General features: G+C 47.2%; 59 protein-coding genes (2 of these 59 only partly in view). 31 read left to right on the forward strand and 28 right to left on the reverse strand.

Annotated elements, in window-relative coordinates; translation table 11 throughout:
• The 4 genes from AD710_RS12580 to AD710_RS12595 form a co-directional block, all read left to right on the forward strand.
• On the forward strand, window positions 1-1,054 hold the 3' portion of the coding sequence (locus AD710_RS12580; RefSeq protein WP_049628178.1) for a phospho-sugar mutase. 689 nt of this gene lie to the left of the window's left edge; the window shows 1,054 of its 1,743 coding nt (coding positions 690-1,743); its start codon lies off the left edge, out of view; it ends in the stop codon at window positions 1,052-1,054.
• 142 nt (window positions 1,055-1,196) lie between these two features.
• Entirely contained in the window at window positions 1,197-2,354 is a 1,158-nt protein-coding gene (locus AD710_RS12585; protein WP_049628179.1) for a GAF domain-containing sensor histidine kinase, read from the forward strand.
• Entirely contained in the window at window positions 2,335-2,979 is a 645-nt protein-coding gene (locus tag AD710_RS12590; RefSeq protein ID WP_049628180.1) for a response regulator, read from the forward strand. Before AD710_RS12585 ends, AD710_RS12590 begins: the two co-directional genes overlap by 20 nt.
• Complete coding sequence (locus AD710_RS12595) at window positions 2,980-3,504, forward strand: NADPH-dependent FMN reductase (RefSeq protein WP_045927071.1); 525 nt, start codon at window positions 2,980-2,982, stop codon at window positions 3,502-3,504.
• A 13-nt stretch (window positions 3,505-3,517) separates the two neighbouring features.
• Here AD710_RS12595 and AD710_RS12600 read toward each other — a convergent pair whose 3' ends face one another.
• Entirely contained in the window at window positions 3,518-3,760 is a 243-nt protein-coding gene (locus AD710_RS12600) for a YhdB family protein (RefSeq protein ID WP_016938402.1), read from the reverse strand.
• 190 nt (window positions 3,761-3,950) lie between these two features.
• Here AD710_RS12600 and AD710_RS12605 point away from each other — a divergent pair, with 190 nt between their 5' ends.
• On the forward strand, window positions 3,951-4,274 hold the full coding sequence (locus tag AD710_RS12605; RefSeq protein ID WP_016938401.1) for a DUF3889 domain-containing protein: 324 nt from the start codon (window positions 3,951-3,953) through the stop codon (window positions 4,272-4,274).
• Between the two features lie 41 nt (window positions 4,275-4,315).
• Here the strand turns inward: AD710_RS12605 and AD710_RS12610 are convergent, their stop codons facing one another.
• The 3 genes from AD710_RS12610 to AD710_RS12620 all read right to left on the reverse strand — a co-directional run bounded on the left by AD710_RS12610 (window position 4,316) and on the right by AD710_RS12620 (window position 8,040).
• Window positions 4,316-5,779 carry a peptidoglycan endopeptidase LytF gene (locus tag AD710_RS12610; RefSeq protein WP_049628181.1) on the reverse strand — a complete coding sequence of 488 codons (1,464 nt, stop codon included), beginning with the start codon at window positions 5,777-5,779 and terminating at the stop codon, window positions 4,316-4,318.
• Between the two features lie 178 nt (window positions 5,780-5,957).
• On the reverse strand, window positions 5,958-6,392 hold the full coding sequence (gene nsrR / locus AD710_RS12615) for a nitric oxide-sensing transcriptional repressor NsrR (RefSeq protein WP_016938399.1): 435 nt from the start codon (window positions 6,390-6,392) through the stop codon (window positions 5,958-5,960).
• A 133-nt stretch (window positions 6,393-6,525) separates the two neighbouring features.
• A complete protein-coding gene (locus AD710_RS12620) occupies window positions 6,526-8,040 on the reverse strand; it encodes a mechanosensitive ion channel (RefSeq protein WP_049628182.1) in 1,515 nt (504 codons plus the stop codon).
• Between the two features lie 174 nt (window positions 8,041-8,214).
• On the opposite strand from AD710_RS12620, the gene AD710_RS12625 reads away from it, so the two are divergent.
• Window positions 8,215-9,621, forward strand: a complete 1,407-nt coding sequence (locus tag AD710_RS12625; RefSeq protein ID WP_049628183.1) for a SpoVR family protein — start codon at window positions 8,215-8,217, stop codon at window positions 9,619-9,621.
• A gap of 36 nt (window positions 9,622-9,657) precedes the next feature.
• Here the strand turns inward: AD710_RS12625 and AD710_RS12630 are convergent, their stop codons facing one another.
• Window positions 9,658-11,037 carry an alkaline phosphatase PhoA gene (locus tag AD710_RS12630; RefSeq protein ID WP_049628184.1) on the reverse strand — a complete coding sequence of 460 codons (1,380 nt, stop codon included), beginning with the start codon at window positions 11,035-11,037 and terminating at the stop codon, window positions 9,658-9,660.
• Window positions 11,038-11,497: 460 nt separating this feature from the next.
• On the opposite strand from AD710_RS12630, the gene AD710_RS12635 reads away from it, so the two are divergent.
• A complete protein-coding gene (locus tag AD710_RS12635) occupies window positions 11,498-12,322 on the forward strand; it encodes a C40 family peptidase (protein WP_049628185.1) in 825 nt (274 codons plus the stop codon).
• A 68-nt stretch (window positions 12,323-12,390) separates the two neighbouring features.
• Here the strand turns inward: AD710_RS12635 and AD710_RS12640 are convergent, their stop codons facing one another.
• The gene (locus tag AD710_RS12640) at window positions 12,391-13,266 is read right to left on the reverse strand and encodes a transcriptional regulator CitR (protein WP_045927075.1); all 876 of its coding nucleotides are present in this window, start codon (window positions 13,264-13,266) and stop codon (window positions 12,391-12,393) included.
• A gap of 109 nt (window positions 13,267-13,375) precedes the next feature.
• Between AD710_RS12640 and AD710_RS12645 the strand changes: the two genes are divergently transcribed.
• From AD710_RS12645 to AD710_RS12660, 4 genes are all read left to right on the forward strand, one after another.
• A complete protein-coding gene (locus tag AD710_RS12645) occupies window positions 13,376-14,479 on the forward strand; it encodes a citrate synthase/methylcitrate synthase (RefSeq protein WP_049628186.1) in 1,104 nt (367 codons plus the stop codon).
• Between the two features lie 79 nt (window positions 14,480-14,558).
• Window positions 14,559-15,428: an SDR family oxidoreductase gene (locus AD710_RS12650; protein ID WP_047476656.1), complete on the forward strand. Its 870-nt coding sequence runs from the start codon at window positions 14,559-14,561 to the stop codon at window positions 15,426-15,428.
• Between the two features lie 354 nt (window positions 15,429-15,782).
• On the forward strand, window positions 15,783-17,180 hold the full coding sequence (locus AD710_RS12655; protein ID WP_049628187.1) for a branched-chain amino acid transporter BcaP: 1,398 nt from the start codon (window positions 15,783-15,785) through the stop codon (window positions 17,178-17,180).
• 124 nt (window positions 17,181-17,304) lie between these two features.
• Window positions 17,305-18,660: a sodium-dependent transporter gene (locus tag AD710_RS12660; RefSeq protein WP_049628811.1), complete on the forward strand. Its 1,356-nt coding sequence runs from the start codon at window positions 17,305-17,307 to the stop codon at window positions 18,658-18,660.
• A 41-nt stretch (window positions 18,661-18,701) separates the two neighbouring features.
• Here the strand turns inward: AD710_RS12660 and AD710_RS12665 are convergent, their stop codons facing one another.
• From AD710_RS12665 to sigM, 3 genes are read right to left on the reverse strand one after another with little or no spacing between them, the layout of a single operon-like run.
• A complete protein-coding gene (locus AD710_RS12665; protein WP_003155315.1) occupies window positions 18,702-18,992 on the reverse strand; it encodes an anti-sigma-M factor in 291 nt (96 codons plus the stop codon).
• Entirely contained in the window at window positions 18,980-20,053 is a 1,074-nt protein-coding gene (locus AD710_RS12670; protein WP_049628188.1) for an anti-sigma factor, read from the reverse strand. Before AD710_RS12670 ends, AD710_RS12665 begins: the two co-directional genes overlap by 13 nt.
• Complete coding sequence (sigM, locus tag AD710_RS12675; protein ID WP_003155312.1) at window positions 20,046-20,537, reverse strand: RNA polymerase sigma factor SigM; 492 nt, start codon at window positions 20,535-20,537, stop codon at window positions 20,046-20,048. Before sigM ends, AD710_RS12670 begins: the two co-directional genes overlap by 8 nt.
• A 238-nt stretch (window positions 20,538-20,775) precedes the next feature.
• Here sigM and AD710_RS12680 point away from each other — a divergent pair, with 238 nt between their 5' ends.
• Window positions 20,776-21,375: a lysophospholipid acyltransferase family protein gene (locus AD710_RS12680; RefSeq protein ID WP_045927079.1), complete on the forward strand. Its 600-nt coding sequence runs from the start codon at window positions 20,776-20,778 to the stop codon at window positions 21,373-21,375.
• Window positions 21,376-21,420: 45 nt separating this feature from the next.
• On the opposite strand, the gene AD710_RS12685 is transcribed toward AD710_RS12680, so the two are convergent.
• Window positions 21,421-22,755, reverse strand: coding sequence for a hemolysin family protein (locus AD710_RS12685; protein ID WP_047476662.1), 1,335 nt, complete (start codon window positions 22,753-22,755; stop codon window positions 21,421-21,423).
• A gap of 61 nt (window positions 22,756-22,816) precedes the next feature.
• Entirely contained in the window at window positions 22,817-23,242 is a 426-nt protein-coding gene (locus AD710_RS12690; protein ID WP_016938386.1) for a Cu(I)-responsive transcriptional regulator, read from the reverse strand.
• Between the two features lie 178 nt (window positions 23,243-23,420).
• Here AD710_RS12690 and AD710_RS12695 point away from each other — a divergent pair, with 178 nt between their 5' ends.
• From AD710_RS12695 to AD710_RS12705, 3 genes are all read left to right on the forward strand, one after another.
• The gene (locus tag AD710_RS12695; RefSeq protein WP_049628812.1) at window positions 23,421-24,605 is read left to right on the forward strand and encodes a pyridoxal phosphate-dependent aminotransferase; all 1,185 of its coding nucleotides are present in this window, start codon (window positions 23,421-23,423) and stop codon (window positions 24,603-24,605) included.
• Window positions 24,606-24,637: 32 nt separating this feature from the next.
• The gene (locus tag AD710_RS12700; protein ID WP_049628189.1) at window positions 24,638-25,882 is read left to right on the forward strand and encodes a beta-ketoacyl synthase N-terminal-like domain-containing protein; all 1,245 of its coding nucleotides are present in this window, start codon (window positions 24,638-24,640) and stop codon (window positions 25,880-25,882) included.
• Window positions 25,883-26,113: 231 nt separating this feature from the next.
• Complete coding sequence (locus AD710_RS12705; protein WP_045927081.1) at window positions 26,114-27,502, forward strand: hemolysin family protein; 1,389 nt, start codon at window positions 26,114-26,116, stop codon at window positions 27,500-27,502.
• 13 nt (window positions 27,503-27,515) lie between these two features.
• On the opposite strand, the gene crcB is transcribed toward AD710_RS12705, so the two are convergent.
• From crcB to AD710_RS12720, 3 genes are read right to left on the reverse strand one after another with little or no spacing between them, the layout of a single operon-like run.
• Complete coding sequence (gene crcB, locus AD710_RS12710; RefSeq protein ID WP_045927082.1) at window positions 27,516-27,875, reverse strand: fluoride efflux transporter CrcB; 360 nt, start codon at window positions 27,873-27,875, stop codon at window positions 27,516-27,518.
• On the reverse strand, window positions 27,872-28,267 hold the full coding sequence (locus AD710_RS12715; RefSeq protein WP_049628190.1) for a fluoride efflux transporter FluC: 396 nt from the start codon (window positions 28,265-28,267) through the stop codon (window positions 27,872-27,874). The genes crcB and AD710_RS12715 overlap by 4 nt, the downstream gene beginning before the upstream one ends.
• A 1-nt stretch (window position 28,268) precedes the next feature.
• Complete coding sequence (locus tag AD710_RS12720) at window positions 28,269-28,985, reverse strand: glycerophosphodiester phosphodiesterase (RefSeq protein ID WP_049628191.1); 717 nt, start codon at window positions 28,983-28,985, stop codon at window positions 28,269-28,271.
• Between the two features lie 169 nt (window positions 28,986-29,154).
• On the opposite strand from AD710_RS12720, the gene AD710_RS19600 reads away from it, so the two are divergent.
• The 3 genes from AD710_RS19600 to AD710_RS12730 all read left to right on the forward strand — a co-directional run bounded on the left by AD710_RS19600 (window position 29,155) and on the right by AD710_RS12730 (window position 31,334).
• A complete protein-coding gene (locus AD710_RS19600) occupies window positions 29,155-29,259 on the forward strand; it encodes a YhdX family protein (RefSeq protein WP_016938379.1) in 105 nt (34 codons plus the stop codon).
• Window positions 29,260-29,423: 164 nt separating this feature from the next.
• Window positions 29,424-30,539 (forward strand): mechanosensitive ion channel family protein, encoded by a 1,116-nt coding sequence (locus AD710_RS12725; RefSeq protein WP_049628192.1) that lies wholly within the window; start codon window positions 29,424-29,426, stop codon window positions 30,537-30,539.
• Window positions 30,540-30,602: 63 nt separating this feature from the next.
• Window positions 30,603-31,334 (forward strand): NAD-dependent protein deacylase, encoded by a 732-nt coding sequence (locus AD710_RS12730; RefSeq protein WP_395941028.1) that lies wholly within the window; start codon window positions 30,603-30,605, stop codon window positions 31,332-31,334.
• Window positions 31,335-31,368: 34 nt separating this feature from the next.
• Here AD710_RS12730 and AD710_RS12735 read toward each other — a convergent pair whose 3' ends face one another.
• Complete coding sequence (locus AD710_RS12735; RefSeq protein WP_049628193.1) at window positions 31,369-32,217, reverse strand: polysaccharide deacetylase family protein; 849 nt, start codon at window positions 32,215-32,217, stop codon at window positions 31,369-31,371.
• 256 nt (window positions 32,218-32,473) lie between these two features.
• Between AD710_RS12735 and dat the strand changes: the two genes are divergently transcribed.
• On the forward strand, window positions 32,474-33,325 hold the full coding sequence (gene dat, locus AD710_RS12740) for a D-amino-acid transaminase (RefSeq protein WP_049628194.1): 852 nt from the start codon (window positions 32,474-32,476) through the stop codon (window positions 33,323-33,325).
• A gap of 41 nt (window positions 33,326-33,366) precedes the next feature.
• Here dat and AD710_RS12745 read toward each other — a convergent pair whose 3' ends face one another.
• Complete coding sequence (locus AD710_RS12745; RefSeq protein WP_045927088.1) at window positions 33,367-33,951, reverse strand: TetR/AcrR family transcriptional regulator; 585 nt, start codon at window positions 33,949-33,951, stop codon at window positions 33,367-33,369.
• A gap of 108 nt (window positions 33,952-34,059) precedes the next feature.
• Between AD710_RS12745 and AD710_RS12750 the strand changes: the two genes are divergently transcribed.
• The gene (locus AD710_RS12750) at window positions 34,060-34,611 is read left to right on the forward strand and encodes a hypothetical protein (protein WP_049628195.1); all 552 of its coding nucleotides are present in this window, start codon (window positions 34,060-34,062) and stop codon (window positions 34,609-34,611) included.
• 38 nt (window positions 34,612-34,649) lie between these two features.
• Here AD710_RS12750 and AD710_RS12755 read toward each other — a convergent pair whose 3' ends face one another.
• Window positions 34,650-35,150 (reverse strand): universal stress protein, encoded by a 501-nt coding sequence (locus AD710_RS12755; protein WP_045927089.1) that lies wholly within the window; start codon window positions 35,148-35,150, stop codon window positions 34,650-34,652.
• Window positions 35,151-35,571: 421 nt separating this feature from the next.
• Between AD710_RS12755 and AD710_RS12760 the strand changes: the two genes are divergently transcribed.
• Together AD710_RS12760 and AD710_RS12765 are read left to right on the forward strand one after the other, a co-directional pair.
• Entirely contained in the window at window positions 35,572-37,329 is a 1,758-nt protein-coding gene (locus AD710_RS12760) for a multidrug ABC transporter ATP-binding protein BmrC (protein WP_049628196.1), read from the forward strand.
• Complete coding sequence (locus AD710_RS12765) at window positions 37,326-39,347, forward strand: multidrug resistance ABC transporter ATP-binding protein/permease BmrD (RefSeq protein ID WP_049628197.1); 2,022 nt, start codon at window positions 37,326-37,328, stop codon at window positions 39,345-39,347. Before AD710_RS12760 ends, AD710_RS12765 begins: the two co-directional genes overlap by 4 nt.
• Window positions 39,348-39,385: 38 nt before the next feature.
• On the opposite strand, the gene AD710_RS12770 is transcribed toward AD710_RS12765, so the two are convergent.
• The 6 genes from AD710_RS12770 to AD710_RS12790 all read right to left on the reverse strand — a co-directional run bounded on the left by AD710_RS12770 (window position 39,386) and on the right by AD710_RS12790 (window position 43,432).
• Window positions 39,386-40,006, reverse strand: coding sequence for an NAD(P)-dependent oxidoreductase (locus AD710_RS12770; RefSeq protein WP_049628198.1), 621 nt, complete (start codon window positions 40,004-40,006; stop codon window positions 39,386-39,388).
• Window positions 40,007-40,034: 28 nt separating this feature from the next.
• Window positions 40,035-40,160 (reverse strand): hypothetical protein, encoded by a 126-nt coding sequence (locus AD710_RS20080; protein ID WP_016938366.1) that lies wholly within the window; start codon window positions 40,158-40,160, stop codon window positions 40,035-40,037.
• Between the two features lie 102 nt (window positions 40,161-40,262).
• Window positions 40,263-40,469, reverse strand: a complete 207-nt coding sequence (locus tag AD710_RS12775; protein WP_016938365.1) for an alpha/beta-type small acid-soluble spore protein — start codon at window positions 40,467-40,469, stop codon at window positions 40,263-40,265.
• Between the two features lie 224 nt (window positions 40,470-40,693).
• Window positions 40,694-40,909 (reverse strand): YheE family protein, encoded by a 216-nt coding sequence (locus AD710_RS12780; protein WP_012117190.1) that lies wholly within the window; start codon window positions 40,907-40,909, stop codon window positions 40,694-40,696.
• A gap of 83 nt (window positions 40,910-40,992) precedes the next feature.
• Window positions 40,993-42,351 (reverse strand): YheC/YheD family endospore coat-associated protein, encoded by a 1,359-nt coding sequence (locus tag AD710_RS12785; RefSeq protein WP_049628199.1) that lies wholly within the window; start codon window positions 42,349-42,351, stop codon window positions 40,993-40,995.
• Window positions 42,341-43,432, reverse strand: coding sequence for a YheC/YheD family endospore coat-associated protein (locus AD710_RS12790; RefSeq protein WP_016938363.1), 1,092 nt, complete (start codon window positions 43,430-43,432; stop codon window positions 42,341-42,343). Before AD710_RS12790 ends, AD710_RS12785 begins: the two co-directional genes overlap by 11 nt.
• Before the next feature lie 237 nt (window positions 43,433-43,669).
• Here AD710_RS12790 and AD710_RS12795 point away from each other — a divergent pair, with 237 nt between their 5' ends.
• Window positions 43,670-44,803 carry a DUF445 domain-containing protein gene (locus tag AD710_RS12795; RefSeq protein WP_049628200.1) on the forward strand — a complete coding sequence of 378 codons (1,134 nt, stop codon included), beginning with the start codon at window positions 43,670-43,672 and terminating at the stop codon, window positions 44,801-44,803.
• Window positions 44,804-44,888: 85 nt separating this feature from the next.
• Complete coding sequence (locus tag AD710_RS12800; protein ID WP_016938361.1) at window positions 44,889-45,239, forward strand: YlbF/YmcA family competence regulator; 351 nt, start codon at window positions 44,889-44,891, stop codon at window positions 45,237-45,239.
• 37 nt (window positions 45,240-45,276) lie between these two features.
• On the opposite strand, the gene AD710_RS12805 is transcribed toward AD710_RS12800, so the two are convergent.
• Window positions 45,277-46,416: a DNA alkylation repair protein gene (locus AD710_RS12805; RefSeq protein ID WP_080752449.1), complete on the reverse strand. Its 1,140-nt coding sequence runs from the start codon at window positions 46,414-46,416 to the stop codon at window positions 45,277-45,279.
• 370 nt (window positions 46,417-46,786) lie between these two features.
• On the opposite strand from AD710_RS12805, the gene AD710_RS12810 reads away from it, so the two are divergent.
• The 3 genes from AD710_RS12810 (at window position 46,787) to AD710_RS12820 (ending at window position 50,659) form a co-directional block, all read left to right on the forward strand.
• Window positions 46,787-47,653 carry a Cof-type HAD-IIB family hydrolase gene (locus AD710_RS12810; protein WP_016938359.1) on the forward strand — a complete coding sequence of 289 codons (867 nt, stop codon included), beginning with the start codon at window positions 46,787-46,789 and terminating at the stop codon, window positions 47,651-47,653.
• Window positions 47,654-47,765: 112 nt separating this feature from the next.
• Window positions 47,766-49,268, forward strand: a complete 1,503-nt coding sequence (locus tag AD710_RS12815) for a coproporphyrinogen III oxidase (protein WP_049628201.1) — start codon at window positions 47,766-47,768, stop codon at window positions 49,266-49,268.
• A gap of 101 nt (window positions 49,269-49,369) precedes the next feature.
• Complete coding sequence (locus tag AD710_RS12820; RefSeq protein WP_049628202.1) at window positions 49,370-50,659, forward strand: lysine N(6)-hydroxylase/L-ornithine N(5)-oxygenase family protein; 1,290 nt, start codon at window positions 49,370-49,372, stop codon at window positions 50,657-50,659.
• Window positions 50,660-50,684: 25 nt separating this feature from the next.
• On the opposite strand, the gene AD710_RS12825 is transcribed toward AD710_RS12820, so the two are convergent.
• The 3 genes from AD710_RS12825 to AD710_RS12835 are packed head-to-tail and all read right to left on the reverse strand — an operon-like array spanning window position 50,685 to window position 52,785.
• A complete protein-coding gene (locus AD710_RS12825) occupies window positions 50,685-51,899 on the reverse strand; it encodes a cation:proton antiporter (protein WP_049628203.1) in 1,215 nt (404 codons plus the stop codon).
• Window positions 51,900-51,906: 7 nt separating this feature from the next.
• The gene (locus AD710_RS12830; protein ID WP_014469990.1) at window positions 51,907-52,404 is read right to left on the reverse strand and encodes a cation:proton antiporter regulatory subunit; all 498 of its coding nucleotides are present in this window, start codon (window positions 52,402-52,404) and stop codon (window positions 51,907-51,909) included.
• Window positions 52,405-52,431: 27 nt separating this feature from the next.
• The gene (locus AD710_RS12835) at window positions 52,432-52,785 is read right to left on the reverse strand and encodes a hypothetical protein (protein WP_016938355.1); all 354 of its coding nucleotides are present in this window, start codon (window positions 52,783-52,785) and stop codon (window positions 52,432-52,434) included.
• 185 nt (window positions 52,786-52,970) lie between these two features.
• Here AD710_RS12835 and AD710_RS12840 point away from each other — a divergent pair, with 185 nt between their 5' ends.
• Window positions 52,971-53,738: an enoyl-CoA hydratase gene (locus AD710_RS12840; RefSeq protein ID WP_016938354.1), complete on the forward strand. Its 768-nt coding sequence runs from the start codon at window positions 52,971-52,973 to the stop codon at window positions 53,736-53,738.
• A gap of 24 nt (window positions 53,739-53,762) precedes the next feature.
• On the opposite strand, the gene AD710_RS12845 is transcribed toward AD710_RS12840, so the two are convergent.
• On the reverse strand, window positions 53,763-53,948 hold the full coding sequence (locus AD710_RS12845) for a YhzD family protein (RefSeq protein ID WP_049628204.1): 186 nt from the start codon (window positions 53,946-53,948) through the stop codon (window positions 53,763-53,765).
• Between the two features lie 105 nt (window positions 53,949-54,053).
• On the opposite strand from AD710_RS12845, the gene AD710_RS12850 reads away from it, so the two are divergent.
• The 3 genes from AD710_RS12850 to AD710_RS12860 form a co-directional block, all read left to right on the forward strand.
• Entirely contained in the window at window positions 54,054-54,950 is an 897-nt protein-coding gene (locus tag AD710_RS12850) for an ABC transporter ATP-binding protein (protein WP_016938352.1), read from the forward strand.
• Window positions 54,943-56,202: an ABC transporter permease gene (locus tag AD710_RS12855; protein WP_049628205.1), complete on the forward strand. Its 1,260-nt coding sequence runs from the start codon at window positions 54,943-54,945 to the stop codon at window positions 56,200-56,202. Before AD710_RS12850 ends, AD710_RS12855 begins: the two co-directional genes overlap by 8 nt.
• A 109-nt stretch (window positions 56,203-56,311) precedes the next feature.
• A protein-coding gene (locus tag AD710_RS12860) for a metallophosphoesterase family protein (protein ID WP_049628206.1) crosses the window boundary here: on the forward strand, window positions 56,312-57,058 show its 5' portion. Its footprint extends 477 nt past the window's final position; 747 of the gene's 1,224 nt are visible here — the first part of the coding sequence; its start codon is at window positions 56,312-56,314; its stop codon lies beyond the right edge, outside the window.

Raw genomic sequence — 57,058 nt, forward strand, 5'->3', positions numbered from 1 at the left:
GAGCGTCGTGTTCACTCCGCTGCACGGCACGGCGAATAAACCGGTACGCCGCGGTCTCGAAGCGCTCGGTTACAAAAACGTCACTGTCGTAAAGGAACAGGAGCTTCCGGATCCGGATTTTTCAACCGTCAAATCGCCAAACCCTGAAGAGCACGCGGCATTTGAATATGCCATTAAGCTGGGAGAAGAACAAAACGCCGATATTCTCGTCGCTACGGACCCGGATGCCGACCGTCTCGGCATTGCCGCAAAAAACAGTGAAGGCAAGTATACGGTGCTGACGGGGAACCAGACAGGCGCGCTTTTATTGCACTACCTGCTTTCTGAAAAGAAAAAACAAGGCGTCCTTCCTGAGAACGGCGTCGTCATGAAAACGATTGTTACGAGTGAATTGGGCCGCGCCGTCGCTTCATCATTCGGTTTAGACACGGTTGATACGCTGACGGGCTTCAAATTTATCGGTGAAAAGATCAAAGAATATGAAAAAACCGGACAATACACGTTCCAGTTCGGGTATGAAGAAAGCTACGGCTACTTAATCGGCGATTTTGCGCGTGACAAAGATGCGATCCAGGCTGCGCTGTTAGCCGTCGAAGTATGCGCCTTTTATAAAAAGCAGGGCATGTCGCTTTATGACGCGCTGCTGTCCATTTTTAAAGAATACGGTTATTACCGTGAAGGCTTGAAGTCACTGACGTTAAAAGGAAAACAGGGAGCAGAGCAGATTTCCGCTATCCTGACGTCATTCCGAAACGATCCGCCGAAGCAGATGGCCGGAAAACAAATCACGCAGGCTGAAGACTATTCAACGGGAAAACGGACTGTATTTGCCGATCATCGTGAAGAAGATATTGATCTGCCGAAGTCAAATGTCCTGAAATATTTCCTTGAAGACGGCTCTTGGTTCTGCCTCCGCCCATCCGGAACGGAGCCGAAAGTCAAGTTCTATTTCGCAGTGAAGGGAACTTCTTTACAAGACAGTGAACAGCGTCTTGCCGCATTATCTGAAGCCGTCATGAAAACGGTGGATGCCATAGTGGAAAAAACGAAATAAACAAAAAACCGCCGGAAGCGATATCCGGCGGTTTTTTTACGCCTCATCCGAAAGTATGAGGTAAAATCATGCTGAAGCAAAGGCAAATACAGATTAGAATTGATATAATATGGATAATTCTGAATGGCCGGAGTGAGGGAGTTTGACGAAAACGACGGTAGAAACCTTAAAAACCTTAAAAGCGATTGCGGAAACCTTAAACCAAAGCCACGATATGAAGGAAGCGCTTGATAAAGTCCTGCGCGAGCTGCTCAGCTTGACCGGGCTGCAGACAGGGTGGATTTTTCTGATTGATCCGGACGGGTCCTATACGCTTGCCGCATCCGCTTATTTACCGCCGGCTCTCGGTCAGCGGGAAAACGCATTAATGTGCAGCGGGGACTGCTATTGTCTGACCAAATTCAGCAATGGCGGATTGACCAAGGCTGTAAACATTATGAATTGTAAACGGATTGAATTTGCGGAACAGACGACGGACTGCAGCGACACCGAAGGCATTACCCATCATGCGACCGTTCCGCTTGAAGACGGCGGCCGGAAATTCGGTTTATTAAACGTCGCTGCAGGCGAAAAGACGTTTTTCAGCGAAGAAGAACTGCATCTTCTTGAAGGGGTTGCCTTTCAAATCGGAACGGCGATCCAGCGGATGAAACTGGCCGAATTTGCACAGCAGAACGCCCTGCTGATGGAACGGAGCAGACTGGCGCAAGAGCTGCATGATTCCGTCAATCAGATGCTGTTTTCCGTCAGCTTAACGGCAAAAGCCGCTAAAAGCTTTACAGATGATGAACGGCTCCGGCAGATGATTACGTTCATCCAAGAGCTGTCGCAGGATGCGTTGACAGAAATGAGGACGCTTATTTGGCAGCTGAGACCGGAAAGTTTAACGAAAGGGCTGTATGCGTCGATCAAAAGCTATGCCGCTCTCATCGGTCTGGAAGCCGTCTGTGACATGGAAGATGAACTGAAGCTTACGGATGAACAGGAACACGCGCTTTGGCGGATCGCTCAAGAAGCCTTGAATAACTGCAAAAAGCATGCAGGAACGGACCGGGTTATCATTTCTGCCGTTAAAAAGCCGGATCATGCTGAGCTTCGCATTATCGACCATGGAGCGGGCTTCAGCGCTGATGCGCATGCGGGGCTGCCGTCGCTTGGCATTGCGGGTATGAAAGCGCGCGCCGAAGCAATCGGAGGCCGGTTTCTATTGCAATCTGAGCTTGGCGCCGGTACGATTGTCTCCGTTCGGCTTCCATTTTACGGGATAGGAGGTCTGATTGATGAAAATTGTGATCGCTGATGATCATCACGTTGTCCGCAAAGGATTGCGCTTTTTCTTCGCCACTCAGGAAGATATTGAAGTAGTAGGTGAGGCGTCTACCGGTGCTGAAGCGCTTCAGCAAGCTGAACTAACGAAGCCTGATATCGTGTTAATGGATTTATCAATGCCTGATATGGATGGCATTGAAGCGGCAAAAATCGCGGCTGAACGATTTCCGGACATCAGTATCGTCGTTTTGACGAGCTATTCCGACCCGCAGCATGTCATTCCCGCCCTTAAAGCCGGAGCCAAAGCGTATCAGCTGAAAGACGCCCAGCCCGATGATTTAGTGAAAACACTCCGGGAAGTGTATTCCGGACGGTACCGGCTCTCAGCGGATATTGTGCCTCACGTGCTGACACATATGGTTCAGGAGGATCAGGATAAGGAAAAATATTATCAGCTGACTCCCCGTGAAAAAGATGTTCTTCAAGAAATAGCCAAAGGGAAAAGCAATAAGGAAATTGCCGCAGCTCTGTTTATTTCTGAAAAAACAGTGAAGACCCATGTGTCCAATCTGCTGTCAAAGCTGAATCTTTCAGACCGGACACAAGCGGCATTGTATGCCGTAAAATACAATGTTTCCGGAAAGGCGGTAAACTAAATGAGCATATTAGTGATCAGCGGCACGCCGAGAAAAAACGGGCGGACAAGAATTGCCGCTTCGTATATCAGAGACCGGTTTCAAACCGATTTTATTGATTTAAGCAAAAGTGAACTGCCGCTTTATAACGGTGAAGAAGAACAGAACGATCTGCCCTCAGTGCAAGAGTTAAGGCGGCAGGTGAAAAAGTCGTCTGCCGTCGTCTTATTATCTCCCGAGTATCACAGCGGCATGAGCGGCGCTTTAAAAAACGCCATTGATTTTTTAAGCAGTGATTGCTGGAGATACAAACCGGTGGCCATCATTGCAGCGGCGGGCGGAGGAAAAGGCGGCATGAACGCGCTGGCGAATATGCGGACTGTGATGAGGGGCGTCTATGCAAATGTCATCCCGAAACAGCTGGTCTTAGACCCGATTCACATCGACATGGAGCGCCGGACCGTATCTGAGGATATGGCGGTCAGCCTGAAAGACATGATGGAAGAGCTGAATATGTTTACAAACACAGGAAATCCCGGCGCCTGACGCCGGGATTGTTTTATGTCAGCATGGCTAATTGATCTTCATACGCGAGCTCTGCCGCATGATCAATATACCTGAGAAGGGAATACAGCTCTTTTTCAAGCACCGCATAATCAAGTTCAAAATGATATGCATGCAAAAAGTGCTCAATACGCTTTGATAACAAATCATCTTTCGTACGCACCATCAAAATTAATAAATTGTCCCATTGAGACCTGTGTGTGTAATATAAGGCTTTATCATAATCGGCATGATCCATCTTACGCTTCCCCTTTCAATGAGAAGTTCTCCGTTAGTTTATGCCGCCGAAGCCCGGATGCAACGGGGGAAAAGTTGGTGTCCGTATAAATTGGGCATAGCAATATGAGGGAGACATAAAATAAAAACGCATATCCGTCTCTTCTTTGGACACGCTAAGATTGACAAAAACGACTCAGGAGAACATAAAGATGAAATTTCTTCCATTTGCGCTCGCCCTCTTGTTTTGCGGCATTCTCATTGCCTCAATCGCTGAAAAAGGGCATACAGAACACCTCGATCCATCAGTCGGAAAATGGGAGCAGCTCGCATGGAACCAGCTGGAACGTGAATACAAGGGGGCCGAGCTTACCGATTATTCGTACATGGGCCGTACGAAAGTAAACCGGGAACAGACGAAAGACGTGTTTCGCGTAACGGTGCAAACAAAAAAAGAGACGTTTTCCTCCCGTGCTGAAGTGTATTTTCACCCCGTGACTAAACATGTGATCAGCATTAATATTTTCAGGCTGTAAAAAAAGCTGCACAGCCTTTTCGGCTGTGCAGCTTGTCTGTATCAGAAGAATCGTTTCGCTCCGAGGTAGCGCTGTTTCCAATAGGAATTGTTCATGCTGGAAATGACGACACCCGAATCGTTGGCATTAATAAACTGTCCGTTTCCGAGATAAATGCCGACGTGAGAAGGTCCGGCTTTATAAGTTGAGAAAAAGACAAAGTCACCGACCGCCGGCTGGCTGACTGATGTCATCGTATTCCAGTAGCCTGCGGCTGAAAGTCTGGATACGGAAGTGACCTTATTAAGAACGTAATAAATAAAACCGCTGCAGTCAAAGCCTCTCGGCGTTGTCCCGCCCCATACATACGGTACACCCAGCTGAGCTTTTGCGGCATCGATCATTACATTAATCTTCGCGCTAGTTGAACCTGTGCCGCCTGTGCTGCCGGACTGATTTGGTGTCGTGTTTGACTGCTGTCCTGCAATCGTCAGCTTCTGTCCGATTTGAAGCACATCTGTTTTCAGATTGTTTTTCTCTCGGATCTGCTGGGCGGTTACATTGAATTTTTGGGCGATAACCCATAAGGAATCCCCGCTTTTGACGGTATATGTAGTGGTTTTCCCTGTATTTCCGGACTGGTTCGGAGCTGACGGTGAAGACGAAGAGCCGGAAGACGGCGTTTTTGTCAGCTTCAGCACTTGTCCGACCCGCAGCATGTCTGACGTCAGTTTATTGATGCTTCTGATTTGCTGAACCGTCATATTGTATGCGTTTGCGATCTTCCAGAGCGAGTCTCCGCTTTTTACTGTATAAGATGATGTTTGCGTCTGGTTTTGATTTTTGTTTGAATTGTCTTTTGACGGCTTGTTTCCCGAAGGAGACGTTCCTTTTATTTTCAGAACCTGGTTTACGTAGATCGTATCCGTTTTTAAGTTGTTTAATACTTTAAGTTCCGCAATGGACATATGAACGCTGTTTGCGATCTTCCAGAGCGAATCGCCGAGTTTGACTTTATATGTCCCGGAAGATGAAGATGAAGATGACTGCTTTTTACTGCTGTTTGAGCTGCTGCCCGGAACGGTTTTTGTCTTGTCGGTGCTTGAGGACACTTTCCCCTTCACTTGCAGCTTCTGTCCTGCGCGGATTAAGTCGCTTGTCAGACCGTTCAGTTTTTTCAGTTCCTGTACGGACATTTTAAAATCAGACGCGATCAGCCACAGCGAGTCTCCGCTTTTCACCGTATACACACTTGTCGTCTTGCCGCTGTTCTTTGAAGATGGCGCCGGGCTGCCGGAATCTGATTTGCCGTTAGGGATGTTGAGCGTCTGCCCGATGGAAATAACGGTGGATTTTAAATGATTGGCTGATGTAATGGCATCCACGCTTGTATTGTAGTTTTGGGCAAGCTTCCATAATGAATCTCCGCTTTTAACCTTAATCGTTTGTGCTTCTGCCGGTGTTACAGCTAACGCAGACCCGACGATCGCAGATGCAGTCAAACCGACCGCTACCTTTTTTTTCATAGTGAATCTCCCTTTTCCTGCGATGATTTTACTATCCCCATTCGTTGCAGCCGCAAGGTGAGGATAACAGTAATGATAATCTTTATATCGGCACTTGTCTGCAATCATTTATCATATTAGTAGAAATAGTTCTTTTTTCTTATGCAGGCATAAAAAAAGAAGGAATGCGGGCATTCCTTCAGCTTCTGAGCAGTCTCATAATCTCCTCTTTATTTTTGACCAGGTCCCTTAACGTATATTTGTCTAAAACAGCCAGGTAAGCTTGCAGGGCTTCATTCAGCAAATTCTTTAAGTTGCAGGCGGGAGATATGATACAGAGATTTTTTTGGGAGTCAAAGCATTCTACGATGTTGAAGTCGTCTTCTGTATTTCGAACGACTTCTCCAATGTTAATGTCTTCCGGTTTCATTCCTAATCGGATTCCGCCTCCGCGGCCCCGGATCGTTTCCACATACCCGAGCTGTCCGAGACGGTAAATGACTTTCATGAGGTGGTTTTTAGAGATGGAATATGTGTCGGCGATTTCTTTTATGTTGGAAAGTTCTTCGGAATGTCTGGAAGCCAAAAAAATCAAAACGCGTAAAGAATAATCGGTATAGTTCGTTAATTTCATAGAATGACCTCGAAAAAAGAGATTTTGCTTCTGTTACAGTTTATCATATAGGATTTCAAAATGAAAAAAAAGGAATTTGCCCATCAATCTCAAAAAAAAACGTGCGCTCCTTCTGAGCACACGTTTTTTTCGTTTAAGACATCGGCGGTTTACGGTCATCAGCCGATTGATGTTTTTCAATTTTGCGGTCCAACTTCGACAGATAACGGGAAGCAAATTCTTTTCCGCCAAGACCGAATGAAAGTCCGAAGGCAAGCGCGAAACCGCCAAGAATCAGAATAAATGCGGCATTTACGATCGTGTCGGCGACACCGAGCTGATCCAGCGCCATAAAGATTGAGAGCGTGATAATCGTATATTTCGCAAGAGGCGCCAGGAATCTGAATTCTTTTCCGCTCAGCATGCCGACAAGCAGTCTGCTGACAAGCTGTCCGGCCAAAAGCCCGATTCCGAGAATAAATACAGCGGCCAGAACATTAGGCAGGTAAGCGATAATACCGGTCGCGATGACGACGAGAAATTCGAGATGAACCAGCTGCAGCGCTTCTGCCGTAAAGAGCAGGACGATGATGATCTGCGCAATCATGCCGACAGTTTGAGAAAGCGTAAGCTTCGGACGATCCGCCTGTTCAAAGCCCATTTTTCCAAGAAGAGAGTCAAAGCCGGCCCGGTGCAGCAGCCCTGATACAATACTGCTTACCCATTTTCCGATCCAGATGCCGGCGATAATCAGCACAATACCGATGATGATATTAGGAAGCATTGTGAAGACCGTGTTCAGCATGGCTGAGGCCGGTTCAGAAATGCCCGCAATATCAAGCCGGTCAAGCGCAGAAATGACCACCGGAATAAAAATCAGCACGTAGACAATCGTTCCGATGATTGCCGACAGGCTTGTATCCTTCAGGTAAATAGAAAGCCCCATACGTGCGGCAAGTCTTTCCGTGCCGATACTCGCCAGAAAGTTTGTGACGATATCACGGACGAGACGGGCAACAAGCCAGCCGATTAAGACAATCAGCGCCGCGGCGAATAATTTCGGTATAAAGGATAACACGCTTTGGATCATATGTGTAAACGGTCCTGATACTCCGCTGATTTGAAGAGCGGACAAGACGCCCGGCAGGAACAGGAGCAAGACGAAATAAAAAACGATTCGTGAAGCGGCCGTAACGGACTTGCTCATCTCCGCCTCTTCAGAAACCATGGTCCATTTTCTGATCCAGCCGTTTGCAGCCAGTTTCATGCCCGCTTTTTTGACGAGATAGCTGAAAAGCGAAGCAGCCGCCCATCCCAAGAGCAGAATCAAACCGGCTTTTAAAATGCTCGGCACAGCCGCCGTTATCGCCGACAGCATGCTGACAAAAGGCGAAGCCACGGTTGTCAGATGCAGAATGTTAAAGAATAGAATAAAAACGATAATTAATGCGATAAAATAAATGACTTTACTGATGACTTTTTCCGAGGAATAGCGCGCCGGCTTTTTTTCGGCGAACAGCCTGTCGTCGATTTTTGTTTTTTGCAGGCCTTTGTATACGGCTTTTTCAATGATTTTCGCAATGCCCCAGCCGATAAGCAGGACGAGCAATGCAATGATCAGATTCGGCAGTTTGCTGAGATACGTGGTAAGCATGTCTGCTGTGTTCAAGTAGAATCGCTCCTTTTTCTTTTTTTATGGGGTATGGTGTGTGTTTTACCCACTTACATATAAAGCAAACGGGACGGATGTGCCGAAAGTTTTCAGACGGAAACCCGCCTGTTATTTCATCTTTTGAGAGGAGGGGTCATACATTATAAATAAGTCCAAGTAGGGGGGATTCGGTTGAACGCGGAGGAGACAAAAGGTTTACAGCGGGCAATTGAGGAAATAACCGACATTGCGAAGGGATTCGGCCTTGATTTCTACCCGATGAGATACGAAATTTGCCCGGCTGAAATTATTTATACATTCGGCGCGTACGGCATGCCGACGAGATTCAGCCACTGGAGTTTCGGTAAACAATTTCACAAGATGAAACTCCATTATGATCTCGGTTTGAGCAAAATTTATGAACTTGTCATTAATTCCAACCCTTGCTACGCTTTTTTGCTGGACAGCAATTCGCTGATCCAAAATAAATTAATTGTAGCCCATGTACTGGCCCATTGTGATTTTTTCAAACATAACTGCCGCTTTCAAAATACGAACCGGGACATGGTCGAGAGTATGGCGGCTGCGGCGGAGCGGATTAAGCATTATGAAAGAATTCACGGAATTAAAGAGGTGGAGTCCTTTTTAGATGCCATTCTGGCGGTTCAGGAGCATATCGATCCGTCGCTCGTCAGGCCGAAGCTGCAATGGAGCGTTGATGACGAAGATGAGGACGAAGAGGAAACTGCGCCATCGCCTTACGATGATTTATGGGGAATGGATAAGCCGAAGCCGGTGAAAAAGAAAAAAGGGAAAAAAGCGTTTCCGCCCCGGCCGGAAAAAGACATTCTGCTGTTTATCGAGGAGCATTCGCGGGAGCTCGAACCGTGGCAGCGAGATATTTTAACCATGATGAGAGAAGAAATGCTGTATTTCTGGCCTCAGCTGGAAACAAAAATCATGAACGAAGGCTGGGCATCCTATTGGCATCAGCGGATTATCCGCGAGCTTGATTTAACTTCAGATGAAGCCATCGAATTTGCGAAACTGAACGCAGGCGTCGTTCAGCCGTCAAAAACGGGAATCAATCCGTATTATTTAGGGCTGAAAATTTTTGAAGACATCGAAGAGCGCTACGACAACCCGACAGAAGAAATGAAAAAAACAGGGGTAAAGCCCGGTTCCGGCCGTGAAAAAATGTTTGAGGTCAGGGAAATTGAATCAGATATTTCTTTTATCCGCAATTATTTGACGAAAGATCTCGTGCTGCGAGAGGATCTGTATTTATTCCAAAAGCAGGGCAGGGACTATAAAGTGATCGACAAGGAATGGAAGGCCGTGCGCGATCAGCTCGTGAACATGCGGGTAAACGGCGGGTTTCCTTATCTGACCGTCAATGATGGGGATTATCTGAAGAATAATGAGCTTTATATTAAGCATTGGTATGAGGGAATTGAGCTTGATCTGAAATATTTGGAGAAGGTGCTGCCGTACTTGTACCAGCTGTGGGGCAGGAGCGTGCATATCGAATCAGTTCTGGAAGATAAGGAAGTGATGTTCTCGTATGACGGCAAAGGAGTGCACCGGAGATATCTGTAAAGAAAAAAGGATGCAGGGAAACCCCGCATCCTTTTTTTATTTGCCGTTTTTCAGAATGTGAAAGATCTTTTTAGCCTGATCCGTGTTGTTTAATAGGCCTGTAAAAGATTCTTTTCCCGGGCCGTATGCGTAAACCGGAACTTCTTCGCCCGTATGATCGCCGGTTGTCCAGCCGCTGTTGGTTTTCGCATTAAAGAGCTTAATGATCGCTTTATAGGCGCCCTTGTCCTTATCCTGCTTTGCCGTAGTTTCGATCTGGTTGATTTCGGCTTTTGAGCATTTCAGGCCGGTATAACGCGCAAGCACGGAAGATACGGATTTGCCCGCTTTGATTTGATCAGCCATAAATGCCGGTGTTTTTTTCGCGGCAAGAATCGGTTCAACATGCCAGTTTTTATCGTTATTCGCGCCGATCGTCAATCCGCCGGTCGTATGATCAGCAGTGGCAATGACAAGCGTATGTTTGTCCTTTTTGGCAAATGCGATCGCTGCTTTATACGCTTTTTCAAAATCCTTCATTTCGCTCATTGCGCCGACGATATCATTGTCATGTCCCGCCCAGTCAATTTGGCTGCCTTCGACCATTAAGAAAAAACCTTTTTTATTCTTATTCAGTCTGTCGATCGCCGCTGTTGTCATGTCTTCTAATGAAGGCACGTCGTTTGAGCGGTCGATTGCTTTGGCGAGTCCGCCATCGGCAAACAGGCCGAGAACGTTTTTATTGCGGTCCTTTTTAAGTTCCTGTTTTGATGTCACGTAGCTGTATCCCGCTTTTTTGAAATCCTTCGTTATATTGCGGTCTTTACGGATAAAGTTTGATTTGCCGCCGCCGAGGAGTACATCCACTTTCTGCTTTCCGTTGATGCGGTCATCAAAGTAGCTGCTTGCGATTTCATCCATATTTTTTCTTGATTTGTTATGCGCGCCGAAAGCCGCAGGAGTGGCGTGGGCAATCTCTGAAGTTGCGACAAGTCCGGTGGATTTGCCTCTTTGTTTCGCTTCTTCGAGGACAGATTTTACCCGCTTTCCTTTTTTATCGACTCCGATCGCCGCGTTATACGTTTTCACGCCGGTGGCCATTGCCGTGCCGGCCGCCGCGGAATCGGTGATAGTGGAATCAGGATCGTCGGGATAAGTCATCATCATCCCGGTGAGATTGGGATCAAACGCCGTCAGTTTCATGCCGTCTGAAGGCTTTCCTTTGTTAATGACCGAACGGTAGGCGTTCATGTAAGGCGCACCCATTCCGTCTCCGACCATGAAGATGACGTTTCTGATCTCATTTTTGTCAGGCTGTTTTTTTGCCGCAGCCTGTTCGGAGTGCTGAAATCCCGCACCCGCAATCAAACCGGCTGTCAGCACGGATACGGCTGCCGCCGGCAGAAGTTTTGACCGAACCTGTTTAAATAGACTCATTCTCAAATCGTCCTCCTTTAATCGTGGTCTGCATGTCTAATGGTAGGGAATGTTTGTAAAGAACGCCTGTCCCTCCTGTAAATTTCAGGTGAAACATTGTTAGAAATGTAAATTCTCAAGTAAGGTTATGTTTTCAAGAAAAAGTAAAAATCATTCACTATTTCAAAAAAGATGAGGGTTTTTTTAACAAGGGGTAATGTGGAAAATAAATTTCTTTATTTTCCAAAACACGAGGATCGCAGGAAAAAAACATGACAAAAAGACTCTTTTTTCGTCACGTTTGAAATCAAATTGAAATATTTAATACCCTTAAAAACTTTTTTTAAAAACGAATTAGTAAGAAATTTGTCACGGGAAGTCAAGTCTATTTCTAGTGGAAATTGAACCTTATAATAGGAAACAGATAAAAACTTTAAAAAAGAGACTTATAAAATAGATAGAATTATTCAGGGAGGAAAAAATGAAAAAGCAACTTGTTACAGCAACGACGGCAGTGGTTTTAGGGACGACTTTGTTTGCGGGTGCGGCATCTGCGCAAACAATTAAGGTAAAAAAAGGCGATACATTATGGGGACTTTCAAATCGGTACGGAACGTCAATTAATTCCATTAAATCTGAGAACAAATTAAAATCGGATATCATTTACATCGGCCAGACGCTTTCGATCAATGGTAAATCATCTTCAGGTTCAAATTCGGGCAGCAAGTCATCATCGTCTACATATAAAGTCGTAAAAGGCGACAGCCTTTGGAAAATTGCGAATAAATATAAAATGACGGTAAACCAATTGAAAAGCTTAAACGGTTTAAAAACGGACCTGATCCGCATCGGGCAAGTGCTTAAAGTAAAAGGATCAACTTCAGGTTCAGCGTCTTCAGGTTCTTCGTCATCAAAGCAGCCTTCATCCAGCCATCATGCTGCACAGACGAGCCTGAATGTAAACAAGCTGATTTCTGATGCGCAATCTTTAATCGGCACGCCGTATGTATGGGGCGGAACAACGACTTCCGGCTTTGACTGCAGCGGATTTATCTGGTACCTTCTGAACAAACAGACGAGTGTCGGAAGAACAAGCACTGCGGGTTACTGGAGCTCAATGAAGAGCGTGTCCAGCCCGTCTAAAGGCGACTTCGTCTTCTTTACAACCTATCAGGCCGGCCCTTCACACATGGGCGTGTACATCGGAAACAACAAGTTCATCCATGCCGGTTCCGACGGCGTCGCAACAAGTGACCTGAATAACAGCTACTGGAAGCCGCGCTACCTGGGCGCGAAAAGATTCTAGCAGCCAGAGAAACCCGTTCATCAGAACGGGTTTTTTATTTAGACGGAACAGAACTCCATTTGTTTCACCTAAAAATGAAAATGTGATAAAAAATCTAAAAAGGTTTTCTTTTTTTCATTTTCATGGAGGGCGATGGCGTAGGCGCCCGCGCTCGGCATCTGGGCGAAATCGCACGGGATTTCTATCATGCTGCCTTCAGCGAGTTCGGCCCGTACCGCTGATAGCGGCAGAAATGAGACGCCCAGCCCCTCTTTAATAAATCGTTTCGTAATATGCGTCTGTGTCACCTTCATCGTTCTGACAAAGGGGAACTGTATTCTGACCTGACGGAGCAAATCATCCCAATAGTCAGGATGGTTATGGGTCAAAAGCAGATATCGTCCGAGCAGGTCTTTCACTTCATCCGCTTTCCCTGATCCTGGTTTTCGGCCGGGGGGCGCGACGAGCACAACGGGGTCATTGTACAGGGGGCGGCATGTGAGGGAAGATGATTGCACCTTTAAGCAGCTCAGTCCGATATCGGCTGAGCCGTTTCTGATTTGAGTGGCGATTTCTTCCGATTCGTAAATGGTGACCGTCATTTCGGTCTCTTTATTGTCCTCTGTGTAACGCTTCATGACAGACGGAAGAACGGTGTCGGCGATAAGCGGCGAAACAGCGAGCGTCAGCGTGTGGAAGTAGCCTTGACGCACCCTGTGCAGCTCCGCCATGCTGTTTTCATAGTCTTCCAAAAGCCTCATGGCAAATGGAACGTATGCTTTTCCTTCCTCAGTCAATTGTATTTTCCGGCCGCTTCGCTGAAACAGCTTACAGCTGATTTCTTTCTCTAATAATTTTATATGAACGGTGACGGTCGGCTGGGATAAAAAAAGTGTTTCCGCCGTTTTTCTGAAATTCTCATATTTTGCTGCGGTGACGAAGGTGTGAAGCCATTTAAAATCCATAGATGCACTCCTCTGATTAAAAGTTTTAATTAATTCCCTTAAAAATATTCATTATTTTTTAAATATTATATTTACTATAATAACAGAAAGAGGATAAGGGGGAATGAAATTGATTTATCATGGATTGAAAGGAATTACTTGTGCAGAAACGGCGATCAGCCACATTGACGGAGAAAAGGGGCATTTGATATATCGCGGATATGACGCGAAGGATATCGCGCTCCAATCCAGTTTTGAAGAAGCGGCGTATCTCATCTTAAACGGAACGCTTCCTGATGAGCAGCAATTGCTTGCGTTTCAAGAAAAACTTGCAGCCGAGCGCGGGCTGCCGAAACATCTCATCGACCTGCTGGAAACGCTTCCGGACGATATGGACGATATGGCGGTGCTGAGAACGGCTGTTTCAGGTTTGGGGACAGATTCATTTACATATCCGCCTAAGCCGGAAGAAGCGATTAAACTGATTGCCGTCACACCGACGATTATTGCGTACAGATACCGCCGTAAACAAGGGCAGGAAGCACTGCCGCCTGAGGCGCGATACGGGCATGTTGAAAACTATTTGTACATGCTGACCGGCAGGCAGCCGTCCGAAGCTCAAAAGAAAGCGCTTGAAACGTATATGATTCTGGCGATGGAGCACGGGATGAATGCATCGACTTTTTCAGCGAGAGTCACCGTTTCCACTGAATCCGACTTAGTGTCTGCCGTCACTTCCGCACTGGGCACGATGAAAGGGCCGCTGCACGGAGGCGCGCCTTCCGGTGTAACGAAAATGCTTGAAGACATTGGACAAAAAGAAAACGCAGAAGCATATTTGACAGCGAAGCTTATGAGGGGAGAGCGCCTGATGGGCTTCGGGCACAGAGTATACAAAACAAAAGATCCGCGGGCGGAAGCATTGCGCATAAAGGCTGAAGAGGTGGCCGGAAATGATCCGTCGCTTGATTTGGCGCTTTATGTGGAGAAGGAAGCCATCCGTTTATTAGAGCAATATAAGCCGGGACGGAAGCTGTATACAAATGTAGAATTTTACGCGGCGGCTGTCATGCAGGCTATTGATGTGGACAATGCTTTGTTTACGCCGACTTTTTCGGCAAGCCGAATGGCGGGCTGGTGCGCACACGTGCTTGAACAGTCAGCTGACAACATGATTTTCAGGCCGTCTGCGCAATACACCGGAGCCTTTCCCGAAACGGCTCAGCAGCTTTAAGCATCGGCATATTTGTCCGTTTAGTGATCCGCACTCCGTGGTATCGTCTCAGTAATACCAAATGCAGGAGTGTGAGAACATGAATCCGATGGACAGACAGACAGAAGGTCAAAAACCCCAGGTGCAAGACCGCCAGCCCGGCACTGAGTCAGAAATGGAGCCGAAACCGCTCTTGGAGGACCCGGATGTAAAAGGATCGGGCAGACTAAAAGGAAAAGTCGCCGTCATCACGGGCGGAGACAGCGGCATCGGCGCAGCGGCTGCGATTGCTTACGCGAAGGAGGGAGCGGATCTTGCCATCCTGTACCTTGACGAACATGCCGATGCCGAGAGAACGAAAAAGCGTGCGGAAGAATGTCAGGCCGATTGCCTGTTAATTCCGGGAGACGTCGGGGATGAGGCCCATTGTCAGAAGGCGGTCCGGCAAGTCTTAGATCACTACGGAAAAATTGATATTCTTGTGAATAATGCCGCTGAGCAGCATCCGCAAAACGGGATCCTTGATATTACGGCTGAACAGCTGGAGAAGACCTTCCGCACAAACATGTTTTCCATGTTTCATATGACAAAGGCTGTGCTGCCTCATCTGAAAAGAGGGAGCGCCATTATTAACACAACATCTATTACCGCTTATCAGGGCGATACATCATTGATTGACTATTCGTGCACGAAAGGCGGCATCGTTTCCTTTACACGTTCGATGGCGAAGTCATTGGCCGATCAGGGGATCAGGGTAAATGCAGTGGCCCCGGGCCCGATCTGGACCGCTTTGATCCCTGCGACATTTACTGAAGAAAAGGTGGAAAAGCACGGTCTGGATACCCCGATGGGAAGACCGGGACAGCCTGCTGAACACGCCGGAGCTTACGTGCTTTTGGCTTCAGACGAATCTTCCTATATGACAGGACAGACCATTCACGTAAATGGAGGCAGATTTATTTCAACATAATCCTTAAGTCTTATCCCGCACTTTTAAAAGTGCGGGATTTTTATTTATTTCTATATAATGTTAAAAAAACGCTGTCGTCAGGTCAATCGTGAATTCAAAGATGATAATAAGCGTTAACCCGCTGTAATAACGGGACGTTTTCCCATTCATATTCTGTTTTGTTCATACAATAAATTTAATATATAGAATTTTCAAAAAAGTTATTTTCATTTTTTTATTTTTCGTTATAATATGATGTAGGAGAAAGGAATGATGTGCTGAAACATTTCATGCGAAAAATAAGAATTTAGTCATTATCATTATTGTTATCTGAATATTCTAACATAAGAGATTGATATACAAGGAGTGAAGCAGATGAAGGGGAGCATATTCAGAAAGAAAAGCATTCAGGACCTGCTTGCCGCAACGGGCGGCGAAAAGTCGCTGAAAAGGGAGTTGGGGGCCTTTGATCTGACCCTTCTCGGGATAGGAGCCATCATCGGAACGGGTATTTTTGTTTTAACCGGAACAGGGGCAGTTACGGCGGGACCCGGGCTGACCGTTTCATTTGTCATAGCCGCTTTAGCATGTTTATTTGCGGCTTTGTCATATGCTGAATTTGCTTCAAGCGTCCCGGTTTCAGGTTCCGTCTACACATTTACTTATGCGACATTGGGTGAACCTCTCGCGTTTATCATCGGATGGGATTTAATCTTGGAATATATGCTCGCCGTCAGCGCGGTTTCGGTCGGCTGGTCCGGTTATTTTCAATCATTTTTGGCGGGATTCGGCATCCATCTTCCGACCGCATTAACGGCCGCTCCGGGTTCTATTAAAGGCACAGTCACATTCTTTAATCTTCCGGCATTTGTTATTGTGCTTGCGATTACATTCCTTCTCTACTTAGGCATTAAGGAATCGAAGCGGGTCAATAATATTATGGTAATTCTGAAAATTCTGGTTGTTTTGTTGTTTATCGCCGTTGCGGCCGTATATGTCAAACCGCATAACTGGCAGCCGTTTATGCCGATGGGGTTCGGCGGTGTTTTCAGTGCCGCGGCGCTCGTTTTCTTCTCCTTTATCGGTTTTGACGCCGTCTCTTCCGCCGCAGAGGAAACGAAAAATCCGGGGAAGGATCTGCCGAAAGGAATTATTTTTTCATTAATCGTCTGCACCGTGCTGTATGTGACCGTATCGGCGATTATGACGGGCGTCGTACCGTTTGCCGGTTTTGAAGGCGTTGACCATCCCGTTTCTCTCGTCCTGCAGATGGCCGGTCAGAATTGGGTGGCCGGGATTATTGATATCGGCGCAGTGTTGGGAATGACGACGGTGATGCTCGTCATGCTGTACGGCCAGACGAGGGTGATGTTTGCCATGTCCCGTGACGGTTTAGTGCCGGGGGCGCTTTCAAAAGTCCATCCGAAGCATAAAACGCCGCACGTGGTGACGTGGGTGTTCGGTATTCTGTCGGCATTGCTGGGAGCGCTCGTCCCGCTTGATGAACTGGCGAAGCTCGTAAACATCGGCACGCTTGCCGCGTTTGTCATGATTTCCGTGGCGGTTATCGTGCTGAGAAAGAAACAGCCTGATCTGCCGAGAGCTTTTAAATGTCCGGGAGTTCCCTTTATTCCGATATTGTCCATTCTGTTCTGCGTGTTTTTGATTATTAACCTTGGCGCCGCCACTATCATCCGTTTCTTTATCTGGCTGATCATAGGTCTGGTGATTTATTTCTTATATTCGAGAAAGCATTCGAAATTAAACGGATAATTGGCAAAAGGAGCGGTATCTGCCGCTCCTTTTGTGTTTTTCAGAATAGTGAAACATATTGAAATGGGCTTAAGTTATCGCGGCGAATAAGGGATAATATAGGGCGGAAGGGAAGTGGAAAGTGGTGTCTGACCAAAAAAGGGTTCAATGGGCCTCAAAAATAGGATTTATTATGGCCGCCGCCGGTTCGGCGATCGGCCTGGGAGCCATTTGGAAGTTCCCTTACGTAGCGGGTACGAACGGGGGAGGCGCTTTTTTTCTTGTATTCGTCCTCTTTACCGTGCTTTTAGGCTATCCGCTTTTGCTCGGTGAATTTATTTTCGGAAGGCGGAGCCAGACAAATGCGATTGATGCCTACAAACAAGCCGCGCCGAAGTCGGTATGGCACCTTACGGGTTATGTGGGTGTGGCGGCCTGTTTTTTAGTTTTGTCTTTTTACAGTGTTGTCGGCGGGTGGATTTTGCTCTATGTGCTGAAAGCCGTTACCGGTTCTTTATCCGGGCTCACTCAGGAGCAGTACGGCACGGTATTCGGGACGGTCATTGAAAATCCGCTCCAGACTCTCGCCGCGCAGCTGGTATTTATGATCATGACGGTAGCGGTCGTCGCAAAAGGCGTGCAGAAAGGGATTGAACGTGTCAGTGCGGTGCTGATGCCGATTTTATTCGTGCTGTTTCTGCTGCTTGTGCTGCGTTCTGTCACGCTTGATCATGCCGTTGAGGGAATTAAATTTTTATTGGTTCCGCACTTTGAAGATTTGACGCCGGAATCCATTCTTTATGCTTTAGGACAGGCGTTTTTTACATTAACGCTCGGCGTATCGGTCATGGTGACGTACAGTTCGTATCTGCCGAAAAACCAAAACCTTCCGGGATCGGCGGGTTCCATTGTTATCATGAATGTGCTCGTCACGCTGTTTGCGGGACTGGCCATTTTTCCGGCGGTTTTTTCGTTCGGCTTTAAACCGGATGAAGGGCCTACACTGCTGTTTACCGTACTGCCGGCTGTGTTTGACCGGCTGCCGTTCGGCTCGCTGTTTTTCATCAGCTTTCTGGCGGTCTTTTTCTTTGCCGCACTGACTTCGGCCTTTTCGATGGTGGAAATTATCGTGGCGACTGTAGGGAAAGGTGATGAAACGAAAAGGAAGAAGCTGTCGTGGACAAGCGGTCTGCTCATTTTCTTAGTCGGAATTCCGTCGTGTTTATCATACGGTGTTCTCAGTGATGTTCATTTGTTCGGAAAAACATTTTTTGATCTGGCGGATTTCACAGTGAGCAATGTGCTGATTCCGCTCGGCGCTTTATTAATATCAATCTTCATCCCGCTGAAAATACCGAAGCGGGAGCTGTTTGCCGAGATGAAAAGCGGTTCCGCCGTCGGCTATCGTTTCTTTCAGCTGTGGTATTTCCTTTTGAAATATCTTGTGCCGCTGGCTATCATTGTCGTATTGCTGCATTTAATCGGCGTTCTTTCATTTTAAAAAAACAGGCCCCGTAAAAAGGGCCTGTTTTTATTTTATGGTTAAAAACCGAATTGCAGATTCGTATCAACGGCAACGATCGTATATACACAGACAATGACGAAAAGGTTGAGGATGACGCCGAGCAGCCCCGGGCCCGTCCGGCCTTTTTTAATAAACAGCTCAATGATGCCGAACGGCACGGCGGCCATCGCAAACGGCAGCATCTGATAAGAATAGAAAGTTACATTGCTGATGATTGCCACGTTCAACAGCAGCAGCGACAAAATCGCGGTACCGACTGATATCCAGCCGAAAACATTATGCTCTTTAAAAATTCTTACCAATTCCATAATTCCACCTCACCGATGTTTGCTGCTTTTACTGTTTTGTTTTTCAGCAGACGTTCGATTTCTTTTGTCGGCCCCGTCACGACAGAGCCGTATACATTCATTCCGTGATGTTCGACATAGTCGATTCTGCTGCTCAGGTTCATGTCTTTGCGTTTCGATATCGCATGCGCCCATTTTTTATGGCGGGACATAAATTCAAGAGCGCTGGTGAATTGTTCTCGGTCTGTCTGTCCCTGCGCTTCAAAAGAGGAAGCCATCTTAGAATCTTTCCCGGGAAATCCTAACGGCTCGGCATAAGGACTGTCTTTCAGATTTTTCTCCGTTTCGATCGCGTTCCATAAAAACTTCACATCGTATTTTTTAAAGGCTGAATATACTTGGGAAGAAGGGTAGGCGCGGTCATAAGAAAGATAGACCTCAGCCACGCTGCCTTCAGGCAATTTTTTTAATGTCTGTCCGGCTTTGTCGACCGTACGCTTCTTTAAGCCGGAAGGATGCGCGAAATAATGCTTTGCCTGTGCCGCGTCTAAATCATAGTAGTTAACGGCAGGCGATTTGACCGTATCTAAAAACATTTCAATCCGTTCTCCGCCGACGGATTTCGTTTTTGTACCGATCTGCTTTTGCAGCGGAAATTCCGTATTCATTCCAAACAGCTTCACCTGGCTTTTCAGCCCGGAGGTATCGACGAGGACGTTCGGCATTGTGGTCGCCACCGTCACGGCAGCGGTCTCCATTAATTGATTACCGGTGCTTTCTTTTCCTCCCAAACCGTAATAGAGGTAGCTTCCTAAAGTGCAAAGCGGCAAAATCATCAAAGTGGAGATGACGGCGAGAACCGAAATCCGCAAATACGATTTGCGTTTTCCGTATGATAAAATGGCCTTCTGTTTTTCCGGGCTGATGCCGACGTCCCATTCCCGGTCGTCCTGCATTTCGCTTTCAATCAGCTCCTGATAGACTTCCAGCTTTTCCAGTTCTTCTTCAAAGGCGGCCATTTCCCGGTCGCTCATTTCTCCATTTTTGTATTGGTAAAAACGCTTTTTAAATTCTTCATTCATCATTAACACCTCTATTATAAAGTGCTTTCAGCCGCTGTCTGGCACGAAATAAAACACTTTTAAAATTAGCCTCTGAAATATTCATAATATGGGATGCTTCTTTGTAATTCAGTTCTTTTAAATAATACAGTGTTAAGGCCTCCCGATAATTGTCGGGAAGTTCGGACATATACCCTGTCAGCACTTCCTTGATTTCAATCTGATGAGCCGGGCTTTGCACAGCCGTCTGAAAAAGGCTCCCAATTAAGTCATCGGAAATGGTCACTTCCTTCTTATGTTTTCTGACATAATCTATAAACGCATTTCTCGCCACTTGAAAAAGCCATGGCTTTACTTTGCTGTGGTCGTAGGAGTGAATGTGTATGTATGCCCTCATAAAGGTTTCCTGCAGCAAATCTTCAGCGAGATGCTTGTCTTTAGTCATGGAGAGCAGGAACCGGTAAACATCATTCATATACATTTGGTAAATTTCATCGATCGTCACTGCCTTTTCTCCCCTCTATGTTATACACGCATAAGAAAGGTTTAAAGTTGCACGTTCCATGCAAACGGCTTAATTTCATTTTCACCTCATCAAACACCATTTCTCTATAGTACCCAAAATCCGTCATAAAAGATAGAGATAGGCGGAGGAAAAATATATTTATTAGTACCAGGTAATAAAAAATATTGTTATAATAGAGAGAGAACACTTTTGATCATTACAACAAAGGAAGTGCGTTATGTATAAGTTTTGTGCAAATGCCATCAAATTCATTCTTTCTCTGCGCGGAGGAGTCAAAGTATACAATAAAGAGAATCTTCCGTCTGATAAAGGATTCGTTATCGCGTGCACGCATGCGGGCTGGGTGGACGTCCTTACGCTCGGAGTCGGAATATTGCCTCATCAGATTCATTATATGGCGAAAAAAGAGCTGTTTCAGAAAAAGTGGATCGGGAGTTTTTTGAAGAAGATTCACGCGTTTCCGGTTGATCGTGAAAATCCGGGTCCGAGCAGCATTAAAACGCCGATTAAGCTTCTGAAGGAAGGGAAGATTGTCGGGATTTTTCCAAGCGGCACGAGAACTTCTGAAGACGTCCCGCTGAAAAGAGGGGCCGTGACTATCGCCCAAATGGGGAAAGCGCCGCTCGTTCCGGCCGCATACAGCGGACCGTCTGCGGGAAAAGAACTGTTTAAAAAGGGAAAAATGCGGCTTATCATCGGCAAGCCGATTTTTTTGGAGGACTTTGCCGACCTTGCGCCGAAGGAGAGGCTTGCGGCCATGACAGAAGAGCTGAATGCCAGAATTAAAGACCTTGAGAAAAAACTGGAACAAATGTAAACAAAAAAGCTTGCCGTCTGTATGAGACGCGCAAGCTTTTTTTGGTTATGCTTCTTTTTGTTCAGCGGTTTCCAGCAGTTCATCAAACGCCAGTTTTTTCACTTCGATATATGCGACGTGATGGCCGTCAATTTCATTAATAATAAATTCACAGCCTTCTTCGATAATCGAGTCGTATTGTTCGACGTCGTATTTCTGTGTAAGGAACCAGCCGCCGATGGTGTCGACTTCGTCATTTTCTAAATGGATGCCGAGCAGTTCGTTCACTTGATCAATCAGAACCTTACCGTCAAGCATGTAATGACCGTCGCCGAGTTTGCGGATTTCGTTGATTTCATCTATATCAAATTCATCACGGATTTCCCCGACGATTTCTTCGATGATGTCTTCAACGGTGACAAGTCCCGCGGTTCCGCCGTATTCGTCCGACAGAATCGCCATATGAACCCGCTCCTTCTGCATTTTCACAAGCAGGTCGTGAATCGGTGCCGACTCAATTACATGGATGATCGGATTGACAAATTCAGTAATCGGCGAGTCGACTGATACCTCGCCGCTGATGCAGGCGGTCAGCACTTCTTTAATGTTAATGACGCCGATAATATTATCTTTGTCACCCTCTTCGACAGGGTAACGGGTATATTTTTCAATCTGAATGATGTCCATCATTTCAGAAATTTTGATATCATGCGGCAGACTGACGATTTCCGTACGCGGAATCATGATTTCTTTTGCAAGTCTGTCGTCAAATTCAAAGATTTTATTCACGTATTTAAATTCAGACTGGTTGATTTCACCGCTTTTATAGCTTTCCGATAAAATGATGCGCAGCTCTTCTTCAGAGTGGGCAAGCTCATTTTCTGACACCGGCTCCAGGCCGAACATCTTCGTTAAAAGACGGGCGGAGTTGTTCAGAAGCCAGATAAACGGGAACATGATGCGGTAAAACCAAATGAGCGGTTTTGAAAACAGCATCGAAACGGCTTCCGCTTTTTGGATGGCGACTGTTTTCGGCGCTAATTCTCCGACGACCACGTGTAAAAACGTAATGATCGCGTAGGCGAGAATAAATGAAATAATGTGCGATAGTGAGCTTGGTACGTTTATCTTTGTGAAAAGCGGATGAAGCAGGCGTTCAATCGTTGATTCGCCTAAGACACCAAGACCAATTGAAGTCAATGTTATGCCGAGCTGGCACGCTGATAAATACTCATCTAAATGCGTGGTCACTTTTTTGACACCGATTGCGGCTTTATTTCCTTCTGCTATAAGCTGGTCAACCCGTGAGCCTCTGATTCTGATTATCGCAAACTCAGATGCTACGAAAAATGCCGTCAGCGCGATTAAAACCGCGACTAAAATCAAATTCACAATGTCCAATTAGAACCTTCACTCCTTTTGGGAAGATGAAGGTAACACCTCCTGTTAGTAAGATAATGGTTTAACTTAACAGCAGCATAAATGATTGAAGCACTGCAAGCTTTTCAGGAGCCAGCTTTTTTTTCAGCTGTGCGCGCTCCTCTGGTTCAAGCTTTTCAAACCGATGCAAGATCCCGGAGATGTTTTGATTCATGTGATCAATTTCCGATGCCAGATTTCCAATATCGTCAGGCAAGGCTGAAGAGGGAAACTGGTTCTCCAGTCGGTCTTTTATATCAGACAGGGCCAATCGCTGCTTTTTACAAGCGACTATAAACTTTAACCGGTTGAGTGCAAGTGTATCGTAGTAACGATAGTTTGAACAAGACCTGCCAGGCTTTAAAAGCCCGAGGTTTGTGTAGTAATCCACCGTGCGTTTCGTTACACCGGCAAGCTCTGCTAATTCACTGATGCGATAAGTCTCAGCCCCATCTAAATCCCTCCCCAACCATCACGTTATAGTTATGAGAATAGTTTAATATATGAAGGGGAGTTTGCACAAGTTTATTGTTTTCCGTCTTTCTCTTGAAACCGGGCGGTATGATCCTGAAAAAGCGTTGACTGCGCTATGTAAATCTTTCATAATCATTGTAAATAGAAACGGCAGAAAAAGACAGAAGGGACAGATGACAATGGGCGGTTTATCACGGGAAGTGACAGAAAATCTGGAGAAAGGATCATGGATACGCAAACTATTTGATGAAGGCGCGCGGCTGAAAAAAGAATTCGGCGCCGATAAGGTGTTTGACTTTTCTATAGGAAATCCGGTTTGTGAGCCTCCGGAAACATTTAAAAAGGCGCTTTGCGAAGCGGCTGAAACAGGACGGCACGGATATATACAAAACCAAGGGCTTCCGGAGGCGCGAGAGAAGGTTGCGGGCTTTTTGTCAGAGCGGTTCCAGACTGAAATTTCTGCCAGACATACAGTGATGACGGTCGGAGCCGGCGGAGCGCTGAATGTTGCGCTCAAGAGCATATTGAACCCGGAGGAAGAAGTCATCCTTCTGGCGCCTTATTTTGCGGAATACAAAGCGTATGTTGAAAATTACCGCGGCAGACCCGTCATCTGTCCGCTGACTGACTCATTTGAGATTGATATTGAAGCGGTGAGAGAAGCGATCACTCCCCGTACGAAAGGGCTGATCGTCAATACGCCGCATAATCCGACGGGAACGGTGCTGAGCCAGAAAAATCTTAATGAATTGGGCGCCTTATTAAAAGAAGCCGAGGAACGGAACGGACAAAGCATCTTTATTTTATTTGACGAACCATACAGCCAGCTGATCTACGGCGAAGAGCAGGCGAATCCGTTTCAGGCGTATCACCGCGTGATTTTAGTCAGTTCGTTCAGTAAAGATCTCGGCATTGCGGGGGAAAGGCTTGGGTATATCGCAGTTGACGCCCAAATGCCTGAGGGGGATCTTCTGACGGATGCGTTCGTTTTCTGCAACCGGACGCTCGGTTTTGTAAACGCTCCGGTCATGATGCAGCGCGCCGTGGCGAAAATGGATGATCTTTCGATTGATGCTGAACCTTACCGTAAGCGCAGAGACCTTATGGTGGACATCCTCACAGAAGCCGGTTTTGAATTTGAAATGCCGAAGGGAGGCTTTTTCGTCTTTCCTAAATCACCGATTGAAGACGAGGTGGCATTCTGCATGCATGCCGCACAGAAATACAAACTATTGATCGTACCCGGCAGCGGATTTGGAAGAAGCGGCTATTTCCGTTTATCTTTCAGCGTCCCTATAGAACAGATCAGACAGTCGCGGGACATTTTCAAAGCGCTGTATCAAGATTTTTCTTCATAGCTTCCAATACATAAAGATGGGAGAACGGGCAAATGTCGAGGAGAAGTGTTGGCACGTCAGACATCAGCATTACAGGAATCGGGGTCTTAACCGCGGTCGGACAGGGCAAAGAGGCGTTTCTTGATGCGCTTATGGAAGGGCGGCACGCTTTTGATGTGATGAAACGCCCCGGCCGGCAGAAGGGCAGTTCGTTTATCGGCGCGGAGCTTACCGAATTAACGCCGCCGGATGCGCTGTCCAAACGCTTGTACCGAAGGGCCGCATTATCAGGAAAGGCGGCGCTTATCGCTTTATATGAAGCGTGGCATGACGCTCAATTAGACGGTGCTGATCACAGCCGCACGGGTCTGATCGTCGGCGGCTCGAATACGACGCAGCGCGAACTGCTGCAGACCTTTGAGAAAAACGGCGAAACGCCGCAATTTGTAAATCCGGTGTACGGGCTTTCTTTTATGGATAGTGATCTATCAGGGCTTTGCACCGAGCAATTCGGGATAAAAGGGCCGGCTTTTACGGTCGGCGGCGCGTCGGCAAGCGGCCAGGCGGCGGTTATCCAGGCTGTCCAAGGTATCAATGGCGGCCTGTTTGACCGCTGTATCGCGATCGGGGCGCTGGCCGATCTGTCGTATATGGAGTGTCACGCCCTCCGCTCATTGGGAGCAATGGGCACTGATCAATTCGCTGAACATCCTGAAGCCGCCTGCCGCCCGTTTGACCGGCATACGGACGGTTTTATATTCGGAGAAGCATGCGGGGCGATTGTGCTGGAACGCGCTGAATCTGCCGAACAGAGGGGCGCGCGTTCGTGGGCCGGCTTAAAGGGCTGGGGGATGGCTTCTGATGCGAACCGCAACCCGAATCCTTCAGCAGAAGGCGAAATGACGGTGATCCGCCAGGCACTGGAGCGGGCCGGTCTTTCAGTAAAAGAAATTGATTACATCAATCCCCACGGCACCGGTTCGCCGATCGGAGATAAAACTGAGTGCCGGGCGCTTTCTGAAAGCGGTCTGGCCCACGCGCGGATTAATGCAACAAAATCGATCACCGGACACGGCCTGAGTGCGGCCGGAACGGTGGAAATCATTGCCGCACTATTGCAGATGCGGGAATCCAAGCTTCATCCGACCCGCAATTTAACGGAGCCGATTGACGATTCATTTCAGTGGGTGACCGACGGGCCGAGCGCCCATACCGTACATCATGCGTTGAGCTTAAGCATGGGATTCGGGGGGATTAATACAGCGCTTTGTTTAGAAAATCATTTCCGAAGCAGATAACGCCAGTCTTCTTTTTTGAAGGCTGTTTTTTATATGATAAAAAATCTGAAAATGATGAAAGAATGGAGTTATGATACAATAAAATATACAAATGACAATCATGCTTTGACTTAGGAGGTGGCAGGATGGGGCCCTCTGTGTAGTCAATCGCCCATTTCGTTCCTCTCGCTTAAGAAAAAACGATGAAATCAGGAGGTGACGTCCTTATCCTTCAATTCGGGATAAGGTGAAATGGACGATATTGACAGTTTGATTTTAATCGGTGTGCTCATTGCGTTAACGGCGTTTTTCGTGGCGAGTGAATTTGCGATCGTCAGAGTGAGGAGATCCAGAATCGATCAGCTCATCTCAGAAGGGAACAGACGGGCAGTGCTCGCAAAGCGTATCATTACGGATCTTGATGAGTATTTATCCGCCTCGCAGCTCGGCATTACACTGACTTCTATTGGGCTCGGCGTACTGGGAGAGCCTGCATTTGAGCGGATGCTTCATCCTGTGTTACAGAGTATGGGGCTGCCGGATTCTGCTGAGCATGTGATTGCTTTTGCTGCGGCGTATGGGCTGATTACGTTTTTACATGTCGTCGTCGGTGAGCTTGCGCCTAAAACGGTTGCGATTCAAAAAGCGGAAAAGCTGACGCTATGGATTGCAGGGCCGCTTCGGTTATTTTACGTGTTCATGTTCCCGTTTATTTGGGTCTTAAACGGCTCCGCGAGGATTTTAACCGGTCTGGCCGGATTAAAGCCGGCATCTGAGCATGAAGGCTCCCATTCTGAAGAAGAGCTGCGGATCCTGCTGTCAGAAAGTTTAAAAAACGGAGAAATCAATCCGTCCGAATATACATTTGTGAATAAAATTTTTGAATTTGATAATCGGATCGCCAAGGAAATCATGATTCCGAGAAAAGAAATCGCCGCTGTTTCAACTGATATGACCGTGCCGGAAATGCTTGATATGATGCTGAAAGACAAGTATACGCGATGGCCCGTAACAGACGGGGACAAAGACAGCGTCATCGGCATGATCAATACGAAGCATCTTTTTTCAGATCTGCTGTTTATGACAGAAGATGAAAAAGCGGAAGTATCCATCACGTCTTACGTCCGCCCGGTCATTGAAGTCATTGAGACGATTCCGATACACGACCTGCTGATAAAAATGCAGAGAGAGCGGATTCATCTGGCGATATTGTCTGATGAATACGGCGGGACGTCCGGTCTTGTGACGACCGAAGACATCCTTGAAGAAATCGTCGGCGATATCAGAGACGAATTTGATGAAGATGAACAGCCGCTGATTCAAAAGCTGTCCGAACGTCATTATGTCCTGGACGGAAAGGTTCGGATCGATCAGGTGAATCATCTGCTCGGCGCAGAGATTGAAGAGGAAGTCGACACGATCGGCGGCCTTGTGCTGAAGCGGAATATTGATATTTGTGCGGGTGAGTCGATACAGATTGGGGGATACACTGCCCTTATCTTAGAAATGGACGGCCGGTTTATTAAACAGCTTGAATTAAAAGAAGAACAGGGCCGACCGGGCGGTCAGGGGACAATAAACCGCCCGCTGCCCGTGCCTGAAACGGTCATGCTTCATAACGCAACCTTGAGCGAAAAATAAGCTCAAGGTTTTTTTAAATGGAAATGATAATGAAGCCGCACCAGAACACCAAAAGGCTTCCGGCTGCTGAAACTGCGATGTAAAGCAGGCTTTCCTTTATGCGGTTGTTCATCATCAGCTGCACGGCTTCAATACTGAAGGTGGAAAAGGTCGTAAACGCACCGAAAAAGCCTGTCGCAATGATGATTCCGGCTGAAGGATTATCCAGACCCAATCCGGTGAACATGCCGAGGCCGAAGGAGCCGAGCAGGTTGACCGCAGCCATTCCAAGTGGAATCGGCAAACCCTTTGTCCTTTCTGAAACGGTTTGCCCCAGCAGAAACCGTAATACCGCTCCGATTCCCGCTGCAATAAGCATCAAGACAATCGTCATGGCGTATCATGCTCCCTTCCCGCGATGCGAAGAGCAATCCGCCGTCCCCAGAAAATGCCGGCGTATGCAAGGGCAAGACCGGCGAATAAAGTCGCGGCAGCATAACAAAAAGCCGCTGAGGGAGACGATTGCAGCAAAAAGACGGTTTCTTTTGCGAAGGTGGACATCGTCGTGAAACCTCCGCAAAAACCGGTTCCGAAAAAGGCGGTCAGGAGAGGGCGTTTAGCCCGAATGAGAAAATAACCCGTGATAAGGCCGAGTAAAAGGCTTCCCGCCGCGTTTTCGAGGAAAGCAGCCGCCGGGAAAGACCGGCTGTGAATGTGTGTGCTCATTTCAAAGCGGAGCAAAGCGCCGAGCGCCCCTCCGATAAAAATTGCGATGTATTGTTTCATATCAGCCATCCTTAGAAATAAAATCCGGAAAATCAGTTACAATGCCGTCAACTTCCATCATTTGCAGCTTTTCGGCCGTCTTTTGATTTCTGACCGTCCAGGCAAATACTTTCAGACCGTGTTTGTGAGCGGTGGAAATCAAGAACCGATTCAGGCGGGTATATTTAATATTGACATAATGTACGGCTGATTTGTAGGCGTTCAGCTGGCTTCTGGAAAACCTCCCGAAGCTGGGCCTGGCAATAATTGCAGTTGGAACGGACGGATACATATCATGAAAGGCCTGAATCGACTTCAGGCTGAAAGATTGAACGATATGATGCATGGAAAAGGAAAACCTGCTTAACAGCCGGCCGACTGCTTTTTCAAGACCGACTTGAGAAGCGTGCCCTTTCAGTTCAATTAAAAATCCGATTTTAGAATGGTAACGCTTCAAGACCTCTTCGAGCAGGGGAATCCGTTCCCCTTTAAACTCAGCCCCGTACCAGCTGCCGGCATCCAGGGATTGCAGCTGCTTCAGCGTAAAATCTTTTACAAAACCAGAGCCGTCCGTCGTCCGGTCGACTCTGTCATCATGTATGACGACAATGTGTCCGTCTTTTGTGAGCTGGACGTCAAGCTCAATGAAATCAGCGTTCATTTCGGCAGCGATATCAAATGCCGCAAATGTATTTTCGGGCGCATAACCGGATGCGCCGCGATGAGCGATGGTATACAAGCTTGTCAGCTCCCCTCATGGGCATTTCTGTTATTATATCAAATTCATATATGCACAGCGATTCAAACTGGTGAATGTGCGAAACAGTATTTTTTTGGAATAAAGATAGTGCTTTTTTCGGTTTACATTCCGCAGTGATGATTTATAATGGCAAAAAGGAGGCGAGATCATGGGAAAAGGGAGATTGAAAGTGGAGGAAAGAATTAAAGCCGAAACCGATGCTGAGATCCAAAAAGCGACTCTCCTGAATCAGACACAATCGAAGAAAAAATAGTGCCTGCCCCTGTTGTATCTGGCTGAAAGATGAACGAATTTGTGAAAAACCCCGGCTGTGTTCTGCTGCCGGGGTTTTTCAGGCTTTCATAAAGACATTAAAAGAAGCTGATGTCCGAATGTTTTAGTATAATAGATTTTCGACAAGACAAAGGAGCATATGCTATGGTAACACATTTTAAGAGCTTTTTTACTCTTGACCATATTTTGCAGATCTGTATCAGCATTGGGATTTTAGCGGCTTTTCTCATTTTGAGAAAACTGTTTGTCAAATATTTTTTCCAGCTTGTTTACAAATTGGCGAACAAGCCGAAAACCGATATATTCAAACAGATTGCGGTAGCGTTTGACAAGCCGGCCAGGTGGTTTTTCGTGGCGCTGGGGCTGTTTTTAGCGATTGAGTATTCGCCGTTTTTAGACGGTCAGATGGACATTGTCAAAAAAATGTACCGCTCTCTGATCATAGCGCTGATCGCCTGGGGGCTTTGCAATCTGACATCGGCATCTTCTTTTTTATTTCATAAAGTCAATCAGCGCTTTGAGCTTGATATGGATGACATTTTGGCGCCGTTTTTATCTAAGGTGCTGCGCTTTGTCATTCTCGCACTCAGCGTCAGCGTGATCGCACAGGAATTCAATTATGATGTAAATGGGTTTGTGGCCGGACTCGGACTTGGCGGATTGGCGTTCGCGCTCGCGGCTAAAGATACGATCAGCAATTTTTTCGGCGGCATTATCATCATTACGGAGAAGCCGTTTACGATCGGCGACTGGGTCGAGACGTCATCTGTGACAGGGGGCGTAGAAGATATCACATTCCGAAGCACAAAGTTCCGGACGGCGCAGGGGGCGCTCGTCACTGTGCCCAATTCAACGCTGTCGATGGAAGCCATCACAAACTGGACGAGAATGACTAAGCGCCAGATCACGTTTTCCGTTCGTGTCTCTTATGCGACGCCGATTGATCGTTTAGAGCGGTGCATCACAAGGCTCAGAGAAATGCTTCGTGAACATGAAGGCGTGCATGATGATACGATTATGGTTAACTTTGACGTGTTTGCGGACAGCTATTACAATCTTTTTTTCAACTTTTACACAAAGACCATCGTTTGGGCGGAAAGCCTGGACGTGCGGCAGGATATCAACCGCCGGATTATTGATATTTTTGCGGAGGAAGGCGTGGAATTCGCCTATCCGGGCCAGAATGTATTCGTAAAACAGAAAAGCCACGATGATCCGGTTCATGTGAAGGATCATTCCGGAGAAAAAGAACGGGCATAACGGGCGCCGTTCTTTTTTCATGATATGATAAAAAGAAAAGGCGGTGGAAGAGTGGAAGCGTTTATGACATTGATCAATCAGGCTGAACGTATCGCGGTGCTGACGGGAGCGGGAATGAGCACGGAATCCGGCATTCCGGATTTTCGTTCGGCGGGCGGTATATGGACCGAAGACACCTCCAGAATGGAAGCGATGAGCAGGGAATACTTTGAACGCCGTCCGCGTGACTTCTGGCCCAAATTCAAACAGCTGTTTCAGATGAAAATGAGCGGAAGCTATGAACCGAATGCCGGCCATAAGTATTTGGCAGACCTTGAAAAGCGGGGAAAGCAGGTAGACATTTTCACGCAGAATATTGACGGGCTGCATAAGAAAGCGGGAAGCAGCAGTGTCTATGAGCTTCACGGTTCAATTCAGACCGCCGCATGCCCCCGCTGCGGCGCGCGCTACGGGCTTTCTCATCTGCTGAAGGAAGAAGTTCCGGAATGTACGGCGGAAACCGGAGATCATGCGGTTTGCGGCACTGTATTAAAGACGGATGTCGTACTTTTCGGTGATCTCGTCCAGCATTTTGAAACCCTTTATGAAAAGCTTGATCAAGCTGATCTCCTTCTTGTGATCGGCACTTCGCTTGAGGTGGCGCCGGCAAGGTTTGTCCCTGAGGATGCAAGCCGGATTCCCGGTTTGAAGCAGGTGATCATTAACCTTGAGCCGACATATTGCGACCATTTATTTGATCTTGTCATTCATGAGAAGATCGGTGAATTTGCAAAGCGGATCAGCGCCGCGATATAAAAAAAGCCGGATCATATACAGATCCGGCTTTTTCTTATTCATGGACGGGAATCATCTGGTCCGTCAGAATATCAAAGGAGTAGCCTTTGGCTTTCAGTTTTTGGATCAGGCTCGGCAAAGCATGAACGGTCGCAGGCAGATCGTGCATTAAAATGACATGCGGCCTGCTCGTATGGACGCTTTCCAAATATGCGAGCTGATTCAGTACTTCCGGCACGTACCGGGCATTTTTGTATTTCCAGTCCTCACTGTCAATCGTCCAGTCCCAGTACACAAAGCCGCCTCTTTCGAGATGCTTGATCTGGGTGTCTGTCAATGACGGTTTGCTGCCGTAAGGCGTGCGGACAAGATCCGTTTTCACTCCCGTGATGGCCTGGAGCGTATCGCGTCCCTGCTGCATTTCTTTCAGCGGCGATGTCGGTGTTTGATAAAACAGGTGATTATCGTGCGTCACGCCATGCAGGCCGAGCGCGATTCCTTCCTGATTCGCTCTTTGCACGGAATGCTTATAGGCTTTCATCCGCGGTTCAAGCATAAAAAAAGTGGCCTTTGCGCCATTTGCCTTCAATACATTCAACAGCTGTTCAGTATAAGGAGACGGCCCGTCGTCAAAGGTTAAATATACCGTTTTTTTCCCCGTGTCCCGCTCTTTTTGCAAATGTTTAAGCAGGATGTCGGGAGAATCGTTTTTCAGCCGCAGGCTTTCTGTTTCATCTCGAAGCTGCCCGTTTGCAGTCACAGTGACCTGTTTATTTTTTGCGGCGGAAGCGGAATAACCCATTATGACGATTACTAAAAGCAGTCCGCACAAAACTGCTAAACTCGTAAGTTTAAAAGCTAATGAAAACAGAGAAGGGGAAGCACCTTCTTTTGTCTTGCGCATAACAATCTCTCCAGTAGCATAAATTTCTTCATAATGCCGATAACAGCAGAGGCTTGCGTAGTGCCATAAGTTAACAGCATATGTATGTCGAATCAAGTATACAGGAACAAAACTGGAAAAGACATAGAAAATATGTCGAATAATAAGATTTTAAGAAAAAAATAAACTCCGCTGCCTGCTTGTTCAATATGATAGAATAGTTGACAATAACAGCTGAGAATCCGCATCACGGCAGATAACGATGAGGAGGGTTTACATGAAGACATTGGTAAACGGCCAGTTGATTGATCGTGAAAAAGCCGCAGTTGATATTGAGGATCGCGGATATCAATTCGGTGACGGTGTGTATGAAGTCATCAGAGTATACAACGGCGTTTTATTCGGTCTGCGTGAGCATATCGGCCGTCTTTTCAGAAGCGCCGCAGAAATCGGCATCACCCTGCCGTTCTCCGCAGAAGACATAGAATGGGATCTCCAAAAGCTCGTACAGGAAAACAAACTCATTGACGGCGGGGTCTATATTCAGACGACGAGAGGGAAGGCGCCCCGGAAGCACCAGTATGATGAAGGATTGGAGCCGCAGACGACGGCATACACCTTTTCAGTGAAAAAACCGGAAAATGAACAAAAAGCAGGGGCGCAGGCCATAACGGCCGAAGACAAGCGCTGGCTGAGGTGTGACATTAAGAGTCTGAATTTACTGTATAATGTGATGATAAAACAAAAAGCCTATGAAGCAGGCGCTTATGAAGCGGTGCTGATAAGGGACGGAGCGGTCACGGAAGGAACCTCTTCCAATGTATACGCCGTCATAAACGGCACCGTCCGGACGCATCCTGCAAATGAGCTGATTTTAAACGGCATTACGCGGATGAAACTTTTAGGGCTGATGAAAGAAAACGGGATTGAGGTGCGGGAGAAGCCCCTTACTGAAGACGAACTCAGAAACGCGGATGAAATTTTCATCTCGTCGACAACCTCTGAACTAATCCCGATCGTAACCCTTGACGGAAAACCGGTCGGCAGCGGTGTGCCGGGTCCTGTAGCCAAAACGATTCAAGAGGCTTTTCAATTGAGCATTCAGCAGGAGATCGGCGTTCAGTCATAAACGGAAAAAGGCCGGAAACACATCCGGCCTTTTTGCTTCTGTCAGATAAAAAGAGACTCGACATGCTGAACGAGCACGCGGGAGATTTTCTCTTTTGAAAGACGCTCAGGTTCAAGCAGTGCATGCAGCGCCAATCCGTCGGCAATGGCATACAATTTCTCCGCTTCTGTCTCTTTATCAAGATTTGGTTTCAGATGCTTATTATCATCCAGCCAGTCAATCAGACCGCGGATATATGCCAAGATCCCGTCATGCTGAGGATGAAACTCTTCTCCCTTATGTCTGGCATAAGCTGTGAAAGCGAACCATACCTCCATTTCAGCCATCGTTTCTTCATCTGTCGGGATGATTTCAAGCATCAGACGCACCGCTTTTTCTTTCGGCGGCAGATCCGTCTTGGCAACTTCGTTAATTCTGGCGGCCGCTTTTTCTTTTACGAGTGTCATCGCATACCCTAAAAGCTCATCCTGGGTGGTGAAATAGTGCCTCAGCGCGCCTAAAGAAAGACCCGCTTCCCGGGCGATGTTTCTCACTGTCGCTCCTTCCATGCCCCGCTCCAAAATCGTCCGCCAAGTGGCTTCGGCTATTTGTTTTCTTCTTTTTTCATGATCGATTATTTTAGGCATGTCTCCAGTGTAACAGGAAAAAATATTTCTTGCAATTTTATAATACAATTGTATTAAATAAAAAGAGGTGTTACAATGCTTTTTAGAAAACGATAAGGGGGAACCGGATTGAACGCGATTGCTTGGTTGATTGTCATTTGTGAGGCTGCTTTTTGGGCGGTTGTCATCTTCGGATTGGCGGCGCGGTATTTATTCAGGCGGCAAAAGCTCGGAATGTTTTTTTTCGCTCTCATTCCTTTACTTGATGCCGTATTGTTTGCAGCGGCTGCAGCTGATTTATACAGAGGGGCGACAGCGACTATGGCGCATGCAGTGGCGGCCGTTTATATCGGAGTGTCTGTCGCCTTCGGAAAAAGCATGATTCAATGGGCGGATGAGCGTTTCCGCTATTATGTCGTAAAGGAAGGGGCAAAACCGGTCAAGCGGTACGGACTGGATTATGCCAAACATTATGCAAAAGGATGGGGAAGGCATGTATTAGCGTTTGTCATCGGCGGCGTTCTTTTAGCCGGAACGGTATTTCTCATTCAGGACGCTTCCCGCACCGAAGCGCTCAGCAGGCTGTTGAAGGGCTGGTCTGTCGTGCTGTGCATTGATTTTTTGATCATGGCGAGTTTTTTTGTAATGCCGAAAAAAAGAGGAAACAGCCGGGAGCTTTAAAAAAAGCAGCTTTTGATTAAGCTGCTGTACAGAAAGGATTATTTTACGATCAGCACCGGAATGTCGGATTTTGATGACAGCTTTTCACTGACGCTTCCGAATAAAAGTTTTTTCAGCCTGTTCTGGTCCCTGCTCCCCATGACGATCAGATCCGCCGATATGCGGTCGGCGTGCTCGATAATGGCATCAGCGGGATCACCTTCTAAAATGTCGATATCCCCGTCAATCTGGCTGTCGTTCATCAGCATTCTCGCTTCGGCAATGATTTCTTCCGTACGGTCTTCATAAATCATCGGGTCAGGGGGGATTCTTTCCGCTTGAAGCGGGTCGGGAACGCTTGCAATCCCGCCGCCGATATACGTGGCACCGGCTCCCGGCCTCGGGGGATCGACAATCGTCTGGGTATCTTTTGCATTGTGAGAATGTACGACCGTTAAATTCGCGTGAAATGTTTTTGCAAGGTCTATCGCTTTTTGAAGCGCTTTCTTGCTATCATCACTTCCGTCAAAAGCTGCAATCAACCGGTCCGCGTGAAACATCGGCCTCATCCTTTCAGTAAAAAAGGTTTATAAAACGATACCCGTACGGAAGAAATCTAAAACCTGTATTGACAAAAAAAGGATTCGTTTATATGATAAAGGAATAATATAGGAAAAAAGGAGGTATGGATCATGTCAGCATTAAAGCTTGTCAACTCATCTTCAGCTGAATATCGGCGTGACTGCCATACACCTTCCGTTTTCTGAACATTTGCTTAAAAACGGTGCAGTCGCGCATAACAGGCGGGTCTGTACCTTATTTATAATAATAAGAGGCATGGAGCTGACGCTTCATGTCTTTTTTTATATAAAAAAATGAATGAAAGACAGGTGTGATGCATGTGGCGGTATTAGCGAAAACAATGAAAAACAATCCGGAAAAACTTGAGGGCGGCTGATTCATGAAAGGGGATGACGGTATTTGTTTACTGTATTAAAAAAGCTCGCTTGGTTTTTTAAAGCCTATTGGCTGCGCTATACGACAGCGATTGTTCTGTTATTGATTGTGAATGTCATTGAAATGTTTCCGCCGAAACTTCTCGGTAACGCAATAGACGATATGAAGGCGGGCGTGTTTACGAAAAGCGGGATGCTGTTTTACATATGTGTGTTTCTCGCTTTAACGGCAGCCGTTTATTTGCTCTCCTATTTTTGGATGTACCAGCTTTTCGGCGGGGCGAATGTCATGGAGAAAATTCTCCGATCAAAACTGATGGGAAGGCTTCTTCAAATGTCACCGCCGTTTTTTGAGAAATACAGAACGGGCGATTTAATGGCGCGGGGGACGAATGATTTGCAGGCCGTCAGTATGACGACGGGCTTCGGAGTCTTAACACTCGTCGATTCGACGATGTATATGCTGACGATATTTTTGACAATGGGGCTTCTCATCAGCTGGAAGCTGACATTTGCCGCGATTATCCCGCTGCCGATTATGGCGGCTGCGGTCAGTCTGTACGGAAAAAAGATCCATGAGCGGTTTACGGAAGCGCAGGATGCTTTCGGATCATTAAATGACAAGGTGCTGGAGTCGGTATCCGGCGTGCGGGTCATTCGGGCTTTCGTGCAGGAAAAAAATGATGTCAGCCGTTTCGGTGATATGACGGCGGATGTATACGAGAAAAACATGAAGGTGGCGTTTATCGATTCACTCTTTGAACCGACTGTGAAACTTCTTGTCGGACTCAGCTATCTCATCGGTCTCGGCTACGGCGCCTATCTCGTTTTTCAAAACCGGCTGACGCTGGGAGAGCTGGTATCGTTTAACGTGTATCTCGGAATGATGATCTGGCCGATGTTTGCGATCGGAGAATTAATCAATATCATGCAGCGCGGCAATGCCTCCTTAGACCGTGTCAATGAGACCCTTTCCTATGAGCCTGATGTGACAGGGCCCAAGCAGCCCGCCGATATCAAGGAGCCCGGGCGTCTTGTTTTTGAACAAGTGACTTTTACGTACCCGAGCGGAGCGGGACCGGCTGTTTCCGATGTATCATTTTCCGTTGAAAAAGGGCAGACACTCGGCATCGTCGGAAAAACGGGAAGCGGAAAGACGACGATTATTAAGCAGCTGCTGCGTGAATATCCGCCCGGTGCGGGAGCCATCACGTTTACAGGCGTTCCGATTCAGGAGATTCCGCTTGAGAAGCTCCGAGGATGGATCGGCTATGTGCCGCAGGATCATATTTTATTTTCAAAGACGGTGAAGGAAAATCTGCTTTACGGTCGGCAGGACGCAACCGAAGAGGAAATCGGCAGCGCGCTGAAGGATGCGCATTTTAAACAAGATATCGGCATGCTTTCAGAAGGGCTTGAGACGCTTGTCGGCGAGAAGGGGGTGGCGCTCTCCGGCGGACAAAAACAGCGCATCTCAATTGCGAGAGCGCTTTTGACAGATCCGGACATTCTCATATTAGATGATTCGCTTTCTGCCGTAGACGCGAAAACGGAAGCTGCCATCATTGACAGCATCCGTAAAAAACGGCGGCATAAAACAACGATCATCACCACCCACCGGCTCTCGGCAGTTGAACACGCAGATCTCATTCTCGTCATGGACGAAGGCCGGGTGTCTGAAAGAGGCACGCATCAGGAGCTGTTGGCGAAGAATGGCTGGTATCGCGAACAATATGAGAGGCAGCAGCTGTCCTCTCTTGAAGAAGGGGGGACGGGCGCATGAAGACCGGAAGAAGATTATGGAATTACGCGCTTCAATACAAAAAGCTGCTGATATGGGCGGTCGTTCTGCTCATTATTGCGGTCGGCACTGAGCTGACCGGCCCGTTTATCGGAAAAAAAATGATTGACGACCATATTCTCGGCGTTGAAAAAACATGGGTTAAAGCCTCTGGGGACGATCCGGACGCCGTCAGGTTCAGAGGGCATGATTATGTCAGGGAGGACCGGCTCAAACCGGGGACGGAGAAAACCGGAGAGGCGCACATTTATCAAGTCGGTGCGGCCTACTATTTTGTTGAGGGTCCCGTCAGTTTTGACGGAAACCGTTCAGTGACTGACGGCCGGCTGACAATATCAAACGGTAAAGAAAGCAGGTCATATCCCGCTATTGCGTTATCCAAACAGGAAATTTTTCAATTTTACCGTCCGGAAATAAAAGGGCTGCTGACGTTGACCGCCATTTACGCGGGACTGCTCATGTTTTCCGTGTGCTTTCATTACGGCCAGCATTACCTGCTGCAGATGGGAGCGAACCGAATCATACAGCGTATGAGGCAGGATGTATTTTCACACATTCAGAAAATGCCGATCCGCTACTTTGATAATCTGCCTGCCGGAAAAGTCGTGGCCCGCATTACGAATGACACAGAAGCGGTCAGAGATTTGTATGTAACGGTGCTGTCTACGTTTATCACAAGCGGCGTCTACATGCTCGGTATTTTTACGGCGCTGTTTATGCTTGATGTCAGACTGGCCGCCGTCTGCCTTTTGATTATTCCGATCTTAATGATCTGGTCGGTTGTGTACCGCAAATACGCATCCGTCTTCAACCAAAAAATCCGTTCCATTAACAGTGACATCAATGCAAAAATGAATGAGTCCATTCAAGGGATGCCGATTATTCAGGCGTTCCGCCGCGAGAAGGAAACGATGAAGGAATTTGAAGAATTGAATGAAGCTCATTTCCGCTATAAGAACAAAATGCTGTCTTTAAATTCCCTCATGTCCCACAGTCTTGTCAATGTGTTGCGCAATGTGGCGTTTGTCGGGCTGATCTGGTATTTCGGAGGCGCGAGTCTGGGTGCGGCCGGAATTGTTTCGATCGGCGTTTTATATGCGTTTGTTGATTATTTAAACCGTTTGTTCCAGCCGGTTACGGGGATTGTCAACCAATTTTCAAAGCTTGAATTGGCTCGTGTGTCCGCGGGCAGGGTATTTGAGCTTTTACAGGAGGAGGAAACGGAAGAAACAGGCGCTCCCGCAGACAGAAATGCGGAAGGGACTGTAGAATTCCGCGATGTTTCTTTTGGGTATCGAAAGGGAGAAGAGGTGCTGAAACACATCAGCTTTACAGTTGAAAAAGGCGAGACGGTCGCCCTCGTCGGCCATACGGGTTCCGGCAAAAGCTCCATCCTGAATCTTCTGTTCCGTTTTTATGATGCCGAAAAAGGCGATATCCTGCTGGACGGAAAAAGCATATACGGCATGTCAAGACAGGAGCTGAGATCGCATATGGGGATCGTGCTTCAAGATCCGTATCTTTTCTCTGGAACGATCGGCTCCAATGTGACCCTCGATGATCAGCGTATTTCCCTGCAGCAGGCTGAAGAAGCGCTTCGGCAAGTCGGCGCCGCAGGCCTTCTGCAATCCTTGCCGAAGGGCATCATGGAGCCCGTCACGGAAAAAGGCGGAACACTGTCTTCAGGCCAGCGCCAGCTGATTTCTTTTGCAAGAGCGCTTGTGTTTGATCCGGCCATTTTAATTTTGGATGAGGCGACGGCGCACATTGACACCGAAACAGAAGCAATCATTCAAAAAGCGCTGCACGTGGTGCAAGAAGGGCGCACGACATTTATTATCGCCCATCGGCTTTCCACGATCAGACACGCAGACCAGATTCTCGTTTTGGAAAAGGGGCGCATCATTGAAAAAGGAAGCCATGACGAATTAATGGCGCAAAAGGGGCAGTACCATCAAATGTATGAATTGCAGAAAGGAACGGCGCAGTCCGCGGTGTAATCGGAAAGGGTGAATCAAAAGATTCGCCCTTTTTCAATTTAGTAAGCCAGTCCCACCCGTTTTCTGACAAACTGCGGGTTCATCAGTTCACGGTAAAGAAAATGCGCCGTGTCTCCGACGGTGATTTCAGTCCCGCCTTCAGGAAGCTGATCTTGTTCGAACCGGTAAACTCCGGCAGCTTCTCCGTCAGGAAGGTAGGTGGGGCAGATGATCGTCCAGTCAATATCCTCTGCCAGAAGCATCTCGTATACGCGGGCGTGTTCCTTTGCGGCTCTTGTTGATTTTCGTTTTGATTCTGACGATTCAAAACGGTATTTGTCAGGCATAAGCCGTGATTGAAGTATACCCGCGGTTCCGATCGTAATCAGACGCTGAACATGATGCTGTTTCATGCTGTCTATTATATAGATCATAGCAGCTGAAAGGGTATCGTCACCGTCCGTGCCGAGACAGCTCACGACTGTGTCCGCTTTAGAAATCAATCTGCCGATATCCTCCCGCCGTCTGGCATTCCCTGTTATGATATGTTTTTCATGAATGGGAAGGGCCGTTCCGGCAGATCTGACAAGAGCGAATATCTCAATGTGTCCGTGTTTCTGCGCTTCTTTTATAAAAGCCTGTCCGACTCTTCCCGTTGCTCCGAGTAAAGCGATTTTCATGTAAAAAACCTCCTCGCCGCTCATTATATCATTCAAAGCAGCGGGGAAAAGAATACCTGTGAATAAAGGGGAGATGGTGGGCAACATATTCATTGACCAAAGAAACCGTTACGAACTGAAACAGCTCCCAATTGACTGAGGCAATGAATGACATGTTTTCCCTCCTTTTTTCCTAGGGTATGTGGAATAGGAAAAAGGGTGACGGCAATAAAAAGAAGACGCGGTATCCCGCGCCTTCTGTAAGCCATTTATTGAGTTATTGTACGCCTTGTCCGCCCATGTGCTGCTGCGCGAAAGATACTAAACGTTTAGTGATTTCTCCTCCGACAGAACCGTTTGCGCGGGAAGTTGTTTCTCCGCCAAGGTTTACGCCGAACTCAGAAGCAATTTCGTATTTCATTTGGTCGATTGCTTGAGCAGCGCCAGGTACTAAAAGTTGGTTTGAAGAGTTGTTGTTTGCCATTTGTATGATCTCCTTTATAAAGTAGTATGGTTGGGTTTGCTGGAATTGCACCAGCTGATGGTTTCCGGAATGAAAACCATTGCCAGCTCGGCTTCACCCAATGGTGTTTGCCGCTTTGTACTACGTATTATGGTGAATCATAAGGCATCTCATTCGGAAAACCGGGTGGTAAATAGCGGAAGGAAAAAGAAAAGCCCAGCCTTTTGAGGCTGAGCTTTTAGCTTTCAGTCATATATGTGATAAAGCATTAATTCATGCAGCTCTTTTACGAGAGCCGGCTCTTCTTTCCCAGGATGTGTGTGTCCCCATTCAATGTCTCCGGACTTGTGGTAAATTCCTTCGTAATGCGTACCCTGCCAGTAAAACGAAATCCGCCATCCGGGCAGTTTCTCTTTTTTGAATAACGGTTTCCAGCTGAAGTGCGAAATCATGACGTTCACGCTCCTTATCGGGAAATGTTGATCCTGTTCATTGTAGCTCATAAGTTCTGTGCCTGTCCCGGGTCAACGAAAAAAAGGCGGCCTCACCGCCAAAGTTTTTCCGGGGCGGTAATGGACCGTTCTGATAAATATGACGCGTATTCAAAATTTCTCCGTTTTGTGAGGTAATCGACTGATCTCAGCTTCGGATGCGAGAAAATGCTCCGCCCGGGGCGGGAATTGGCCTCAAACATCCAAACTTTCCCCGCCTCATCAACGCCGAGGTCAAAACCGATTTCGCCGATAAAGCCTTCAATATGTTCATTTAACACACGGCTGACCGCTAAGGCGGCTTTCGAAAGCTTCCGGATCATGCCGACTCTCTCTTTCGGATCGCCGTATAATTCAGCTAACGTTCTGACTTCCCCGCCGTTTGCCAGATGCGTTGTAATGCTGTTTCTGCCGGAAATTTTTGCTGCGATCGCCGTCACTGTCCATTTTCCCTCGGCATTTTTGTTCGTATGCACCCTGAAATCGACGGGACGCCCGTCAAGCCGGATCAGGTCAATGCCTTGCTGCAATAAAAAAGCGGACGGGTCATTGTTTTCTTCAAATGATTTCATGAAGGATGCCGCATCTGCATAATCTGCCGTCACCACCGTTTTTTCCTCATTCGTGTATTTGACTGAGAAGCCGGCGTCTGTTTTTTCCAGCTTGTAAATTCCCGTTCCGAGTGTGCCGTCTGCAGGCTTGATAAATACGGTGTCAAACGTGCTGCATAACGTCTCTATCGCTTCTGCATTCGGCTGCAGGATTGATTTTGGCAGGAGAGAAGCGGTGAGACTGTTTTTTTCCAGAAGCTTGTGAATGTCCCATTTATTAAAGAATTGCGGATTAAACCAGGGAATCTGATAGTCATTCATCAGCCTATATTTTGTCTGCTGTAAAAGAGGAACTTTTTCCGTTTTTCGGCTCGGGAGCCTGTCATATACAACATTTGGAAGCGGGACGTCCGCCCGTTTCCAGCTGTTTTCTTTATAAATCAGCGCCTGAACTGTGCCTTCTTCCCAGTTGATCTGATGTGCCCCGAAAACGAAACAATATCCGTTCGCCTGCTCGTGAAGGGAGAGCAGTTTGGAAAAGAAGGATGTGCGGTCTCTGAACGGGCGCTGTGCCGATGATGTGAACCCTGCTGTAAAAACGCCGATCAGCGGTCCGATATGCACCGTCTGGCCGTGGATGAGAAAATCAGCCCGGCTTTTATGCGGTATCATCAGCTCCTCAAATAAATCTTCAGAAAGGAGCGCGCTTTTTTCAAGAGATTGAGAAAAGGCCACACGGCATTTGACAACCTTGGTCCCGAAGGCAGCGGATAAAATCCCTTCCCGTTTCATGGCGGAGGGGAGATACAGCGTATTTTTGCTTTTTTTATCGATGCCGACCATCATCCCTTTATGATTCACGCGGAAGTGCTCCTTTCCGGTTTTCCTGTGACTGAAGATCGCGGAAGCGTTTCAGCGGACTGGTGTACAAATCCTCTTTCGCCTCGGGAGCCACGCTTAAAATAGCGTTCCGTCCCGGTTTTGAATTGACATCCAAAAGCCAGATGCGCCCGTCTTTGGCATAACAAATATCGAGCCCCAGCTCAAACAGCGGTCCGAATTGTTCATCAAGAAAATAAGGGACGGATTGGGTGATCGAAAAGACGTCATCCAATAAAACGGCCTGCTGCTTTTTCGGAATTTCTTCAAACCACGTGTCAAATTTAAGCGGCTCGGACCCTCCCCGCAAATGAGATAAAAGACCGTTCTGATAACCTCTTCGAATCGCTTTTCCGACCGTTTCCCAAGCCCCTGACTCATTTTTGCGCATGAAAATGCGGATGTCGCACGGGTGCTGTTCCTTATCCTGAATATTTAAGTAGGCTTGAAGCAAATAACGGTGCTGCAGCACTTTTTTGCACCAGGACTTAAAAGACACGTGGTTGGAAAACGTTTTTGTCTGCTTGTTTTTCCCGATATAGTAAGTGGCTGAAATTGATTTTTTCCCTGCTTTAAGGAGGATGATGCCTCTTCCTCCCGCGCCGAAAGCGGGCTTAAGTATACATGCTTTTTCTTTCGCTAAGTATGATTGCACCTCTTCATAACGGCTGACTTCGACCGTTTCAGGAATATAGGGACTGATCAGGTGATGCTCTTGGAGCGCATTCGTGACCGTCCATTTATCAGGAAGCCCGCGGCCGATAAATTCCGTTTTCGGATATTTTTTCAGCCATTCGACGATCGGTTTGGCTTTTTGAGCTTCAGCAGATTTTCCGTAAAAACAGCGGTCGTAAATAAATTCGGGAATATCAATTTCCGTTTCGTTCCATTTTCCGCTTTTCGGATGATACACGAGCGCTTTCACGCGTAAAGAATCCGGATAAATATCAAACGGTGTAAATCGGGCAAAGCGCACATTGTACTCTGGCGCTCTTTCAGCCAGTTCACCGGCGAAATCTTCTTCGTGCCGGCGGGATACGGACATAAAACCGAGTGTTGTCATGTTGTTACTCCCCCTTTATTCAAAAGCCGCTGATGAAACGGCCCTTCCATCCAATAGACATGTCAAGCGCAGCATAAAAGATGATCTACTGTAAAGAGTACGAAACAGCATCTTGCCTTATTCCTGAGAAACAACAATTCAGGTTCTTCATTTGCCCGCATTCACGCCAGCCTCTATAATACGAATAGATAGTTCATCTAGAAAAATAGAACATAAGATGGAGGCAGAAGAAAAGGAATGGGCATAGCAGGAACGTTTATATTTATGATTGTGATCGGAGCCGCGATCGGCGCGGTGACGAATCACCTTGCCATTCAGATGTTATTTCGTCCGTACCGTCCGTATTACCTGTTCGGAAAACGGATTCCGTTTACCCCGGGGCTGATCCCGAAAAGACGCGACGAATTGGCAAAACAGATGGGGCTCATGGTGACGAACCATCTGTTAACTCCGGAAGGCATAAAAAAGCGGCTTTTGTCAGATACCGTTAAAAATCAGGCGCTTGTGTTCGCCGAACAATTCACGCAAAAAATGGCCGCTTCCGATATGACGGTGCAGGAAGCTCTGGCCGCCGCAGGCATCCGGAATCCGCAGGAAAAGACGGATGCCTGGATTGACCGTTTTACAGATGAAAAGTTTTCGGAACTGTACCGGAAATATGAACACCGCGCCATAAAGGACTGGCTTCCTGATGAGCTGCAGAAAAAGCTGGATGAAAAAGTTCCGATGGCCGCCGATTATATCCTGAAGCGGAGCATTGATTATTTTGAAAGTGAAGAAGGCAAAGACAGACTCGGCAATATGATTGACGACTTTTTGAATGCACGGGGGATGCTCGGCAGCATGGTGCAGATGTTCCTCGGCAATTCAAGTCTGGCAGACCGTGTGCTGCCTGAGCTGTTAAAGTTTTTGCACAACGATGAAACAAAAAAGCTTCTGACTGATCTGCTTTCTCAAGAATGGGGCAAGCTCAAATCTTATACACTTTATGAGGCCGACGAAAAGTGGAATGCGAAAGATCTGCTGTTCAGCCTGAAAAAACGGGCTTTGGCCGCGCTTCAAACCGCACCCTTTTTTGAGGGCCGGCTCGGTGACATCATCTCCCGCTATGAAGGGGAGATTAAGGGAACGTATGCGCCGAAGCTGCTTGATGCAGCACTCGGCAGTATTGCCGCTCATTTGGAAGATGTGCTCAAACGCCTTCGTCTTGAGGAAGTGGTCAAAGAGCAGGTTGATCAGTTTCCGGTTGAGCGGCTCGAGGAAATGGTGCTGTCGATTTCCAAGAGAGAATTTAAGATGATTACGTATTTAGGCGGTCTGCTCGGCGGGATCATCGGAGCAATCCAAGCTTTGTTTGTCATTCTTTTCTAAGGAAAACATCGGCCAAGGATGAAAGTCACTCCGCAGTCTGTTATAGTGGAGTGGTATGTCTGAAAGGAAGAAAGGAGCGGTTACTATGGCAGTTCATTTTTATGATGCAGCATATGATCTTGAAAAAGCTTTGCGTAACAGTGATGAATACAGCCGTTTAAGAGGGCTTTATGATCAAGTAAACGCAGATGAATCCGCAAAACGCATGTTTGATAATTTCCGCAATGTACAGCTGCAGCTGCAGCAGAAACAGATGTCAGGTGAAGAAATCACTCAGGAAGAGGTAGAGCAGGCGCAAAAAACGGTTGCTCTTGTCCAGCAGCATGATTTGATTTCTCAGCTGATGGAGGCGGAACAGCGCATGAGCATGCTGATCGGCGAGTTAAACAAAATTATCATGAAACCTCTTGAAGAGCTTTACGGAAACCCGCAATAAGCTCCACCCCCTCCATCTATGAAATGGAGGGGGTTTTTTATTCAACAGAAAAATCAAGCGAACCTTTTACCGTTCCGTTAATGATGACAGACAGAGTGTGAATTCCCCGATAATGCTTGCGGGTGGTTAAATCTTTAAGGGAATGATGTTTGCTGAAGGCTTTTACGTCTCCGTTATCCATGGCGGACTCCGACATCTTAAACACCTTGCGGCTGCGGTGCCCCCTTTTCTTTACAAAATCAATCGCGTATTCAACCCTGACTTTTTGCCGGGCGGATGAGCGGATCTGAAAAGAAAAATGTATGCTTGTTCCGATGGCGGCCGTTTCCGAATTCAGTGTAAAACGTTCCAATGAAATCCGGGAGGCGTCTTCAAACCCGAAAATCGCAAGCGCCTGTTTGTCTCCTCTTTTTAACAGTGTCCTGCAGGCGTGCTTCAAAATCCAATCCGTGTGCGGACAGCTTCCGAACCGATCGGCTGCGATCTGTGCCAGAAGATCCGGATGTGTTTTGGAGATGTCATTCAGGTTATTTGCCACGCTTTTTCTGACATATAACGAGTCATCCTGCATCAAGCGGTCCAGAACAGGGAGAATCGGAGAAGGGTCGTCAAGAAGAGCCGGAATGGAGATTCCCCACGGCAGGCGCGGTCTTGAGCCTTCGCTGGCAAGCCTTCTGACATGTTCGTCCGGATGCTCCGTCCAGGAAAGGAACTCTTTGAACATCCGCTCCCGGTCAAGCTTGATATACGGGCGGACCGCAAATTCGGAAGTGGAAAAACGAGTGAAAAACTGAAGCGCCTTCATTGATTCTTCCCAGTGATCCGTTCCGTACTGTTGGACATAATCGGGAAAAATAATCCCGGCGAGCCCTGTGAAATGGGGAGCTGTCTCATATAAGACGTCAAGCGCCCGTATGTAATCCTTCGGCAGTGTTTCATATAAAGAGTCTGTGATCCGGCGCATCCGCTGTTTTAATGCCAGTTCGGGCCAATCTTCCTGAAACATCAGCGCCCGGCACATGTCCCGCTCAAAAGCCGGATGCGCCGATTTGATTCTGTTCAGAAGTGCTTCTGCAAATTCTTCGTTATAAATATCTTTTAATAGAGACATGACAGTCACCGCTTTTTTTCTTTTATTATATGCGAATATATGTTCTCTTTCAACTTTATCATACATTCAGCATAGATGGCCCTATGATTTTTTTAGTTAAAAAAACCCTTGTCTTTTAACAGTAAACGTGTGATAATAACCCTGAAAGCGCCTACACTTACAGAAGGTCCAAGGATACGGTCGCCTATACTGCCTGTTATGTTAAGGGGTAGCAACAGAGAGTAAGTGAAACGAGCGCATCAACGGTCAAATAAGGGGTTCCTGATATAGAAATACACATTGGGGAGAAGGCAGCAAATCGATCGTATCCCACAAAATGACAGTTCAAAGTCTGCTTGAGGCAGGCTTTTTTGCTGCTGAGAAAAGGTTGTTCTAAACAAAGAGACAGGGTCATATCCTAATGACAAGTACAGTCATCAAGGAGGGGGACTTCTCTGTGTCAAAACAAATGCTGGCGTTAAATATAGACGGAGCGCTTCTTCGCTCCAACGGCAAACTGCATCAGACGACAAAGGATGCCATCGAATACGTCAAGAAAAAAGGGATTTACGTCACACTGGTCACAAACCGCCATTTTCGCTCCGCTCAAAAAGTAGCGAAAATATTAAAACTGAATGCAAAATTGGTTACCCACAGCGGCGCATACATTTCCGAAAAAATAGATGAGCCGTTTTTCGAAAAGAAAATATCGGAAGATCACACGTTTAATATTGTCCAGGTGCTGGAAAGCTATCAATGCAATATCCGGCTTCTGCACGAAAAATATTCGATCGGAAACAAGAAGAAAGTGAACTCCAATCTGGTCGGGAAAACGATGATTCATCCGTCTGACCCGATTTTTTACCCGGTTCAGTTTGTCGAATCATTAAGTGATTTGCTCCTTGATGAACCGGTTTCCGCGCCCGTCATTGAGGTGTATGCTGAAAACGGATTGCAGGCTGACATAACAGATACGATCGTGAAAGCATTCCCGGCCGTGGACGTGATCCGCGTTAACGAAGAAAAGCTGAACATCGTGCCTAAAGGGGTTTCAAAAGAAAGCGGACTTTCGATGGTCGCAGCTGAACTCGGGCTTTCAATGGAAGAGGTCGTGGCTATCGGCCATCAGGAAGATGATCTGCCGATGATCGAGCTGGCAGGCCTCGGTGTCGCGATGGGGAATTCCTCTAATGAGTTAAAAAGAAAAGCGGATTGGGTAACAAGGTCAAATGATGAACAGGGCGTCGCCTATATGATCAAGGAATACTTCCGCATGCAGCACCGCAAAGGCTTTCTCGATAAGTTCCACATGAAACGGCCGTAATAAAGAGCCGCAGACGCGAAACACCGGTCTGCGGCTTTTTCGCGGATTGATTTTAGCCTGTTCTTTCTGTACACTAAAGAAAGTTTTGAATCTGAAAAATAAGGTGATCACATTGCAAATCAAAATAGACGGCATAACGGATGACAGGCTGCATCGTCCGCTGCAAAACATAGCGAATTTATTTTTTGAGGAGTGTGTTCTTGCGTACGGCGAAACGGAGGGACCCTCTGATCTCGTCATCTCACTTGCCATTTCTCAAGATGCAGACAGCGTGTCAGTATCGGGAGAAATCAAAGGAACCGGCATAAGGGAGCATCACACGAAACCGACTCTTGCCGGATGGAGCGACAAAGAAGTTTTTAAACAGGTGAAAAACACGCTGTCATACGTCTACTTAAATCTTCTTCAATCGCATACGGGCATGACGCAAAAATGGGGAATCCTGACCGGAATCAGGCCTACTAAACTTCTTCATAAAAAGCTGCAAAGCGGCCTGACAAAAGAAGAGGCGCATGCCGATCTGAAAAAAGATTATCTGATCCATGATGAAAAAATCAATCTGATGCAGGAGATTGTCGACCGCCAGCTCGCCGCGGTTCCCGATCTGTACCGGGTCAAAGATGAAGTCAGCATTTATATCGGCATTCCGTTCTGCCCGACGAAGTGCGCCTACTGCACGTTTCCGGCCTATGCCATCCAAGGACAGGCAGGCAGAGTCGGCTCCTTTTTATGGGGGCTTCACTATGAAATGCAAAAAATCGGTGAATGGCTGAAACAGCATGATATCAAAGTGACGACCATTTATTTCGGAGGCGGTACGCCGACAAGCATTACCGCTGAAGAAATGGACCTTTTATATGAAGAAATGGTCCGTTCTTTCCCGGATGTCGCAAATATCAGAGAGATTACCGTTGAAGCGGGCCGTCCCGACACGATTACGGAGGAAAAGCTTGCCGTTTTAAATAAGTATAAGATTGACAGAATCAGCATCAACCCGCAGTCTTATGAAAACGAAACGCTTAAGGCCATCGGCAGACATCATACAGTCGAAGAAACCATTGAAAAGTACCGCCTTTCCCGCAAACACGGCATGAATAACATCAACATGGACCTGATCATCGGCCTGCCGGGAGAAGGGACGGGTGAGTTCAGGCACAGTCTTGATGAAACGGAAAAGCTGATGCCTGAATCTTTGACCGTTCACACACTTTCTTTCAAACGGGCGTCAGAAATGACGAGAAACAAGCATAAGTATAAAGTTGCCGACAGGCAGGAAGTATCCCGCATGATGGATGACGCCGTCCGCTGGACAAAAGAGCACGGCTATAAACCGTACTACCTGTACCGGCAGAAAAACATTCTCGGAAATCTTGAAAATGTCGGCTACTCCTTCCCGGGTCAGGAGAGCATCTACAACATTATGATTATGGAAGAAGTGCAGACGATTATCGGTATCGGCTGCGGCGCGGCAAGCAAATTCATTCATCCGGAAACCGGAAAAATCACGCACTTCGCCAATCCAAAAGACCCGAAATCATATAATGACCGATTCGAGCATTATACAGAAGAGAAAATCAAATACTTAGATGAGATGTTCGTCAAATCCGCTTTGTAATATGAAAAACGGCACGGAATCAGCGTGCCGTTTTTTTATGTTTATCTGTATGTGTTAACGGGAAAAAGATCATCAGACTGTAATTCGTAAGAGGTGTAATTATGTATGATGTCATAGGTGCGGGAATCGGGCCGTTTAATTTAGGGCTTGCCGCTTTGTTAGAGGATATACCCGAAACAGACGCTCTTTTTTTCGATAAAAAGACAGAATTTGCGTGGCATCCGGGCCTGTTAATTAAAGGTACGGATTTACAGGTGGCGTTTCTGGCTGATCTCGTCACGCTTGCCAATCCGAAAAGCCGCTACACATTTTTGAACTTTCTCCATGAACATGACCGGCTGTACCGGTTTTATACGTTTAATGAATTTGATATTCCAAGGCGGGAGTTTAACGACTATTTGAGCTGGGCGGCTTCAGAAATCACATCATGCCGTTTCGGCTCAGAGGTAATCGGCGTGAAAAATGCCGGCGGCCATTATGAAGTCAGCGTCAAGAACATTGAGGACGGAAGCATCAGCGTGTATCAAACGAAGCATTTCGTCATGGGAACGGGTTCTGAGCCGCTTATTCCGGCAGAGATTGATGACGGAGCGCGTCAGGACACGATGGTCAGCACGGAATATTTGTTCCGGAAAGATGAACTCGCCGGCGCCGAATCAATTACAGTAGTCGGCTCCGGACAGAGCGCAGCGGAGATCTTTTCTGATTTATTGCATGATGAACAATATCGCCGCTGCCGGCTGCAATGGGTGACACGCTCCGCCGGATTTCGAGAGTTGGAAACCGCCAAGCTCGGACAGGAAATGTTTACACCCGATTATGTGGAGTATTTTAACCGCCTGCCTTTTCAGGAACGGCTGAATACACTGCCTGAGCTGGAAGGACTGCGCCACGGCATTGATTCTGACACACTTGCTGACATTTACGATGCCCTGTACCACAGGTCGATCAGCGGAGGCTCGCCTGATGTCTATATTCAGCCGATGGCGGAACTTAAAAAAATTGAAAAGAAAAACGGCCGCTGCGCACTGAGCTTTCATCAATGGCAGATGGATGAAACCTTTACGGCCGATTCAGAAAAAGTGATATTGGCGACCGGCTTCAAGCCGCATATTCCGGATTGGTTTTCGGCCATTTCTCCCGATATCGAATGGGAGGATGAGAAACGGTTTAAAGTGACGGCCGATTCCCGCCTCGTCTTTAAGGACAATAGGCGGCATCATTTCTTCACATTAACGAATCTTGACCACGCCCACGGAACAGGGGCTACGAATTTGAAGCTGTCTGTTTACAGAAACCAAAAAATCATTAATACCATTCTGGGAAAAGAGCATTTCTCTATTAACAAAAAAACGGCTTTTCAGCAATTTCTTCCCGCGCGAAAAAACTGACCCCTTTAGTAAGGGGTCAGTTTTTTTATGATTTCTGCGGCGTCTTTTCAGGCTTTTTCCATTTGAAAACGCTGTTCAACATGAGATATATCCGCTTCGATTCTTTCGTGAGCAAAGGGCCGAAGATGGCCAGTATCAAAACATATAAGGCGGCGAAGGGTTTTAGTGAGGCGGACAGACCGCCGGCAATGCCGAGATTCGCAACGATGATGGAAAATTCACCGCGGGAGACGATGGTCAGCCCGATATTGGACGATGCTTTATGAGAAAGCCCCGCCCGGCGCCCGGCAATCATGCCGGCGATAAAGTTTCCTGCAATCGTCAGCAAAACGGCGCCGAGGGCAAGCCAGACCGCATCTCCGAGTGAAAACGGATCAATGCTCAGCCCGAAGCTGAAGAAAAACATGGCCCCGAAAAAGTCACGGAACGGCACGACAAGATGCTCAATCCTGTCAGAATGGGCCGTCTCCGAAAAGACGAGTCCGAGTAAAAGCGCACCGATCGCTTCAGCGACATGAATCGTTTCGGAAAAGCCGGCAATGAAAAAGAGCGCTGCAAAAATGACAATGACAAACACCTCGTTTGAACGGATATCAAGCAGCTTGTTCAGAAGAGGCGGCAATTTTCGAGCGGCAATGAAAAACAGCAGCATATATCCGAAAGCGATCACGATCGACATCAGCGCGCCTCCGACAGACGTCGCATCTCCCAAAACAAGCCCGGAAACGACGGACAAGTAAACCGCCAGAAAGATATCCTCAAACATAATGATGCCGAGAATCAGCTCCGTTTCCGGATTGGCCGTGCGCTTTAAGTCGACAAGCACTTTTGCGACAATGGCGCTTGATGATATCGTGATGACACCGGCCAATACAAGCACTTCCAAAAAGGAAAAGCCCGTGATAAAGCCGTATATCAGTCCTAAGCTGAAATTAATCAGAATATAAATCGTTCCGCCGGCGGCAATGGAACGTCCGGATTTGACTAATTTTCCGACCGAGAATTCAAGCCCGAGGTAAAAGAGGAGGAACAGGACGCCCATCCGTCCGAAAAATTCAATCACTTCCCGGCTTTCGATAAATGTCAGGTCAATGATGCCCGCTTGGGGCGCGTGCGGCCCGACAAGCATTCCTAAAATAATCAGGAAGGGAATAATCGAGAATTTAATTTTATTGGCGATGACACTTGCAATGGCCACGAGAACTAGCGCTGTACCGACTTCAAATACGAGATGATCCATAAACAGATCACACTCCGTCTCTGGAGAGAAAGTCTTGGATCAGTTTCTTCAAATGCTTTCTTTCGCCTGAGAGGACGAGTGTATCGTTTGCTTCAAGGAGCGAATCAGCGCCCGGGTTTAAAAACTTTTTCTGGTTATGCTTAATGATGGCGATGACCGTCACGTCGTAGTTTTGGCGCACATCCAGTTCGCCGAGCGTCCGGCCTGCCGCTTTAGCCCCTTTTTCAACTTTAAACCATTCGATAATCAGATCGCTGAACGCCATTTCAATCGATTCAAGCGCCTGCGGTTTGTACACCATCCCGCCGATAATCGCGGCGATCTGTCTTGCTTCCGCATCATCAAGAGAAATGCTTGCCAGAAGCTCATCAGGGTCGCGGTCATCAAATCTGTAAATTTCCCGCCTGCCGTCGTCATGAATGATGATCGTCATTTTTTCATGGTTTCTCGTTTCGATTTCGAATTTTTTCCCGATGCCGGGCAGATCGTTTTCCTTAATATTCATAAAAAATCCCTCCGGAATAGACTGTTTTTACACCGTAAATACAGATTGGCAATGAGAAAGGCTCTGATGCCGGAGGTAATTTGACTGGTATTGTATCGGAATGGCGCATGTCCTTTCCAGTGTGGAATCAATGAATTGATCAAGAGGTTTGACAGATAACAGGGTGACCATTCGGGATAACGCATCGTATCCTTTTGACAGGCCGTGCGGAGCGGTTTTGGCAGGGGCCGGCGTCTTTGCCGAGTCCGTTTCCTGCGGGTAAACCGAAATTTGAACGTGGCTGTCTGTTTCTGTCACCAATTGGGAAGGAAGGGCGACATCCGAAGGGGGGAACAGCACCATAAAAAAGCTCAATAAAAAACTCAGTATCACATATTTCATGATCGGCGTTCCTCCCCCCTTTTTGTTTTGTATGTCAATTTCACTATATAAAAATGTATGTTCAGTTTCAAATGATATGCATTTTTCGGTATCTGTTGACCTTGAAAAATGAAGGAGTTTCGCTTCGGCGGAAAGAATATATTATTTGAACAAAATATGTAAGCGGATACAAGGAGGGTGTAAACATGCAGTATATTCGATATGAAGAAAAGGGAAAGATTGCAGAGATTGTGCTGAACCGGCCTGACAGTTACAACGCGCTCAATGAACAAATGCTCCGGGAATTGGAGAATGCATGCGTCATGGCAGCTGACAGTGAGGCGCTTATCGTCCTTTTGCGGGGGGAAGGCAGGGGATTTTCCGCGGGCGGTGATATTCAGATGATGACATCGGATCATGATTCAGGAGAATATGAACGGCTCATGAAAATGATCGAATCCATTACACTGACGCTCTATGATATGAAAAAAATTGTGATAGCCGCCATCCACGGAGCCGCGGCGGGGCTCGGGCTGAGTTTCGCGCTGTGTGCCGACGTGGTTCTCGCCGAAGAAAATGCCCGCCTCGCGATGAATTTCATCGGCATCGGACTGGTTCCCGACGGAGGAGGCCATTATTTATTAATGAAACGCGTCGGTGAGATTGAAGCGAAAAAACTGATCTGGAGCGGCGAAAAATTGCCGGCTGAAAAAGCGGTGGAGCTCAAGCTTGCCGACGGGCTGTTCAGCGGCGACCCTGCGGCAGGGGCAAAGCCGTACATCGACCGGTTGTTACATGCGCCGCTGGCAGCAATGATTGAAACGAAGGCTATTTATCAAAGCCTCCATATCAGCCGGTTAAAAGACGTTTTGTCTCTTGAACGAAAGGCCCAGGAAAATATGAGAAAAACGGATGATCATAAAGAGGGCATCCGCGCCTTTTTAGAAAAACGGACGCCGCAATTTAACCGGTAAAATACAGAAGCCGGAAAGCTTCTGTTATCTGTGGAATAAAATCAGCTTTCCGGCTTCATTTACTAAGCGATGAGCAGTGTTCTCGAGCTTTTTTTCCTTTAACAAAGTCTCTCCGGCAGCCTTCGCCTCCGCCTCGTTGTCTGCTTCGATCCGTTCATCCAGCAGTTTTTCTCCCGACGCATGGAATGCGGTCAATACATATTGTCCCATCACGTCACCTCCTTTATAGAATGATATTCTCATAAAGAATTTAAAATCCTCCATTAATTTTTACCCATTATTAGTATATAATGGGTCAAGGAAGGAGTTGGATTCGTGCTTACAATTGAAAACGTAACGAAAACATTCGGCAGCTTTACCGCTGTTGACAATTTGAACCTGCAAATACCTGAAAGGGAAATGTTCGGGCTCCTCGGCGCAAACGGCGCGGGAAAAACGACGACCTTTCGGATGATTTTGGGGCTTTTAAGCCTGACTGACGGGCAGATCAGCTGGAAAGGGAAGCCGGTCAATTATTCTATCAGCGAAAAAATCGGCTATCTCCCGGAAGAGCGGGGGCTGTATCCGAAAGTGAAGGTCAGTGACCAGCTTGTCTATCTTGCGAGATTAAAAGGAATGAGCAAAAAAGAGGCGGAAAAAGAGCTCATGACATGGCTCGAGCGGTTCGGCATTACAGATTACAAGAATAAGAAAGTCGAAGAGCTGTCAAAAGGAAACCAGCAAAAAATCCAGTTCATTTCCGCCGTCCTGCATAAGCCTGAACTGCTGATTCTGGATGAACCTTTCAGCGGTCTTGATCCGGTGAATGTCGAGCTGCTGAAAGAAGCGGTTATTTCTTTGAAAAACAGCGGCGTTTCCATCGTTTTTTCAAGCCACCGAATGGAGCATGTAGAAGAGCTTTGCGAGAATTTGTGCATTCTCCAGAAGGGAAAACCCGTCGTTCAAGGCAATCTGAAAGACATTAAGCGGTCTTTCGGCAAAAAAAATGTCACCGTTCATTCAGATGATGATCTCAGCTTTTTAAAAACGCATGAAGGTGTCGTGAAATGGAAGGAAACAAATGACGGGATCAGATTGCAGGTCGCGAATGAACCGGTTTCCCAGGATATTTTCCGGGCGCTGCAAGGGAAAGGTTTTATACGGAAGTTTGAATTGGAAGAGCCGTCACTGCATGATATTTTTATAGAAAAGGTGGGGGCCGTTTATGAATAAATTCTGGATTATGCTGTTTCATACATATAAAAACAAAATCTCGACAAAGTCATTCATTATTTCGACCGCCATTACCGTTTTATTAGTATTAGCGGTGACCAACCTGCAATCGATCATTTCCGTGTTTCAATCGGATGACGGCAAGCAGCAGATTGCGGTGATTGATGAAACGGGCGGGCTTTACCCGGCGTTTGCAAAACAGCTTAAAGCGGCTGATACAGACAATGATCTGCAGGCGATGGAGACGAAGGAGTCCGAAAAAGAAGCCGTAAAGCGTGTCAAAGACGGTGAATGGGACGGGCTTTTTATCATCAGACAAGATCAAAAAGGAACGATAACAGGAGCCTACAAGGCGCTGACCATTTCTGATGAATCAGCGTATAAACTTCTCAAGCAGGCTTTAACCCAGACAAAAACCGCTGTTGAAACCGCCAAGCTCGGCATTTCGGCAGAAAAAGTCAGCAGCCTCTACACTCCGCCTGAAGTCAGCAAAGACGCGCTGGAAAAAGGGGCGAAATCTGAGGAAGAGCTCGGTCAGGTGATGGGGCTTGTATACATCATGCTGTTTGTCATCTACTTCTCGGTTATCATGTACGCAAGTATGATTGCGATGGAAGTGGCGACGGAAAAATCGTCACGGGTCATGGAAATTTTAATTTCAAGCATGCCGCCGATTCAGCAGATGTTTGCCAAACTGTTCGGTATCGCGCTTGTCGGGATCACACAGTTTGCGGTGCTGCTTGCGGCGGGTTTTCTCTCACTGAAGCTGAACCCTCAAAATGATGAGTCGTCGCCGATCAGTGCATTTCTCAATTTTTCGGATGTTCCCGTCTCGACGATTGTCTATGCCGTCATTTTCTATTTGCTCGGCTATTTTCTTTACGCGACGCTTGCCGCGTTTCTCGGCAGTGTTGTCAGCCGGATAGAGGACGTGCAGCAGACGATTCAGCCGATGTTTTTTTTAATCGCGGCAGGTTTTTTTATCGCTATGTTCGGACTTGGCAATCCTGACGCGGGTTTTATTACCGTTACATCTTACATTCCGTTTTTCACGCCGATGATTATGTTTTTACGCGTGGGAATGCTCGATATCCCGTTTTGGCAGGCGGCGGCCGGAATCGCCCTGACACTGGTCGCTATCGTGATCTTTGCAGCGGTCGGCGCGAAAATTTACAAAGGCGGCGTTTTGATTTACGGAAACGCCGGCGGATTCAAAGCGATCAAACAAGCGCTGCGCATCTCCAAAAAATAAGTGAAACAGCCCGGGACAGCGGGCTGTTTTTTTATCGTGCAGAACGTGCATTCGTATGAAAACGATGCTAGAATAAGGGTAATTCAACCTACAGAAAGGGGAGGGCGAGATGGCTGATCTGACGTTTATTCATGCCGCTGACCTGCATCTGGACAGCCCGTTTTACGGCATTTCGCATCTGCCTGAACCGGTATATGCGCGTATTAAAGAAAGCACATTTCACAGCGTCCGCCGTCTTACCGACGGGGCGCTCCGGGAGCAGGCGGATTTCATGCTGCTTTCGGGAGATCTGTTTGATGAAGCGAACAGAAGTTTAAAAGCCCAGCTGTTTTTGAGAAAACAGTTTACCAGATTACAGGAAGCGGATATCCAAGTGTTCGTCATATTCGGCAACCATGATCATTTGGGCGGTGAGTGGACACCGATTGAATGGCCGGAAAATGTACATATATTCACTTCGGATACACCGGAGGAAAAATCCTTCTTTAAAAACGGAGAGCTCGCGGCAAGCATATACGGATGCAGCTATCAGGAAAGAAGCGTAACGGCCAATCAGGCATCCCGTTACCGGAAAATGACCGGCGCGCCTTATCATATCGGCATGCTCCACGGCATGTTATCAGGAGCGGATGGGCATGACCCGTACTGTCCTTTTACGAAAGAAGACCTTGAAAAAAGCGGCATGGATTATTGGGCGCTCGGACACATTCATAAGCGGCAGGTTCTGTCCGCTCAGCATCCCGCCGCCATTTATCCCGGAAATATTCAGGCCCGCCATTTAAAAGAAACCGGGCCTAAGGGATATTATCTCGTCCGGGCGGCAGACGGTGAGATGTCTTGGGAATTCAAAGAAGCG

The organism is Bacillus sp. JFL15 (genome assembly GCF_001184225.1).
GTDB classification, from domain to species: domain Bacteria; phylum Bacillota; class Bacilli; order Bacillales; family Bacillaceae; genus Bacillus; species Bacillus siamensis.

Bases quoted from the DNA above. Each gene is read 5' to 3' on its own strand.
- AD710_RS12590 (WP_049628180.1), top strand. From the start codon at position 2,335: ATGAAAATTGTGATCGCTGATGATCATCACGTTGTCCGCAAAGGATTG.
- AD710_RS12595 (WP_045927071.1), top strand. From the start codon at position 2,980: ATGAGCATATTAGTGATCAGCGGCACGCCGAGAAAAAACGGGCGGACA.
- AD710_RS12600 (WP_016938402.1), bottom strand. From the start codon at position 3,760: ATGGATCATGCCGATTATGATAAAGCCTTATATTACACACACAGGTCT.
- AD710_RS12605 (WP_016938401.1), top strand. From the start codon at position 3,951: ATGAAATTTCTTCCATTTGCGCTCGCCCTCTTGTTTTGCGGCATTCTC.
- AD710_RS12610 (WP_049628181.1), bottom strand. From the start codon at position 5,779: ATGAAAAAAAAGGTAGCGGTCGGTTTGACTGCATCTGCGATCGTCGGG.
- nsrR (WP_016938399.1), bottom strand. From the start codon at position 6,392: ATGAAATTAACGAACTATACCGATTATTCTTTACGCGTTTTGATTTTT.
- AD710_RS12630 (WP_049628184.1), bottom strand. From the start codon at position 11,037: ATGAGTCTATTTAAACAGGTTCGGTCAAAACTTCTGCCGGCGGCAGCC.
- AD710_RS12635 (WP_049628185.1), top strand. From the start codon at position 11,498: ATGAAAAAGCAACTTGTTACAGCAACGACGGCAGTGGTTTTAGGGACG.
- AD710_RS12640 (WP_045927075.1), bottom strand. From the start codon at position 13,266: ATGGATTTTAAATGGCTTCACACCTTCGTCACCGCAGCAAAATATGAG.
- AD710_RS12650 (WP_047476656.1), top strand. From the start codon at position 14,559: ATGAATCCGATGGACAGACAGACAGAAGGTCAAAAACCCCAGGTGCAA.
- AD710_RS12655 (WP_049628187.1), top strand. From the start codon at position 15,783: ATGAAGGGGAGCATATTCAGAAAGAAAAGCATTCAGGACCTGCTTGCC.
- AD710_RS12665 (WP_003155315.1), bottom strand. From the start codon at position 18,992: ATGGAATTGGTAAGAATTTTTAAAGAGCATAATGTTTTCGGCTGGATA.
- AD710_RS12670 (WP_049628188.1), bottom strand. From the start codon at position 20,053: ATGAATGAAGAATTTAAAAAGCGTTTTTACCAATACAAAAATGGAGAA.
- AD710_RS12680 (WP_045927079.1), top strand. From the start codon at position 20,776: ATGTATAAGTTTTGTGCAAATGCCATCAAATTCATTCTTTCTCTGCGC.
- AD710_RS12695 (WP_049628812.1), top strand. From the start codon at position 23,421: ATGACAATGGGCGGTTTATCACGGGAAGTGACAGAAAATCTGGAGAAA.
- AD710_RS12700 (WP_049628189.1), top strand. From the start codon at position 24,638: ATGTCGAGGAGAAGTGTTGGCACGTCAGACATCAGCATTACAGGAATC.
- AD710_RS12705 (WP_045927081.1), top strand. From the start codon at position 26,114: ATGGACGATATTGACAGTTTGATTTTAATCGGTGTGCTCATTGCGTTA.
- crcB (WP_045927082.1), bottom strand. From the start codon at position 27,875: ATGACGATTGTCTTGATGCTTATTGCAGCGGGAATCGGAGCGGTATTA.
- AD710_RS12715 (WP_049628190.1), bottom strand. From the start codon at position 28,267: ATGAAACAATACATCGCAATTTTTATCGGAGGGGCGCTCGGCGCTTTG.
- AD710_RS19600 (WP_016938379.1), top strand. From the start codon at position 29,155: ATGGGAAAAGGGAGATTGAAAGTGGAGGAAAGAATTAAAGCCGAAACC.
- AD710_RS12725 (WP_049628192.1), top strand. From the start codon at position 29,424: ATGGTAACACATTTTAAGAGCTTTTTTACTCTTGACCATATTTTGCAG.
- AD710_RS12730 (WP_395941028.1), top strand. From the start codon at position 30,603: ATGACATTGATCAATCAGGCTGAACGTATCGCGGTGCTGACGGGAGCG.
- AD710_RS12735 (WP_049628193.1), bottom strand. From the start codon at position 32,217: ATGCGCAAGACAAAAGAAGGTGCTTCCCCTTCTCTGTTTTCATTAGCT.
- dat (WP_049628194.1), top strand. From the start codon at position 32,474: ATGAAGACATTGGTAAACGGCCAGTTGATTGATCGTGAAAAAGCCGCA.
- AD710_RS12745 (WP_045927088.1), bottom strand. From the start codon at position 33,951: ATGCCTAAAATAATCGATCATGAAAAAAGAAGAAAACAAATAGCCGAA.
- AD710_RS12755 (WP_045927089.1), bottom strand. From the start codon at position 35,150: ATGTTTCACGCGGACCGGTTGATTGCAGCTTTTGACGGAAGTGATGAT.
- AD710_RS12765 (WP_049628197.1), top strand. From the start codon at position 37,326: ATGAAGACCGGAAGAAGATTATGGAATTACGCGCTTCAATACAAAAAG.
- AD710_RS12770 (WP_049628198.1), bottom strand. From the start codon at position 40,006: ATGAAAATCGCTTTACTCGGAGCAACGGGAAGAGTCGGACAGGCTTTT.
- AD710_RS20080 (WP_016938366.1), bottom strand. From the start codon at position 40,160: ATGTCATTCATTGCCTCAGTCAATTGGGAGCTGTTTCAGTTCGTAACG.
- AD710_RS12775 (WP_016938365.1), bottom strand. From the start codon at position 40,469: ATGGCAAACAACAACTCTTCAAACCAACTTTTAGTACCTGGCGCTGCT.
- AD710_RS12790 (WP_016938363.1), bottom strand. From the start codon at position 43,432: ATGACAACACTCGGTTTTATGTCCGTATCCCGCCGGCACGAAGAAGAT.
- AD710_RS12795 (WP_049628200.1), top strand. From the start codon at position 43,670: ATGGGCATAGCAGGAACGTTTATATTTATGATTGTGATCGGAGCCGCG.
- AD710_RS12800 (WP_016938361.1), top strand. From the start codon at position 44,889: ATGGCAGTTCATTTTTATGATGCAGCATATGATCTTGAAAAAGCTTTG.
- AD710_RS12805 (WP_080752449.1), bottom strand. From the start codon at position 46,416: ATGTATGATAAAGTTGAAAGAGAACATATATTCGCATATAATAAAAGA.
- AD710_RS12820 (WP_049628202.1), top strand. From the start codon at position 49,370: ATGTATGATGTCATAGGTGCGGGAATCGGGCCGTTTAATTTAGGGCTT.
- AD710_RS12825 (WP_049628203.1), bottom strand. From the start codon at position 51,899: ATGGATCATCTCGTATTTGAAGTCGGTACAGCGCTAGTTCTCGTGGCC.
- AD710_RS12830 (WP_014469990.1), bottom strand. From the start codon at position 52,404: ATGAATATTAAGGAAAACGATCTGCCCGGCATCGGGAAAAAATTCGAA.
- AD710_RS12835 (WP_016938355.1), bottom strand. From the start codon at position 52,785: ATGAAATATGTGATACTGAGTTTTTTATTGAGCTTTTTTATGGTGCTG.
- AD710_RS12840 (WP_016938354.1), top strand. From the start codon at position 52,971: ATGCAGTATATTCGATATGAAGAAAAGGGAAAGATTGCAGAGATTGTG.
- AD710_RS12845 (WP_049628204.1), bottom strand. From the start codon at position 53,948: ATGGGACAATATGTATTGACCGCATTCCATGCGTCGGGAGAAAAACTG.
- AD710_RS12855 (WP_049628205.1), top strand. From the start codon at position 54,943: ATGAATAAATTCTGGATTATGCTGTTTCATACATATAAAAACAAAATC.